Source organism: Umezawaea sp., assembly GCF_057122925.1.
The window spans coordinates 1-56,256 of the sequence record NZ_DBNGPQ010000156.1; the positions used below are offsets into that span (position 1 = coordinate 1).

54 protein-coding genes, 1 tRNA gene and 1 riboswitch (1 of these 56 only partly in view) are annotated in these 56,256 nt (G+C 71.6%); of the genes, 20 read left to right on the forward strand and 35 right to left on the reverse strand.

The features are described from left to right. Nucleotides 1-300 precede the first annotated feature (300 nt). The 3 genes from AC156L_RS35100 to pth all read left to right on the forward strand — a co-directional run bounded on the left by AC156L_RS35100 (nt 301) and on the right by pth (nt 2,049). Nucleotides 301-888, forward strand: a complete 588-nt coding sequence (locus tag AC156L_RS35100; RefSeq protein ID WP_330883608.1) for a 50S ribosomal protein L25/general stress protein Ctc — start codon at nt 301-303, stop codon at nt 886-888. Between the two features lie 89 nt (nt 889-977). Beyond that, a complete protein-coding gene (locus AC156L_RS35105) occupies nt 978-1,490 on the forward strand; it encodes a DivIVA domain-containing protein (protein ID WP_330883606.1) in 513 nt (170 codons plus the stop codon). Further along, entirely contained in the window at nt 1,480-2,049 is a 570-nt protein-coding gene (pth, locus tag AC156L_RS35110) for an aminoacyl-tRNA hydrolase (RefSeq protein ID WP_330883604.1), read from the forward strand. Before AC156L_RS35105 ends, pth begins: the two co-directional genes overlap by 11 nt. Here pth and AC156L_RS35115 read toward each other — a convergent pair. Then, nucleotides 2,046-3,698, reverse strand: a complete 1,653-nt coding sequence (locus AC156L_RS35115; protein ID WP_330883602.1) for a fatty acyl-AMP ligase — start codon at nt 3,696-3,698, stop codon at nt 2,046-2,048. The genes pth and AC156L_RS35115 overlap by 4 nt on opposite strands. A 155-nt stretch (nt 3,699-3,853) precedes the next feature. Between AC156L_RS35115 and AC156L_RS35120 the strand changes: the two genes are divergently transcribed. Further along, on the forward strand, nt 3,854-5,047 hold the full coding sequence (locus AC156L_RS35120; protein ID WP_330883600.1) for a DivIVA domain-containing protein: 1,194 nt from the start codon (nt 3,854-3,856) through the stop codon (nt 5,045-5,047). 49 nt (nt 5,048-5,096) lie between these two features. On the opposite strand, the gene AC156L_RS35125 is transcribed toward AC156L_RS35120, so the two are convergent. From AC156L_RS35125 to metG, 9 genes are all read right to left on the reverse strand, one after another. Then, complete coding sequence (locus AC156L_RS35125) at nt 5,097-6,869, reverse strand: ABC-F family ATP-binding cassette domain-containing protein (protein WP_330883598.1); 1,773 nt, start codon at nt 6,867-6,869, stop codon at nt 5,097-5,099. Nucleotides 6,870-6,912: 43 nt separating this feature from the next. Next, nucleotides 6,913-7,878: a 4-(cytidine 5'-diphospho)-2-C-methyl-D-erythritol kinase gene (locus AC156L_RS35130; RefSeq protein WP_330883596.1), complete on the reverse strand. Its 966-nt coding sequence runs from the start codon at nt 7,876-7,878 to the stop codon at nt 6,913-6,915. A 92-nt stretch (nt 7,879-7,970) separates the two neighbouring features. Further along, on the reverse strand, nt 7,971-8,774 hold the full coding sequence (locus AC156L_RS35135) for a MetQ/NlpA family ABC transporter substrate-binding protein (RefSeq protein WP_330883594.1): 804 nt from the start codon (nt 8,772-8,774) through the stop codon (nt 7,971-7,973). Nucleotides 8,775-8,838: 64 nt separating this feature from the next. Continuing rightward, nucleotides 8,839-9,486 (reverse strand): methionine ABC transporter permease, encoded by a 648-nt coding sequence (locus AC156L_RS35140; RefSeq protein ID WP_330883591.1) that lies wholly within the window; start codon nt 9,484-9,486, stop codon nt 8,839-8,841. Nucleotides 9,487-9,518: 32 nt separating this feature from the next. Continuing rightward, entirely contained in the window at nt 9,519-10,529 is a 1,011-nt protein-coding gene (locus AC156L_RS35145) for a methionine ABC transporter ATP-binding protein (RefSeq protein ID WP_330883589.1), read from the reverse strand. 215 nt (nt 10,530-10,744) lie between these two features. Beyond that, nucleotides 10,745-10,838: riboswitch (SAM riboswitch) on the reverse strand. Between the two features lie 979 nt (nt 10,839-11,817). Continuing rightward, entirely contained in the window at nt 11,818-12,654 is an 837-nt protein-coding gene (gene rsmA, locus AC156L_RS35150) for a 16S rRNA (adenine(1518)-N(6)/adenine(1519)-N(6))-dimethyltransferase RsmA (RefSeq protein WP_330883616.1), read from the reverse strand. 46 nt (nt 12,655-12,700) lie between these two features. Then, complete coding sequence (locus tag AC156L_RS35155) at nt 12,701-14,194, reverse strand: resuscitation-promoting factor (RefSeq protein ID WP_330883587.1); 1,494 nt, start codon at nt 14,192-14,194, stop codon at nt 12,701-12,703. Nucleotides 14,195-14,499: 305 nt separating this feature from the next. Then, a complete protein-coding gene (locus tag AC156L_RS35160; RefSeq protein WP_330883585.1) occupies nt 14,500-15,339 on the reverse strand; it encodes a TatD family hydrolase in 840 nt (279 codons plus the stop codon). Further along, nucleotides 15,336-17,129 carry a methionine--tRNA ligase gene (gene metG / locus AC156L_RS35165; RefSeq protein WP_330883583.1) on the reverse strand — a complete coding sequence of 598 codons (1,794 nt, stop codon included), beginning with the start codon at nt 17,127-17,129 and terminating at the stop codon, nt 15,336-15,338. The genes AC156L_RS35160 and metG overlap by 4 nt, the downstream gene beginning before the upstream one ends. Nucleotides 17,130-17,297: 168 nt before the next feature. Between metG and AC156L_RS35170 the strand changes: the two genes are divergently transcribed. Then, nucleotides 17,298-18,194, forward strand: a complete 897-nt coding sequence (locus tag AC156L_RS35170) for a serine hydrolase (RefSeq protein WP_330883581.1) — start codon at nt 17,298-17,300, stop codon at nt 18,192-18,194. Here the strand turns inward: AC156L_RS35170 and rsmI are convergent. Further along, nucleotides 18,181-19,002 carry a 16S rRNA (cytidine(1402)-2'-O)-methyltransferase gene (gene rsmI / locus AC156L_RS35175; protein WP_414720123.1) on the reverse strand — a complete coding sequence of 274 codons (822 nt, stop codon included), beginning with the start codon at nt 19,000-19,002 and terminating at the stop codon, nt 18,181-18,183. The two genes, AC156L_RS35170 and rsmI, sit on opposite strands and share 14 nt — an antisense overlap. Before the next feature lie 51 nt (nt 19,003-19,053). Here rsmI and AC156L_RS35180 point away from each other — a divergent pair, with 51 nt between their 5' ends. Continuing rightward, nucleotides 19,054-20,625, forward strand: a complete 1,572-nt coding sequence (locus AC156L_RS35180; RefSeq protein WP_414720122.1) for a dolichyl-phosphate-mannose--protein mannosyltransferase — start codon at nt 19,054-19,056, stop codon at nt 20,623-20,625. A gap of 75 nt (nt 20,626-20,700) precedes the next feature. On the opposite strand, the gene AC156L_RS35185 is transcribed toward AC156L_RS35180, so the two are convergent. The 7 genes from AC156L_RS35185 to AC156L_RS35215 form a co-directional block, all read right to left on the reverse strand. Beyond that, entirely contained in the window at nt 20,701-22,071 is a 1,371-nt protein-coding gene (locus AC156L_RS35185) for a hypothetical protein (protein WP_330883577.1), read from the reverse strand. Between the two features lie 1,039 nt (nt 22,072-23,110). Next, nucleotides 23,111-25,141: a serine/threonine-protein kinase gene (locus tag AC156L_RS35190; RefSeq protein WP_330883575.1), complete on the reverse strand. Its 2,031-nt coding sequence runs from the start codon at nt 25,139-25,141 to the stop codon at nt 23,111-23,113. Between the two features lie 646 nt (nt 25,142-25,787). Then, a tRNA-Ala gene (locus AC156L_RS35195) sits at nt 25,788-25,860 on the reverse strand. A gap of 57 nt (nt 25,861-25,917) precedes the next feature. Beyond that, complete coding sequence (sepX, locus tag AC156L_RS35200) at nt 25,918-26,691, reverse strand: divisome protein SepX/GlpR (protein ID WP_330883573.1); 774 nt, start codon at nt 26,689-26,691, stop codon at nt 25,918-25,920. Between the two features lie 162 nt (nt 26,692-26,853). Next, on the reverse strand, nt 26,854-27,516 hold the full coding sequence (locus AC156L_RS35205) for a GNAT family N-acetyltransferase (RefSeq protein WP_330883571.1): 663 nt from the start codon (nt 27,514-27,516) through the stop codon (nt 26,854-26,856). Further along, nucleotides 27,513-28,736 carry a molybdotransferase-like divisome protein Glp gene (gene glp, locus AC156L_RS35210; RefSeq protein WP_330883569.1) on the reverse strand — a complete coding sequence of 408 codons (1,224 nt, stop codon included), beginning with the start codon at nt 28,734-28,736 and terminating at the stop codon, nt 27,513-27,515. Before glp ends, AC156L_RS35205 begins: the two co-directional genes overlap by 4 nt. A 13-nt stretch (nt 28,737-28,749) precedes the next feature. Then, nucleotides 28,750-29,643, reverse strand: a complete 894-nt coding sequence (locus tag AC156L_RS35215; RefSeq protein WP_330883567.1) for a UTP--glucose-1-phosphate uridylyltransferase — start codon at nt 29,641-29,643, stop codon at nt 28,750-28,752. 38 nt (nt 29,644-29,681) lie between these two features. Between AC156L_RS35215 and AC156L_RS35220 the strand changes: the two genes are divergently transcribed. The 4 genes from AC156L_RS35220 (at nt 29,682) to mscL (ending at nt 31,715) form a co-directional block, all read left to right on the forward strand. After that, nucleotides 29,682-30,266: a 5-formyltetrahydrofolate cyclo-ligase gene (locus AC156L_RS35220; RefSeq protein WP_330883565.1), complete on the forward strand. Its 585-nt coding sequence runs from the start codon at nt 29,682-29,684 to the stop codon at nt 30,264-30,266. A 105-nt stretch (nt 30,267-30,371) separates the two neighbouring features. Beyond that, nucleotides 30,372-30,668, forward strand: coding sequence for an FmdB family zinc ribbon protein (locus AC156L_RS35225; protein WP_330883563.1), 297 nt, complete (start codon nt 30,372-30,374; stop codon nt 30,666-30,668). Between the two features lie 85 nt (nt 30,669-30,753). Continuing rightward, nucleotides 30,754-31,281 carry an SAF domain-containing protein gene (locus AC156L_RS35230; protein ID WP_330883561.1) on the forward strand — a complete coding sequence of 176 codons (528 nt, stop codon included), beginning with the start codon at nt 30,754-30,756 and terminating at the stop codon, nt 31,279-31,281. A 35-nt stretch (nt 31,282-31,316) separates the two neighbouring features. Beyond that, the gene (gene mscL / locus AC156L_RS35235; protein WP_330883559.1) at nt 31,317-31,715 is read left to right on the forward strand and encodes a large conductance mechanosensitive channel protein MscL; all 399 of its coding nucleotides are present in this window, start codon (nt 31,317-31,319) and stop codon (nt 31,713-31,715) included. Between the two features lie 881 nt (nt 31,716-32,596). Here mscL and AC156L_RS35240 read toward each other — a convergent pair. Next, the gene (locus tag AC156L_RS35240; protein ID WP_330883557.1) at nt 32,597-32,776 is read right to left on the reverse strand and encodes a hypothetical protein; all 180 of its coding nucleotides are present in this window, start codon (nt 32,774-32,776) and stop codon (nt 32,597-32,599) included. After that, on the reverse strand, nt 32,773-33,273 hold the full coding sequence (locus AC156L_RS35245) for a MogA/MoaB family molybdenum cofactor biosynthesis protein (RefSeq protein WP_106185590.1): 501 nt from the start codon (nt 33,271-33,273) through the stop codon (nt 32,773-32,775). Before AC156L_RS35245 ends, AC156L_RS35240 begins: the two co-directional genes overlap by 4 nt. A gap of 95 nt (nt 33,274-33,368) precedes the next feature. Here AC156L_RS35245 and AC156L_RS35250 point away from each other — a divergent pair, with 95 nt between their 5' ends. Next, on the forward strand, nt 33,369-34,412 hold the full coding sequence (locus tag AC156L_RS35250; protein WP_330883553.1) for an NAD-dependent epimerase/dehydratase family protein: 1,044 nt from the start codon (nt 33,369-33,371) through the stop codon (nt 34,410-34,412). A gap of 11 nt (nt 34,413-34,423) precedes the next feature. On the opposite strand, the gene AC156L_RS35255 is transcribed toward AC156L_RS35250, so the two are convergent. From AC156L_RS35255 to AC156L_RS35265, 3 genes are read right to left on the reverse strand one after another with little or no spacing between them, the layout of a single operon-like run. Continuing rightward, on the reverse strand, nt 34,424-35,437 hold the full coding sequence (locus AC156L_RS35255) for a sensor histidine kinase (protein WP_330883551.1): 1,014 nt from the start codon (nt 35,435-35,437) through the stop codon (nt 34,424-34,426). Next, entirely contained in the window at nt 35,437-36,156 is a 720-nt protein-coding gene (locus tag AC156L_RS35260) for a response regulator transcription factor (RefSeq protein WP_330883549.1), read from the reverse strand. The genes AC156L_RS35255 and AC156L_RS35260 overlap by 1 nt, the downstream gene beginning before the upstream one ends. Before the next feature lie 4 nt (nt 36,157-36,160). Next, nucleotides 36,161-37,405 (reverse strand): hypothetical protein, encoded by a 1,245-nt coding sequence (locus AC156L_RS35265; protein WP_330883547.1) that lies wholly within the window; start codon nt 37,403-37,405, stop codon nt 36,161-36,163. Nucleotides 37,406-37,556: 151 nt separating this feature from the next. On the opposite strand from AC156L_RS35265, the gene AC156L_RS35270 reads away from it, so the two are divergent. From AC156L_RS35270 to AC156L_RS35290, 5 genes are read left to right on the forward strand one after another with little or no spacing between them, the layout of a single operon-like run. Further along, nucleotides 37,557-38,198: a glycosyltransferase family 2 protein gene (locus tag AC156L_RS35270; protein WP_330883612.1), complete on the forward strand. Its 642-nt coding sequence runs from the start codon at nt 37,557-37,559 to the stop codon at nt 38,196-38,198. After that, the gene (locus tag AC156L_RS35275) at nt 38,195-38,863 is read left to right on the forward strand and encodes a TIGR04282 family arsenosugar biosynthesis glycosyltransferase (RefSeq protein ID WP_330883546.1); all 669 of its coding nucleotides are present in this window, start codon (nt 38,195-38,197) and stop codon (nt 38,861-38,863) included. Before AC156L_RS35270 ends, AC156L_RS35275 begins: the two co-directional genes overlap by 4 nt. Continuing rightward, nucleotides 38,860-39,474 carry a class I SAM-dependent methyltransferase gene (locus AC156L_RS35280; protein ID WP_330883544.1) on the forward strand — a complete coding sequence of 205 codons (615 nt, stop codon included), beginning with the start codon at nt 38,860-38,862 and terminating at the stop codon, nt 39,472-39,474. Before AC156L_RS35275 ends, AC156L_RS35280 begins: the two co-directional genes overlap by 4 nt. Beyond that, a complete protein-coding gene (locus AC156L_RS35285; RefSeq protein WP_330883540.1) occupies nt 39,471-40,568 on the forward strand; it encodes a molybdopterin-dependent oxidoreductase in 1,098 nt (365 codons plus the stop codon). The genes AC156L_RS35280 and AC156L_RS35285 overlap by 4 nt, the downstream gene beginning before the upstream one ends. Beyond that, nucleotides 40,568-40,978, forward strand: coding sequence for a hypothetical protein (locus tag AC156L_RS35290; protein WP_330883538.1), 411 nt, complete (start codon nt 40,568-40,570; stop codon nt 40,976-40,978). The genes AC156L_RS35285 and AC156L_RS35290 overlap by 1 nt, the downstream gene beginning before the upstream one ends. A 132-nt stretch (nt 40,979-41,110) precedes the next feature. Here the strand turns inward: AC156L_RS35290 and AC156L_RS35295 are convergent, their stop codons facing one another. The 4 genes from AC156L_RS35295 to AC156L_RS35310 all read right to left on the reverse strand — a co-directional run bounded on the left by AC156L_RS35295 (nt 41,111) and on the right by AC156L_RS35310 (nt 46,491). Next, complete coding sequence (locus AC156L_RS35295) at nt 41,111-42,538, reverse strand: S1C family serine protease (protein WP_330883536.1); 1,428 nt, start codon at nt 42,536-42,538, stop codon at nt 41,111-41,113. Between the two features lie 65 nt (nt 42,539-42,603). Next, nucleotides 42,604-43,686, reverse strand: coding sequence for a galactose-1-phosphate uridylyltransferase (gene galT, locus AC156L_RS35300; RefSeq protein WP_330883610.1), 1,083 nt, complete (start codon nt 43,684-43,686; stop codon nt 42,604-42,606). A gap of 8 nt (nt 43,687-43,694) precedes the next feature. Continuing rightward, entirely contained in the window at nt 43,695-44,492 is a 798-nt protein-coding gene (locus tag AC156L_RS35305) for a DeoR/GlpR family DNA-binding transcription regulator (protein ID WP_259624585.1), read from the reverse strand. Between the two features lies 1 nt (nt 44,493). Further along, nucleotides 44,494-46,491 (reverse strand): beta-galactosidase, encoded by a 1,998-nt coding sequence (locus AC156L_RS35310; protein WP_330883533.1) that lies wholly within the window; start codon nt 46,489-46,491, stop codon nt 44,494-44,496. Between the two features lie 272 nt (nt 46,492-46,763). On the opposite strand from AC156L_RS35310, the gene AC156L_RS35315 reads away from it, so the two are divergent. The 3 genes from AC156L_RS35315 to AC156L_RS35325 are packed head-to-tail and all read left to right on the forward strand — an operon-like array spanning nt 46,764 to nt 49,916. Further along, nucleotides 46,764-48,065, forward strand: coding sequence for an ABC transporter substrate-binding protein (locus AC156L_RS35315; RefSeq protein WP_330883531.1), 1,302 nt, complete (start codon nt 46,764-46,766; stop codon nt 48,063-48,065). A gap of 4 nt (nt 48,066-48,069) precedes the next feature. Then, a complete protein-coding gene (locus AC156L_RS35320) occupies nt 48,070-49,035 on the forward strand; it encodes a carbohydrate ABC transporter permease (protein WP_330883529.1) in 966 nt (321 codons plus the stop codon). Next, nucleotides 49,032-49,916 (forward strand): carbohydrate ABC transporter permease, encoded by an 885-nt coding sequence (locus AC156L_RS35325; protein ID WP_330883527.1) that lies wholly within the window; start codon nt 49,032-49,034, stop codon nt 49,914-49,916. Before AC156L_RS35320 ends, AC156L_RS35325 begins: the two co-directional genes overlap by 4 nt. A gap of 209 nt (nt 49,917-50,125) precedes the next feature. On the opposite strand, the gene AC156L_RS35330 is transcribed toward AC156L_RS35325, so the two are convergent. The 6 genes from AC156L_RS35330 to AC156L_RS35355 all read right to left on the reverse strand — a co-directional run bounded on the left by AC156L_RS35330 (nt 50,126) and on the right by AC156L_RS35355 (nt 55,232). After that, a complete protein-coding gene (locus tag AC156L_RS35330) occupies nt 50,126-51,529 on the reverse strand; it encodes a HAMP domain-containing sensor histidine kinase (protein ID WP_414720124.1) in 1,404 nt (467 codons plus the stop codon). A 2-nt stretch (nt 51,530-51,531) separates the two neighbouring features. Then, nucleotides 51,532-52,227 carry a response regulator transcription factor gene (locus AC156L_RS35335; RefSeq protein ID WP_330883523.1) on the reverse strand — a complete coding sequence of 232 codons (696 nt, stop codon included), beginning with the start codon at nt 52,225-52,227 and terminating at the stop codon, nt 51,532-51,534. A 63-nt stretch (nt 52,228-52,290) separates the two neighbouring features. Then, nucleotides 52,291-52,902 carry a trimeric intracellular cation channel family protein gene (locus tag AC156L_RS35340; protein ID WP_330883521.1) on the reverse strand — a complete coding sequence of 204 codons (612 nt, stop codon included), beginning with the start codon at nt 52,900-52,902 and terminating at the stop codon, nt 52,291-52,293. Nucleotides 52,903-52,922: 20 nt separating this feature from the next. Then, nucleotides 52,923-54,074 carry a GNAT family N-acetyltransferase gene (locus tag AC156L_RS35345; protein WP_330883519.1) on the reverse strand — a complete coding sequence of 384 codons (1,152 nt, stop codon included), beginning with the start codon at nt 54,072-54,074 and terminating at the stop codon, nt 52,923-52,925. 10 nt (nt 54,075-54,084) lie between these two features. Continuing rightward, on the reverse strand, nt 54,085-54,915 hold the full coding sequence (locus tag AC156L_RS35350) for a 3-hydroxyacyl-CoA dehydrogenase family protein (RefSeq protein ID WP_330883517.1): 831 nt from the start codon (nt 54,913-54,915) through the stop codon (nt 54,085-54,087). Further along, on the reverse strand, nt 54,912-55,232 hold the full coding sequence (locus tag AC156L_RS35355; protein ID WP_330883515.1) for an EthD family reductase: 321 nt from the start codon (nt 55,230-55,232) through the stop codon (nt 54,912-54,914). Before AC156L_RS35355 ends, AC156L_RS35350 begins: the two co-directional genes overlap by 4 nt. A 91-nt stretch (nt 55,233-55,323) precedes the next feature. On the opposite strand from AC156L_RS35355, the gene AC156L_RS35360 reads away from it, so the two are divergent. Then, nucleotides 55,324-55,989, forward strand: coding sequence for a histidine phosphatase family protein (locus AC156L_RS35360; protein WP_330883513.1), 666 nt, complete (start codon nt 55,324-55,326; stop codon nt 55,987-55,989). Between the two features lie 24 nt (nt 55,990-56,013). Here AC156L_RS35360 and rpmF read toward each other — a convergent pair whose 3' ends face one another. Continuing rightward, nucleotides 56,014-56,178: a 50S ribosomal protein L32 gene (gene rpmF, locus AC156L_RS35365; RefSeq protein WP_330883511.1), complete on the reverse strand. Its 165-nt coding sequence runs from the start codon at nt 56,176-56,178 to the stop codon at nt 56,014-56,016. Further along, a protein-coding gene (locus AC156L_RS35370) for a type B 50S ribosomal protein L31 (RefSeq protein WP_330883509.1) crosses the window boundary here: on the reverse strand, nt 56,178-56,256 show its final stretch. The gene runs 173 nt beyond the window's last position; 79 of the gene's 252 nt are visible here — the last part of the coding sequence; the start codon falls outside the window, past its right edge — the gene reads right to left on this strand; it ends in the stop codon at nt 56,178-56,180. The genes rpmF and AC156L_RS35370 overlap by 1 nt, the downstream gene beginning before the upstream one ends.

Sequence of the window (56,256 nt, forward strand, 5' to 3'; positions counted from 1 at the left end):
CAAGCGTGCGCGGCCATCGAGACACCCGCACGATCGGGGTGACCACCCCGCCCGGACAGACCAGCGAGCCCCCGCCCAAGACCTCACCCGAGCCCTCCACCCGAGACCCCGATTAGGGCTCCCGCAAATCCCGGCCTACACTGCTCAGGTTGCCTCGGCGAGGGCGAGCATCACGTTCGGCGTGATCGACGCGGCGGCTTTGATGCCGCGCGTGTCTGTCTTCTTCCGCGCACCGCGCTGCTCGCCGCCGCAGGCTGCCGCCCCCGCCTAGCCCGCCCGACGTACAAGGAGAGCCCCACCGTGTCCGAGGTCCGTCTCGCTGCCGAGCAGCGCACCGAGTTCGGCAAGGGCGCTGCCCGCCGCACCCGCCGCGCAGGCAAGATTCCCGCAGTCCTCTACGGCCACGGCTCCGACCCCAAGCACCTGGCTCTGCCGGCACTTGAGTTCGCCCGTGTGATCCGTGAAAACGGCAGCAACGCCGTCCTGACGCTGGACATCGACAGCGCCACCGAGCTCGCGCTGACCAAGACCGTCACCACGCACCCCCTCAAGAACTACATCGAGCACGTGGACCTGCTCCTGGTCCGCCGCGGCGAGAAGGTCACGGTCGACCTCCCCGTCGTGCTCGTCGGCGAAAGCGCGCCCGGCACCCTGCTCACGCAGGACATCACCTCGGTGTCGATCGAGGCGGACGCGCTGAACATCCCGGAGCAGGTGGAGTACACCGTCGCCGGTCTCGAAGCAGGCACGCAGATCCACGCTTCGGACCTGACCCTGCCCGAGGGCGTCACCCTCATCACGGACCCCGAGGCCCTGGTCGTGGCGGTCAACGCCGCCCAGGCCGCTGACGCTCCCGAAGAGGCCGCTGAGGCCACCGAGGAAAGCTGAGCCCCATCACGTCGGGCAGTTCGAACGGCACCCCACCCCCGCACGACCGCGAGGGTGGGGTGCCGTTCGTCTACCAAGATCAAAATGGCGTGAGCCCCGCCGACGTGCGGACGGTGAAGTTCCCCCGCCACTCCCGCGCCGGCCACGGCTACGACGTCGAGCAGGTCGACGGGTTCCTGCGGCGGTTGGCGGACGCGCTGTCCGGTCGGATCAGAGTTCACCCGGACGAGGTACGCGCGGTGGTGTTCAACCGGGCCGCGTCGGACCAGCGCGGCTACGACCCGCGTCCGGTGGACGACTTCCTCGCCCGCGTGGAACGGCAGATGCGGGCCGGCTACGTGCCGCCGACCGGGTTGCGCGGCGGCGAGGACCTCATCACCGTGAAGCTGCCGAGGGCGTCGAACGGCTACGATCGGGTCGAGGTGGACGCCTTCCTCGGGCGTGCCGCCGCCGCGCTGGACGGTCGCACGAGGATGACCGCCGGCGAGGTCCGCAACACCAGGTTCAGCACGACGTCGGGTCTCCGGCGCGGCTACCGGGTGCAGGCGGTTGACGCCCTGTTGGACACCCTTGAGCAGGAGTTGCGCTTCCGTGGCCGATGAGTTGGCGCTGGTGGTCGGCCTGGGCAACCCCGGCCCGAAGTACGAGGGCAACCGCCACAACGTCGGGTTCCTCGTGCTGGACGAGCTGGCCGCCCGCGTGCGCGGCAAGTTCAAGGCGCACAAGGGCGGTGCCGAGATCGTCGAGGGCCGCCTGGCGGGCCGCCGGGTGGTCCTGGCCAAGCCCCGCAGCTTCATGAACCTCTCGGGGGGCCCGGTCGCGGGTGCCGCGAACTTCTTCAAGGTCGCGCCCGCCGACATCATCGTGGTGCACGACGAGCTGGACCTGCCCTACGGCACGGTCCGGATGAAGCTCGGCGGCGGCGACAACGGCCACAACGGTCTGCGCTCCATCACCAAGTCCCTCGGCACGAAGGACTACCTCCGCGTCCGCTTCGGCGTGGACCGCCCGCCGGGTCGCATGGACCCGGCGGACTACGTCCTGCGCGACTTCTCCGCCGCCGAGCGCAAGGAGCTCGCGTTCGAGCTGGACCGCACCGCCGACGCCGTCGAGTCGCTGCTGACCGACGGCCTCGAAGCGGCCCAGAACAAGTTCCACTAACCCGCGGGCACCAGCGACGTCGCCGCCGACCGGCGGAGCTTCCCCGACGGCGTCTTCGGCAGGCTGCCCGGCTTGAGCACGACGACCGCGAACGGCCGCAGCCCCACCGCGTCCACGACGCGCGAGGTGATCTCCTTGCGCATCGCCTTCTCGACCTCGTCGTCACCCGCGGACTTGGACTCGACCACGACGGCGAACCGCTCGCGCCGCGTCCCGGCGTCCAGCCGGACGGCGACCGCGTTGCCGGGCCGCACCCCCTCCACCGAGCAGGCCGCGCGCTCGATGTCGGTCGGGTAGATGTTGCGCCCGCCCATGATGATCACGTCCTTGCGGCGTCCGCAGACGACGATCTGCCCGTCGACCACGTACCCCTCGTCGCCGGTCTCCAGCCAGCCCTCGGCGTTCTGGGTGGCGAGCGGGCCGTCCACGGTCAGGTAGCCGGGCGTCACGGCTTCGCCGCGCACCCGCAGCTGGCCCACGTGCCGCTCGGGGAGGACGTTGCGGTCCTCGTCGACGGCGTGCACCTCCAGGCCGGGCACGGGCGGCCCGAGGAGGGGGAACGTGCGGGCGTTGGGCGTGTCCTCGGGCACCGGCACCGCGCGGTGCTCGGCCTCCAGCTGGTCGGGGTCGACGACGTCGACGGCGAGCCCGGTGAAGACCGGCGCGAACGCCACGGCCAGGGTCACCTCGGCCATGCCGTACGCGCACATGACCGACTCGGGGCGCAGGCCGAAGCGCGCGCCGGCGTCGGTGAACGCGCGCACGGCGGCCGGGTCGATCGGCTCGGCGCCGTTGAGCGCGAGCCGCATCGACGACAGGTCGAAGGCGTTGTCGTCCTCCACGGTCGACATGCGCCGGGCGACGATCGAGTACGCGAAGTTGGGGGCCGCGGTGATGGTGCCGCGGTGGCGGCTGATCAGGTCCGGCCACAGGGTCGGGCGGGCCAGGAAGTCGACCGGAGTGACCTTGACCAGGTCGATGCCGAAGAGCATCGGGATGGTCAGGAACCCGACCATGCCCATGTCGTGGAACAGCGGCAGCCACGAGATCATCGTGTCGGTCGCCGTGTCGAGCGCGGCGGCCGTGCGCATCGCGTAGGCGTTGGACATCAGGTTGCCGTGGGTGATCCGCACGGCCTTCGGGTCGGCGGTGGAGCCGCTGGTGAGCTGGAGCAGCGCGGTCGCGTCCTCGCCGACCTCGACGGGCGCGGCCAGCGGCTCGCCCGCCAGTTCGTCCAGCTTGCGGTAGCCGATGCCGTGCTGGTCCAGCACGCCCGCCAGCGCGTCGAAGGGGCTGCCGAGCAGCACCAGCTTCGAGTCGATCATCGAGAGCACCTTGATGGTGTCCGCCGCCCACTCGGCCAGGTCGGTGCGCGCGGTCGGCTGGTGCAGCATCGTCGTGCTGCCGCCCGCCATCCACACGGCTTGCACGGCGGGCGCGATCTCCGCCGGGTCGGCGGCCAGCACGGCGACGGCCGCTCCCGGCTGCGCGCCACCCTCGACGAGTCCGCCTGCCAGCCTGGCGGCGCGCTCGTGCACCTCCGCCCAGGTGCGGCGCAGGGGCGCGTTCGGCTCCCCCGTCGTCATCCCCTTGGCCCGACCTCCCGGCCCGGTGGCGGTGTCCAGCATCGTGTTCACGAACGTGCTCATGGTGGTCAGGGTAGATCGGTCGAGCCGTCCGCGTGCCGCGCGAGCGCCTTACCCCGGATCGCGTCGTCCCGCGACTCCGCATTAGGCCGTTAGGGCGAACGGATTCAGCGGCCATCCGGACATACTCGGGTGACAGGATTTCAGGGAGGCACTGGGTGGATCGGGCTGGCCACGACACGAAACAGCACCAGCCTGCGCATCCCGCGCCGCTGCTGAGCGCGGACGACATCGGCCAGGTGGTGTTCCACCGCCCGCCCGCAGGCGAGCAGGGTTACGACGAGGACAGGGTCGACGACTTCCTCGACCGCGTCGAGGAGACCCTGCGCAACAGGGACACGGTGACGGCGCGGGACATCCGCGCGATGCGGTTCCCGTTGCCCAGGCCCGGCCACGCCGGCTACCACGCCGCCGAGGTCGACATGTTCCTGGAACTGGTCGCGGAGACCCTGGAGTCGACACCGCAGCGCCGCCAGGCGACCGCGCCCGCCCTGGGGGCGCACGCGACGTCGACCAAGATGCAGCCGCCTCCCAGGCTCAAGCCGGAGGACGTCAGGGGCGTCCGCTTCCACAAGCCGCGGGGTGGCACGCCGGGCTACCACGAGGGCGAGATCGACGCGTTCCTCGCCCGCATCGAGGCCACCCTGCGCGGTCGGGACGACCTCACGGCCCTGGAGGTCCAGGAGGCCGAGTTCAGCGAGGCGACGCCGGACCAGTTCGGCTACGACGAGGACGACGTCGACATGTTCCTCGACCTGGTCGTCGTCACGCTGGAGCAGTCGCCGCCGGTGGCGGTCCAGCCGGAGTTCGTCGAGCCCCCGCTGACGGCGCGGGACGTGCGGACGGCGGCGTTCGGCAAGCCCCCGCGCGGCAGGCGCGGCTACCAGGAGTCCCAGGTGGACAAGTTCCTGGACCGCATCGAGGACACCCTCCTGGGGCAGGACGACCTGACGGCGGCGGACATCAAGGAGATGAGGTTCAGCCGCCCGCTGATCGGCCGCAGGGGCTACGACGAGGACGAGGTGGACGCCTTCCTGGCGCGGGTCGAACGCCAGCTCGCGGGCGGTCCCGGTGCTCCGGGCAGGATCCCGCCGATCCAGAGCTGGAAGCAGCTGCGCCAGGTGCGCCTGCCCCCGGCGGCCCCGAACCAGCGCGGCTACAGACAGGCCCAGGTAGACCGCATGCTGGAGGAGATCGGCATCGCGCTGGACGGGATGCTGGGAGCGACCTCCTCGGACATCTCCAAGGTCAGGTTCGCCCACGCGCTGCTCAACGGCCAGGGCTACGACTGCGCCTTCGTCGACGACCTCATGCCCCGCCTGGCAGCGGAACTGCGCCGACGGGGTCGCTGAACGCGGAGGGGGCGGCGTTCCGCGGAACGCCGCCCCCTCGTTCGTCGGCTCAGCCCTCGACCAGCTCGGCGGCGGCCATCCACTGCTCCTCGACCTCGGCCACCTCGGCGTGCACGGCCCGCAGCTCGGCGTCCAGGGCCAGCAGCCGCTCCGGTTCGGTGGCCGCGGCGGCCAGCGCAGCGTGCAGCTCGGCCTCCTTCTTCTGGAGCGTCGTCATCCGCCGCTCCAGCTTCGACAGCTCCTTGCGGGCGGCCCGCTGGTCGGCGGCGCTCGACACCGCGACCGGCACCGGCACCGCTTCCCGTGACGCGGCGAGTTCGCGCTGGGAGTCCCGCCGCAGCAGGTACTCCTCGATGCCGCCGGGCAGGTCGGTCAGCCCGCCGTCGCCGAACAGCGCGACGACCTGGTCGCACACCCGTTCCACCAGGTACCGGTCGTGCGAGATCACCACGAGCGTCCCCGGCCAGGAGTCGAGCAGGTCCTCCAGCTGCTGGAGCGTGTCGATGTCCAGGTCGTTCGTCGGCTCGTCGAGCAGCAGCACGTTCGGCTCGGCCATGAGCAGCCTGCAGAGCTGCAACCGCCGCCGCTCACCGCCGGACAGGTCGGACACGGGCGTCCACTGCTTCTGCGAGGAGAACCCGAACCGCTCCCCCAGCTGCGAGGCGGACATCTCCTGCTTGCCCAGCACGACCCGCCGGGCGACCTCCTCGATGGCCTCCAGCACCCGCATCGACCCGCGCAGGTCGTGCAGCTCCTGGGTGAGGTGGGCGAGCTTCACCGTCTGGCCCTGGATGCGCCGACCGCCCTCGGTCTCCCGCTCACCGGCCAGCAGCCGCAGGAGCGTCGTCTTGCCCGACCCGTTGACGCCGACGAGCCCGATCCGGTCGCCGGGACCGATCCGCCACGTCAGGTCCTTGACCAGCGTCCGGTTGCCGACGGTGAGGGTCGCGTCCTCCAGCTCCAGCACCGTGCGCCCGAGGCGGCGCTTGGCGAACGCCAGCAGCTCGACCTTGTCGCGGGGCGCGGGCACGTCGGAGATCAGCGCCTCGGCGGCGTCGATGCGGTAGCGGGGCTTGGAGGTGCGGGCCGGGGCGCCGCGGCGCAGCCAGGCCAGCTCCTTGCGGGCCAGGTTGCGGCGCTTCTCCTCCAGGGTGTCGGCCAGCCGCCCCCGCTCGGCGCGGGCGAAGATCCAGTCCGCGTAGCCGCCCTCGTACTGCTCCACCTGGCCGCCGACGACCTCCCACGTGCGGGTGCAGACGGTGTCGAGGAACCAGCGGTCGTGCGTCACGACCACGAGCGCCGACTTGCGGGCCAGCAGGTGCGCGGCCAGCCAGCGCACGCCCTCGACGTCGAGGTGGTTGGTCGGCTCGTCCAGCACCAGCAGGTCGAGGTCCTGCACCAGCGCGGCGGCCAGCGCGACGCGGCGCCGCTCGCCACCGGACATGGTCCCGACGGGCGAGTCCAGGCCCAGCGCGGTGATCCCCAGTCCGTCCAGGATGGACCGGACGCGGGCGTCGGCGGCCCACTCGTGCTCCGCGTCGAACCCGAGCGGGTCGATCACGGCGTGCCGGACGGTGGAGCCCTCGGGCAGCTCGGTCCGCTGGGTCACCACGGCCATGGACAGCCCGCGGTTCTGGCTCACGCGCCCCGAGTCGGGGTCTTCGAGGCCCGCCAGGACCTCCAGCAGGGTGGTCTTGCCGCCACCGTTGAGGCCCACCACCCCGATCCGATCGCCGTCACCGACACCGAGGGACACCCCGTCCAGCAGGGGCCGGACGCCGAACGACTTGGACACGGACTCGAGGTTGACCAGGTTGGCCATCGTGGAAGCGCACCTTCAGAGTAGGGAGGAGGAAGAGCGGGACTTAGGCGTGGACCTCGGGCGGCACCGGTCGGGGTGCTTCCTCGGAGGCCACGACGCGGGCGCCGGGCATGGGCCCCTGGGCGACGCGGACGGTCCGGCACACGCCCGCACCGGCCAGCTCGGCGGCGACCCGCACGGCCGAGTCGGCGTCGGTGCAGAGGAACGCGCAGGTCGGGCCGGACCCGGACACCATCCCGGCGAGGGCACCGGCGTTGACCCCGGCGCGCAGCGTGCGCCGCAGGTTGGGCCGCAGCGACACGGCGGCGGCCTGGAGGTCGTTGCCGAGCAGCAGGGCGAGCTGCCGGGGGTCGCCGGACGCGAGGCCTTCGAGCACGGCCTCGGCGGCCCCGACGCGCGGCGGGTTGCCGTCGGTGCGCAGCCGGTCGAGTTCCCCGAACACCTCGGGCGTCGAGAGGCCGCCCTTGTCGAACGCGATGACCCAGTGGAACGGGTGCCGGGCGAGGACGGGCACGATCTGGTCGCCGCGGTCCGTGCCCAGGGCGGTGCCGCCGTACAGCGCGAACGGGACGTCGGCGCCGATGCCGCGGGCGAGGGTGGCCAGCTCGTCCCGACCGATCTCCAGCCGCCACAGGGAGGCGAGACCGACCAGTGCGGCGGCCGCGTCGGCGCTGCCGCCCGCCATGCCGCCCGCGACGGGGATGTTCTTGCGGATCACCACGCGGACCTTCGGGTCCTCGGGGTCGCGCCCCACGTGCGCGGCGAGCGCCCGCACGGCCATCCAGGCGAGGTTCGTCGGACCGGTCGGCACGGAGTCGGCGCCTTCGCCGCGCACCTCCACGCCGGGGTCGTCGGCGACCGCCACCGTGACGTCGTCGTGCAGCGACAGCGCCTGGAAGATGGTGACCATGTCGTGGTAGCCGTCAGCGCGGAGGTTCCCGACGGCCAGGTGGAGGTTGACCTTGGCCGGGACGCGGACGGTGACCGGGGGTGGGACTACGGCGAGCACGACATGCAGCCTACGGGCGTCGAGGACGTGTTCGCTCCCACCGGCCCGCGGCCGAGGCCGCCCGACGGGGGTCGAGCGGCTCGGCGCACTGGTCAGACGGGCAGGACGGCCCCGGCGAACTTCTGGTTGATGTAGTCCTTGACCTGCTGCGACTGGAGCAGGGCGAGCAGGTCCCCGATCCTCTTGTCGCCCTTCAGCTCGGCGCGGGTGACGAGGCCGTTGGCGTTGGGGTTGCCCTCGGCCTTCTCCAGCACGAGGGCGTCCGAGGCGGGCTTGAGGCCCGCGTCGATCGCGTAGTTGCCGTTCACGACGGACGCGTCGGTGTCCTCCAGCGACCGGGGCAGCTGGGCGGCCTCCAGTTCGACGAACTCCAGCTTCTTCGGGTTGTCCTCGACGTCGCGGATCGTCGCGGTCTCCTCGGTGCCCGCCTTGACCTTGATCAGCCCGTTGGCCTGGAGCAGCTTGAGGCCGCGCGCCTCGTTGGTCGCGTCGTTGGCGACGCCGACCTTGGCGCCCTCGGGCAGGTCGGTGAGCTTCTCGTGCTTCGTCGAGTACACGCCGAGCGGTTCCAGGTGCACCGGGCCGATCCACTCCAGCGCGGCGCCGCTGGACTGCTTGACCGTGTCCAGGTACGGCACGGTCTGGAAGTAGTTGGCGTCCAGCGATCCGTCGACCAGGGCGGTGTTCGGCTGGACGTAGTCGGTGAACTCGACGACCTCGATCTTGAGGCCCTTCTCGGCGGCCAGGGTGTCGGCCACGTGCTTGAGGATCTCGCCGTGGGGCGTGGGGCTGACACCGACCTTCAGCGGGGCTGAGGGGTCGGTCGCGGCGGTGGTGCCGCTGCCACAGCCCGCCGCGGTCAGCAGCAGGGCGACGAGGGCAGCACGAATGCGCATGGGGTTCCTTTGTGCGTCGGCGGTGGCCGATGAGTGGGTCGAACGGGGGGTGTCCGGAGTCGGACTAGACGGACGCGTGCCTGCGCCGGTCGGCGGAACGGGCGGCGCGAGTGAAGGCGAACTGGATGACCGTGGTCACCACGGCGAGCCAGGCGACGGTGGCCCACAGGACCCGGTCGTTGAACCGCTGGTAGCCCTCGCGGATCGCCAGGTCGCCGAGCCCGCCGCCGCCGATGATCCCGGCCATGGCGGAGTAGCCCAGCACGGCGATCACGGTCACGCCGATCGCGTTGATCAAGGCGGGCAACGATTCCCGGAGCAGCACGCTGCGCACGATCCGCAGCGTGCCCGCCCCGGTCGTCACGGCCGCCTCGACCACGGCGACGTGCACCTCGGACAGGATGTTCTGCACCAGCCTCCCGACGAACGGCACGGCGCCGATCGACAGCGGCACGATCACCGCGCTGGTGCCGATCGAGCTGCCGAGCACCAGCCGGGTGAGCGCCGTCAACGCGATGAGCAGGACCACGAACGGCATCGAGCGCCCGAGGTCGGTGATGAAGCCCAGAGCCCTGTGCAGCAGAGGGCTGGGCTTCAGCCCACCGGGAGCGGTGAGCTGGAGCCAGACCCCTACCGGGATGCCGAGCACGGTCGCGACCAGGGTGGAGACGCCCACCATGTACAACGTCTCGCCGGTTGCGTCGACGAGCATGTCGAACACGGTGGACCAGGGTGTCGCAGACCTCACGCAGCTACTCCCTGCGGACCCTTGAGGGTGCGCTGGACGGAGGCGCCCGCTTCGGAGATCCACTCCAGCGCGGAGTCGGCGCGCTCACCCTTGAGGCCGACGCGGAAGCGCGCGACCGGCGTCTCGGCGAGCCGCGTGAGCCCGCCGCCGAGCAGGTTCAGCTCGACGCCGAACCGGCTGGTGACCTCGGGCAGCAGCGCGCCGACGGCCGCGAAGCCGACCAGCACGACGTCCGCGACGCGGTCGAAACGGCTCTCCGCCAGCGGGTTCTGGTCGATCGCGGGCAGCAGCGACGCGGCGGTGCGGCTGGCGCCGTCCGACACCAGGTCCAGCACGCGGCCGTGCTCCACGACCCGGCCGTCCTCCAGCACGGCGACGTCGTCGCAGATCCGGCGCACCACGGCCATGTCGTGCGTGACGACGAGGACGGTGATGCCGAGTTCGGCGCGGGCGCGGTCCAGCACGGTCAGCACCGACCCGGTCGTGTCGGGGTCGAGCGCGGACGTCGGCTCGTCGGCGAGCAGCACCGACGGCCCGGCCGCCAGCGCGCGGGCGACGGCGATGCGCTGGCGCTGGCCGCCGGAGAGCTGGTCCGGGTAGCTGCCCGCCTTCTCGGTCAGGCCGACCAGGTCGAGCAGTTCGGCGACGCGGTTGCGGCGCTGCGGACCGGGCACGCCCGCGGACTCCAGCGGCAGTGCCACGTTGCCCGCGGCGGTGCGCTGCCGGAGCAGTGAATCCCCTTGCGGCACAACGCCGATCTGCCGACGGGCGGCGCGCAGCGCGGTGCCGTCCAGCGAGACGAGGTCGGTGCCGTCGACGCGGATCGCGCCGCTGTCGGGGCGCTCCAGCAGTGCGACGCACCGGGCGAGGGTGGACTTGCCCGCTCCGCTCGGCCCGACGACCCCGAGGACGGTGCCGGCCTGGACTTCCAGGTTGACGCCGTCGAGGGCCACGACCGGGCCTGAGTGCCCGGCGAAGGACTTGGTGAGGTTTTCGACAGTGATCACGTTTTCGCTCCACGGCTACGCGCGGCGTCGCAGTGCTTGTGGCATGCGGCGGCCGTCCTCAATGGACCGTCCGATGAGGACGGCGAGGAATTCGGGTAGAGGCTAGGGGGTAAGGAGAAGCGCCTGTACGAGTTAGCGTCGACAGCCCGTGTTGGTGCGGCGGCACTGGTCGACCGTCCGGCGCCGCGTGAGCATTCCCTGCGTGGGCACGTAATCCTCCATCGAGCCTGGCGGAAGCACCTGCCCGCGTCCAGCGGGTGGTTGCTGCGGCGTCAAAGAGCCAGGTCTCTCGGCCGCTCGGGATGGCAACACGAGTACACCCGACCCGAGGCCGCAAACGCAAGCCCGAAAGGCCCACAATCTGGGATCGTTCGAGAAGTCACACTTCTGGACCAGCATCCACGCCTGAATCCGGTACCGAACCCACGGATCACCGGCCAATCGGCCTACTGGCCGATGATCAACCGGACCCCTTACGTCCGAACAGGTGAATCGGGTGAGCCACACCGCTCAACCCCTGGCCATTCCCGCTCAACCGGCCCACGCCGCGGAACAACCCCAGCGCGGCTCACGACAACCCACACCCTGGAACCGCACCACGCACGACCGGCCTTCGCCACCCCCTGGCCGAGACACCAACTCCTCGACCGCCAGGGCTCGGACGGCAACACCGGGCCACCGCCAGCCCTCGCCTCAAGCCAGCCGACCCCACCGCCGAGCCACCCCGCTCCCACGGACCACACCCGAGCAGCCGCCACACAGACCACATCCCGAGCAGGCCGGCTCCGACTCCACCCGAGGAAACCGGCACCCACCTCACCGACCTCACGCCGAACGAACCGGCCCCCGCCGACCCCGCCCGAACAAACCGGCACCACCTCACCCGAACAGCCAGCCCACCGACCTCACGCCCAACAAGCCAGCCCCCGCCGATCCCGCCGAACAAACCGGCACCACCTCACCCGAACAGCAGTCCCACCGACCCCACCCCGAACAAGCCGGCCCAGCCGACCCCGCCCGAGCTAAACCGGCCCCCACCTCACCCGAACAGCAGCCCCACCGACCTCAGCCCGAGCGAACCGGCCCACCAAGCCCTCGACCACCCGCGCCCCAGCCCCCGCGCCACACCCCGAGCACCCCGAACCCCTGGCTCCCGAACGCCCAGCCGCCGACCCCACCCGCCCCGAGCCGACCCCCGAAAAATGTCGGACCCCTCCCGTAGCGTGTGCGTCGGGGGGTCCTCACGACAGGAGCACCCCCGCCCCGCGCACCCCGAGCCGGCCGCCGGTCACACCGTCGCGGCGATGCGGGCGAAGTCCTCCACGCTCAACTGCTCCCCGCGGATACCGGGGTCCACACCGGCCGCGACGAGCCGCCGCTCAGCCTCCACAGCGGACCCTGCCCACCCGGACAGCGCGGCCCGCATGGTCTTCCGCCGCTGCGCGAAAGCCGCGTCCACCAACGTGAACAGCGCCCGCCGGTCCACAGTGGACATCAACTCCGGGCGACGCTTGAACGCCACCAGCGCCGAGTCCACGTTGGGCACGGGCCAGAACACCGACCGAGGCACGGGCCCCGCGCGCCGGGCGTCGGCGTACCAGGCGAGCTTCACGCTCGGCACCCCGTACACCTTGCTGCCGGGCCCGGCGGCCATCCGGTCGGCCACCTCGGCCTGCACCATCACGAGCCCCTTGGTCAACGACGGCAGCTCGGCCATCAGGTGCAGCACGACCGGCACGGCCACGTTGTACGGCAGGTTCGCGACGAGCGCGGTCGGGGCGACCGGCAGGTCGGCCGCCTGGACGCGCATGGCGTCGGCGAGCACCACGTGGAGCCGGTCGGCCAGCTCGGGTGCCCGTTCCAGCGCCGTCCGCGGCAGCCTGGCGGCCAGGACGGGGTCGATCTCCACGGCGACGAGGGCGCGGCACGCGGGCAGCAGCGCGAGCGTCAGGGAGCCGAGGCCGGGACCGACCTCCAGCACGACGTCGTCCGGGGTCAGCTCCGCCACCGTCACGATGCGCCGAACCGTGTTCGGGTCGTGCACGAAGTTCTGACCGAGCTTCTTGGTGGGGCGGATGTCCAGTTCGGCCGCTAGGCGCCGAACGTCGGCCGGGCCGAGGAGCATGCTCCCCGGCCCGGTCGACGACGGTTGTTCAGTCACGCGGCAATTGTTACGCCAAGCCCAACTTGGCGCGGCAACCGGGCCACGCGGTGTACTTGCCGCCCGCGGCGTCGCGGACCTTGGTCGCGACGGCGATCTGCTGCTCGCGGGTCGCCTGGTGGGCCATCGGGGCGTACTGGCCGCCGCCGTTGGCCGTCCACGTGGACGGGCTGAACTGGAGGCCGCCGTAGTAGCCGTTGCCGGTGTTGATGGCCCAGTTGCCGCCGGCCTCGCAGCCCGCGAGCCGGTCCCAGTCGCTGCCGTCGGAGATGACGGGGTTGGGAGCGGCCTTGGTGCCCTTGCGGACCTTCTTGGCGACGGCTTCCTTGGTGACCTTGGAGCCGATCTTCTCCCGGCCGACCTCCTGGCCGTTCTTGAGCGTGACGCGGTAGGAGTTGATCTCCTCGCCCGCGACGCCCTCCTGCTCGACCTTGGTCTCGCCCTTGGGCATCTCGGCGTCGAGGATCTCCTCGACGGGAGCCTTGATGGGCTCGGTCACGTTGATGACGGAGACGCCGGTGCGGCTGATGTGGATCTCGGCGCCGTTGGCGATCTTGAGGTCCGCTCCGCCCTCGACGGTGTCCTCGGCGCCCAGCGGCGTCATGTTCTCGGCCTGCATCAGCTCGCCGACCGTCAGCGCGGTCGTCTTGAGCTGGCGCGGCTCGTTGCCGCCGTCGTAGACGGTGACGTTCTTGAGGCTCTTGACCTGGAGCGCCATGCCGCCGAGCGGCACGTCCTTGCCGCGGTCGTCGGAGACCCAGGCGCCGTCGTCGTTGATGCCGAGCTGGTCGAGCGCCTCGCCGACGCTGACGGAGCGGACCCAGCCCTCCTTCTGCTCGCCGTCGACGGTCGCCTTCACCAGTCGGCCGCGGTCGAGGGTGATCTTGCCGCCGTCGCCGACCTTGGCGTTGGGCGACGGGCTCAGCGCGTCGTGCTCGCCGACCGCGATGCCCTCGTCGGCGAGGATGTCACCGACGGTCGAGTCGAACGTGCGGACGGTCTTCTCCTGGCCGTCCACGTCGACCGTGATCGACTTGTCCATCGCGATGGCGGTCGCGCCGCCGCCCGTGATGGTCACCAGCAGCGCGAGCACGGTCGCCTTGAGGAACTTGCGCTTCCACGTGCTCACGGCCTCCACGAGGGCCGGGGGCGGGCCGTCGGGCTGCTCGGGGGCGAACTTCGCCGCCAGGACGTCCTCGGGCAGCTCGTCGGGGATGACGATGGCCGGGAGGAGCGTGGTCTCGGCGTTGATGAGCCGGATCAGCTCGTCGACGTCGACGTTGGCCGTGGCGAGCAGTTCGTCGGCGTCAGAGCCGAGGACCTCGTACACGTCGGCCGGCGTGACGCCCAGCCCGGTGAAGCCGGGGGAGCTCGGGTGGTCGACGAGGGCCGGGGGTTCCATGACACCCGTCGCGGTGGCGGTGCCGGTCACCGGGGTGAACCAGTCGGTGTCGTCGTTGAACGAGTACACCGAGCCGTCCTCGCGGGGTCTGCCGCGTTCCATCACAGGGTCGATACCTCCTGAAGGCGGGAGCCAGCGCTCCTCGCACCATGGGTGCTACCTGACGTGCAGCGGAGAAACTCGACTGCTCCTCGGCAACTCCCGTGCGTTCGCTCGACTACTCGCTTCTGGCAGTGGTACCCGCCCCGACAACGGGTGTGCTCCCCCTCGGCAGATTTCGCCGTTCGGGGGCACGGTCACGGGACCGTAACGGAGGTCGGGAAGTTCCGCAAACACCCTGTTCGGAGTTGTGATGTGGGACACCCCAATGGCGGAGCAAACGGCTGCTCCATTCGTCGTAGAGAGCATTACGACCACTCCACGTCACGAAGGCCGAACACGCGCTCGGCATTCCGGGTGACAGCGACTCCAAACTCCGCCAGATCAACACCACGGAGCGTAGCGATTGCCCGAAGGGTGTAATTCGCGGCGTACGGCTCGTTCGGGCGTCCCCGGAACGGGTGGGGGGTCAGGAAAGGAGCGTCCGTCTCGACCAGGATCCGGTCCTCCGGCACCCACCGCGCCACCTCGCGCAGCGCCGCCGAGTTCTTGAACGTCACCGGCCCCGCGAAGGAGAGGACGAACCCGCGCTCCACGCAGGACCGCGCGAAGTCGAGGTCGCCGGAGAAGCAGTGGAAGACCACAGTGGACGGAGCACCCTCGGCGTCCAAAGTGGCCAGGACGTCAGCGTGCGCGTCCCGGTCGTGGATCATCAGAGCTTTGCCGGTGTGCTTGGAAAGCTCGATGTGCCAACGGAAAGCTGCTTGCTGGGCCGCGGGCGGCGAGTAGTCCCAGTAGTAGTCGAGCCCGGTCTCGCCGATCGCGACCACGCGCGGGTGCTCGGCGAGCTTCGCCAGCTCGTCGCGCTCGGCGTCGCCGAAGGACGCCGTGCGGGTCGGGTGCAGCGCGACCGCGCCGAACACCCTCGGGTCCCAGGTGGACGCTTCCGCGACCCACCGGGCGGACGGCAGGTCGTCGGCGACCGTGACGACCCGGTCGATCCCCGCCGCTTCGGCCCGGTCGAGCACCTCGACCACGGCCTCGCGGGTCAGCGCGCCGCACGCGTCCAGGTGCGTGTGCGAGTCGACCACCGGCGCCGGGAGCTTCTCCGGAACCGGTGGTCGCTCACCGTGTCTCTTGGACGTCACTTGACGATCGGAGCCCACTCCGGCCCGGTCTCGCCCAGTTCGGGGTCGAGCTTCGCGAACAGCGGCGCGGGCTTCTCCAGCGGCCTGCCGACCTCGATCGGCGTCGAACCCCAGGTCGCCTGCTCACCCGCGTAGTCACCGGTCAGGATCGGGTACTTGCGGTCCGTCTCGTCCAGGTCGGTGACCTCGACCACCTGCGGCTGCGCGGCCCACACGCCCGTGCCGCCCAGCGCCTCGTGCACCTTCTGCGCCGAGTGCGGCAGGAACGGCGTGAGCAGCGTGTTCGCGTCCTGCACGACCTGGAGCGCGGTGTGCAGGATCGTGTCGCGGCGGTCCGGGTCGTCCTTGACCTTCCACGGCTCCTGCTCGGACAGGTACCGGTTCGCGGCCGTGACGACCCGCATGGCCTCGCTGGAGGCGAGCTTGAACCGGGAGCGGCGCAGGTTCGCGCCGACCGTCTCGAACGCCGCGCGCGAGAGCGCCTTCAGCTCCTCGTCCGCCGCCGTCGGGGCCGACGGGCGCGGGATGGCGCCGACGTTCTTGTGCGCCATCGAGACGGACCGGTTGACCAGGTTGCCCCACTCGTTGGCCAGCTCGAAGTTGGTGCGCCGGACGAACTCGTCCCAGGTGAAGTCGGTGTCCTGGTTCTCGGGACCCGCCACCGAGATGAAGTAGCGCAGCGCGTCCGGACCGAAGTCGCGGAGGAAGTCGCGCACGTAGATCACGGTGCCGCGGGAGGTGGAGAACTTGGAGCCGCTCATCGTGAGGAACTCGCTGGAGACGACCTCGGTCGGCAGGTTCAGGTTCCCGAAGGAGCCGGCCTGACCGCCCTTGTCGCCCGCGCCGTTCTGCCCCATCAGCAGCGACGGCCAGATCAGCGAGTGGAAGACGATGTTGTCCTTGCCCATGAAGTAGTAGCCCTGTGCCGAGGGGTCGGTCCAGAACTCCTTCCAGGCGTCGTCGTTCCCGCTGCGCCGCGCCCACTCGACGCTGGCCGACAGGTAGCCGATCACCGCGTCGAACCACACGTAGAACCGCTTCATCGGCTGGTCGCGCCAGCCGTCCAGCGGCACCGGGATGCCCCAGTCGAGGTCGCGGGTGATCGCGCGCGGACGCAGGTCGCCGAGCAGGTTCTGGCTGAACTTGAGGACGTTCGGCCGCCAGTCCGCGCGGCTCTGGAGGTACGTGCCGAGCGACTCGGAGAACGCGGGCAGGTCGAGGAACAGGTGCTCGGTCTCGATGAACTTCGGGACCTCGCCGTTGATCCGCGACCGCGGGTTCTTCAGGTCGGCGGGGTCGAGCTGGTTGCCGCAGTTGTCGCACTGGTCGCCGCGCGCGCCGTCGTACCCGCAGATCGGGCAGGTGCCCTCGATGTAGCGGTCGGGCAGCGTCCGGCCGGTGGACGGGCTGATCGCGCCCATCTGCGTCTTCGGGACGATGTAGCCGTTGCGCCACATGCCGAGGAACAGCTCCTGCACCACCCTGTAGTGGTTGCCGGTGGTGGTGCGGGTGAACAGGTCGTAGGAGAGGCCGAGGCCCTGGAGGTCCTCGGCGATCACGCGGTTGTACTTGTCGGCCAGCTCGCGGGTGGTCAGGCCCTCCTGGTCGGCCTGCACCGAGATCGGTGTGCCGTGCTCGTCGGTGCCGCTGACCATGAGCACCCGGTTGCCCGACATTCGCATGTAGCGGGAGAACACGTCGGAGGGGACACCGAAACCGGAAACGTGGCCGATGTGGCGGGGGCCGTTGGCGTATGGCCAGGCCACCGCCGTCAACACGGGGGCACTCATGCGGGTAAGCCTACGGATGACCACCGACAGCCCGTGCATCGGTCGGCCGACGAGGTCTCCTCAAGCGTGATTTACCTCACATAACCCCGGTCGCTACGCCCTGACCGCGTGAAAAGTTGCACCGGACAACGCTCAACTTCGCAGGCCGTCGCACCCATCGACCTGGACATGGGCGGAAACCGGTGGTGGCTCGGCGCCGTGGTGTTCGGCGCCGTCGCGGCGATGACGATGACGTTGGCGTTCCTCGGCACCGAGCGGACGGGGCGGGAGGTGCCGGTGCTCACGGTGACCCCGGCGGCCACGGCCTACTCGTCACCGCCGACCGTCGCGGAGCCGCCCCCTGCGATCCCCGAGCCCGTGCCCGACCCCCCACCGGCGCTGGACCCCGGCCCGCGCGAGCTCGACGGGCTCGCCGAACTGGCCGAGGGCATCGACCTCGGCGTGGTCGTGCGCGACCGGCAGACCGGCGAGGACCTGTACGCGCACAACCCGGACCAGCGGTTCGACTCCGCGTCGCTGGTCAAGATCCTCATCGCGCTCGACGCCCTGGAGAACCAGGGGGAACGGGAGGCGACCGTCGCCGAGATGCTCGCGACCAGCGACGACGAGGAGGCGAGCCGGATGTGGTCGGCGGGCGGCGGCGCACGGCTCGTGGCCACGTGGGCCGAGCGGATCGGCCTGGTGGACACGCTCCCGCCGAAGGACTCCAACCGCTGGGGCGACACCCCGACCACCGCGGCGGACCTGGTGCTGCTCTACCAGTACCTGTTCGAGGACCCCAACGGCTCCGCGGTGCTCGACGGGCTCGGCGGGATGACCGACTTCGGCTCGGACGGCTTCGACCAGCGCTTCGGCGTCCCGGCGGCGGCGGGCGACCGGCACCGGGCCGCCAAGCAGGGCTGGTCGTGCTGCACCGATCACCGGACCACGCACTCCACCGGCCTCGTCGGGCCGGGCAGCCGGTACGTGGTCGTCGTCCTCACCGGTCAGCCGGTGGAGACCTCCGCGCCCGCCGCGCGGGCCAGGGTCACCGACATCGCGGCGTTCCTGCTCAGCGGGCTCTGACCGCCGCGTCGTACAGCGCCTTCTTGCTCACGCCAGCCGCCTCGGCGACCTCGGCGGCGGCGGCCTTCATCCGCTCGCCGTCCGCGACCCGCTGCCGCACCTCGACGACCAGCGCGTCGAGGTCCGCGGGCGCCTCGGCGGGCTCGGCACCGGACAGCACGACGGTGATCTCGCCGCGCACCCCGTCGACGGCCCACTCGGCCAGCTCTCCGAGACCGCCGCGCCTGACCTCCTCGTAGGTCTTGGTCAGCTCGCGGCACACCGCGGCGGCCCGGTCCGGGCCCAGCACGAACGCGGCGTCGGCGAGCGTGTCTGCGATCCGGTGCGGCGACTCGAAGAACACGACGGTGCGCGGCTCGGTCTTGAGCGCCGCGAACCACTTCCGCCGCTCGCCCTGCTTGCGCGGCGGGAACCCGTCGAAGGCGAACCGGTCGCACGGCAGCCCAGACACGGCCAGCGCCGTCGTGACCGCGGAGGGCCCCGGCAGGCACGTCACGGGCAGGTCCTCGGCCACGCACGCGGCCACCAGCCGGTAGCCGGGGTCGGACACGCTGGGCATGCCCGCGTCGGTCACCAGCAGCACCGTCGACCCGGCGTGCATGGCCTCCACCAGGCCGGGGAGCCTGCTGACCTCCACCTGGTCGTAGAAGCTCACGACCCGCCCGGAGGGCTTCACGTCCAGCGCGGACGCCAGCCAGTGCAACCGGCGGGTGTCCTCCGCCGCCACGACGTCGGCGGTCTCCAACGCCTCCACCAAGCGGGGGGAGGCGTCGCGGACGTCGCCCAGCGGCGTGGCTGCCAGAACCAAACGGCCTGATCCAGATACGGGACTCACAGCCTTCACCCTACGATCGCACTCGTGAGCCTCCTCGTGCCGCAGTCAACAGACGACGTGGTCGACGTCGGAGACGTCCCCCCGACGTCCCGCCCGGCGGGCGCCGACCGCGAGGAACGCGTCGCGGCGCTGACCCCGCGCCTGCCGTCGAACCTGGTGCGCGGCTGGCTGATGACGCTGACCCTGGCGTTCGTCGGCGGGCTGGTGCGGTTCTGGAACCTCGGGTTCCCGACCGACAAGGGCACGCCGATCTTCGACGAGAAGCACTACGTGCCGCAGGCGGCCCAGGTGGTGCGCAACGGCGGCGTCGAGGACAACCCCGGCTACGAGCTGGTGGTGCACCCGCCGCTGGGCAAGCAGCTCATCGGGCTCGGCGAGTGGATGTTCGGCTACGACGGCGTCGGCTGGCGGTTCGCCTCGGCGGTGGCGGGCACGGTCAGCATCCTGCTGATCATCCGCATCGCCCGGCGCCTGACGGGCTCCGACCTGCTCGGGGCCGTCGCGGGCATCCTGCTGATCTGCGACGGCGTCTCGCACGTCCAGTCGCGGATGGGGATGCTGGACATCTTCCTGGCCGTGTTCGTGGTGGCGGCGTTCGGCTGCCTGGTGGCCGACCGCGACCAGGTGCGCTCCCGGCTCGCCGTGGCCGTCCGCGAGGGGTGGGCCGACAGGTCGCCGTACGGGCCGTGGCTCGGTTTCCGCTGGTGGCGGTTCGGCGCGGGCGTCAGCCTCGGCCTCGCGTGCGGCGTGAAGTGGTCGGGCCTCTGGTACGTGGCCGCGTTCGGCGTCCTGTCGGTCGTGTGGAGCGCGCTGGCCCGCCGCTCGGCGGGCGTGCGCAGGCCGTGGGTCGGGTCGATCGCCAAGGACCTGGTGCCGTCGCTGGGCGGGCTGCTGCTCATCCCCGTCCTGGTCTACCTGGGCACCTGGTGGGCGTGGTTCGCCAGCGAGACCGGCGTCGACCGGCACGTGGCGGGCGTGAAGATCGGCAAGGACTCGTTCGTGCCGGAAGCCCTGCGCGCGCTCTGGTACTACAGCGGCAACGTGCTCGAGTTCCACAGCAAGCTGGTCACGCCCACCTCGAACCCGCACCCGTGGGAGTCGAAGCCGTGGACGTGGCCCATGGGCCTGCGGCCGATGCTCTACTACTACGAGGGCGCGGTGCAGGGCTGCGGCCAGGCGAGCTGCGTCGGCGCGATCATGCTGATCGGCACGCCCGCCATGTGGTGGCTGGCGTTCCCGGCCATCGCGTGGGGCCTGTGGCGCTCGATCGCGCGCCTCGACTGGCGCTACGCGGCCGTCCTCGTGGCGTACCTGGCCGGTCTGCTGCCGTGGTTCCTGAACCTGGACCGGCAGATGTACTTCTTCTACGTGACGCCGATGGCGCCGTTCCTGGTCCTGCTGATCACGCTGGCGCTCGGGCACGTGCTCGGGCCCGTGGTGGCGGGCAAGGAGAGGCGCGGCACGGGGCTGCTCGCGGTGGCCCTGTACGTGGGGCTCGTGGTGGCGAACTTCGTGTGGCTGTGGCCGATCCTGAACGGGAACCCGATCACGCCGGAGATGTGGGAGATGCAGCGCTGGCTGCCCTCGTGGAGCTAGCTCCACCCGATCGAGTGACGGGCCGACCCCCGGTTCTTGTCGGGGGTCGCCTGTTCACTGAACCCCGTGACGCGACTACAGCAGACTGCCGCTCAACCGCACGGTGTCCGGCCCGTCCTGCGAGGACGGGGCGGTCGACACGAGCGCGACGGGCACGTCCTCCGGCGGCGTGAAGTCCTCTTCGGGCCGGATCCGCGGCGGCGTGGCGGCCCAGGGCTTGAGGGTCTGCACGACCTCCTCGTAGAAGCCCGTCACGGCCCCGAGCACGGAGTCGACGAAGGAGTTCCGCCCGCTGCCGCGCTTGGTGCCCATGGGGCCGGACTGCTCGATCCGGAAGCTCCGGATCTCCTTCCGCGGGTCGACGAGCAGCACACCGGGGTTGTCGCGGACGAACGTGAGCAGCTCGGAGGCGCCCGCACCGCGCCCGTGCAGCGCGAAGGCCTCCAGGCGCAGCGAGCCGGGGGCGTCCTTGAGCTGCCGGATCAGCCAGTTGACCCGCGTGGTCAGCCTGCCCTCCTTCGGCGCGTCCAGGTCCACGTGGCAGAGCACCCGCCCGGCCCGCAGGTCGGCGACGACCTGCACCGTGCCGACGGTGCCGGGGATCTGCACGCCGCCGGAGAGCCGTCCCTCGTCCACCAGTTGCGCGACCTGCTTGGTCACGCGGCCCTGCGGGTCCGCCAGTTCCTTGCGCGACAGCGCGGGCGTCACCTCGGTGCCCAACCGCCGTCCGAGCTGGAGGCAGGCGAACCGGACCAGCGCGTCGAACCGCAGCGCGATCTCCGAGGCGCTCTTGTCGGTGGGCCGCAGCGTCCCCGCGGCGACGGCTTCCCGCACGGGCACCCACGAGGGCCCCATGTCGTCGAACTCCATGGCCCCCGACCGGGGGTGCTCCAGGTACCGGATCAGCTCCCCGAGCACCCACGCCTGATCGGGGTCGGCGACCCCGCGGTGCTCCTTCTGCATGACGGCCTCACCGAGCACCTCGGTCCAGGACCAGTGGTGCAGGGCCACCTTCCGCAACTTCCGCCGGTCGACGGCGGTCGGGTGCTGCCCCGGCATGGCCGGGATCTCGTTGGAGATGGTGATCAGCGCGTCGAACCCGAACTCCCTGGCGACGTCCAGGTAGTTCTCCAACTGCTCCTTCTGCAACGCGTTGGTCCCGGTCTTCACCTCGACCAGAGCGGTCCAGGACCGCTGCCCCCGAACGACCCGGATGAGCCCGTCCGGGATCACCTTCCGCCCGTCCAGCTCGAAGGGCACCTCGATGAACGTCCGCACAGCAGCGGCGGGCGCCCCGAGCGGCTGCGTCAGGGCCCGCCCGAACTCGCGCACGGCCGACATCACCGCCAACAGCGCCGAGGTGGCCCGTCGTTCCTGCTCATCAGCACCGTTGATGCCCGAGGTGGGAATCAGCCGAGCGGCGTGCCAGCTCTCCTCAGACGACAACGTCCACCTCGCCACCAGTCGGTTCGGCCATCACCGCATTGGTCGCGAAGGATCAAATGTTCGTTACCGAGAACCAGCACAAACCCCACCCGCTCCGACACGAGGCACACAAACCCAGCCCACCACGACCTGCGGGGGACACCTCGCAAACCAGCGCAACAAACACACCGCCAGCACCTCAAACCAAGACGCCGCCCCCGCAGCCACAGCACACCGCACAACCCACAACGACCACGACCCACCCAAAGCACCAACACCCCACCTCAAGCGGAAGCACGCACCAGTGGCGACACCCAGACTCCCCCCGCCACCCCGATCCGAAGCGCCCTCAGCTTTGATCTTGGTTTGTCAAGGCATCTTTCCCGCCTTGACAAACCAAGATCAAAGCTAGAGACAATGACGCGAACGGGGTGACGCGCACGGCCCACCAACCCACCACCACCACCAAGCCACCAACCCCACAGCCAGCGACCCGCAACCAGCACTGACGACCAAGGCCGTCCCCCACCACCCCGTGACCCACGCCTGGGACCCCACACCCAGCAGCGGACGAGGGCCGTTGGTAAGCGCGGGGATGGCCAACCGGAACGTCATCCGGGAGCCGACGCAGTAGCCGACGACCCGACCGGGACAGACGTCCTTGACCGCGCACCGGCACAGCCGCCTTCAGCGGTGCGGTGCTCGGCGCTGTCGCCGGCCACCACCGGTGAGGCGCGGTGACGGTGAGGTCGCGGCGGACGAGGCCGTCGTGGACCGGCTGACCGGCCTTGCCCGTCGCGTGCGCGTTCCTTGCCGAACGCTCCACCAGCCCATGACCGAGCAGATCCGCCATCGACCGCCCGACCCCGCGCACTTCATCGACGAGGAACCGCTAGCCGAACCCCGGAACCCCCAGGGGGCAGGGCTTGGACACAGCCACGTCCTCCCAGCTCACCGCCACGGCAAGCCGACTCAGACGTCACCGATCCGTGCGGCGGCAGAACCCGCGACCAGACACCGCCCTACCCCACCGCCCTACCCACCGCCCAGCGAGCAACCCTCACCGAACAGGCCGGGTGGGCGGATCGGGCTTGGAGATCATCCGGGTGACCGGCCCCTCCTTGCTGATCCCAGCGTTGGCCAACCACCCGCTCAACTCCCCACGAATAGCCGCCAACGAAGGCCGACGCCCCGGATCCGCGTCCAACGCCGACACCAACAAGCGGTGGTGAGCACTCCGCACCGGCAGCTTCACGTTCGGCTCCCCCTGAGCCGCGGCCATCAGAGAGGAGATCGGATTGTCCCGAGTGCCCCGAGGCGGGTGCCCGGTCAGCGCGTAGCTGACCGTCGCGGCCAGCTGCCAGGCGTCGGAAGCCGGGCTGGCGGCGTCACCGCGGGCCGTCTCCGGGGCGAGGAAGTCGGGTGTCCCGACCATCATCCCGGCAGCGGTCAGCGTGCTGTCGCCCTTGGACCGGGCGATGCCGAAGTCGATCAGGTGGGCGGTGCCCTCCGTGTCGACGATGACGTTGGACGGCTTCACGTCGCGGTGCAGCACACCGCGGTCGTGGGCGGCGGCCAGCGCGTCGGCCATGTTGACCCACAGCCGCGCGGCGAGCGTGTCCGCGAGCAGGCCGCTGTTCAGGACCACGTCGGACAGCGGGTCACCGTCGATGTACTCCATGACGATGGCGAGCCCGTCCGGGTCCTGCACGATGTCGAACACCCGCACGCAGTTCGGGTGCCGCACGGCGGCCAGTGCCCGCGCTTCGCGGAGCATGCGCTGCTCGGTGTCCGAGTCGGGCGCGTGGGCGAGCTTCACCGCGACGGTGCGGTCGAGCTGGGTGTCGACCGCGAGCCAGACGGTGCCGAACCCACCCCGTCCGAGCTGCCGCACGCGGCGGAACCGGCCGCTGGCCGGGTTCCAGACCTTGTCCTGGCCCGCGGTGGCGGGGTTCGACGTCGAGGCGGCGGCAGCCGCCGCTCCCGGTCCGAACGGCAGCGGCCCCGGCGTGTCGGCGAGCTTCGACAGCGGCTGGGGCTGGGACTGCGGGTGCTCGACGCGCGTCGGCGGCGACACCTGGGGCGTCTCCACCCTGGTGGGCCGGGGCGGCTGGGGTGGCTGCGCCTGCGGCTGCTCGACCCGAGTGGGCGCGGGGTCCTTGCGCGGCACCTCGGCGACCCGCGTGGGCGGGTACTGGCGGGGTGGCGGCTTCTGGACGGGCTGCTGCACCGGCTGCGACTGCGGCGAGGGCGACTGGTGCGGCTGGTAGGGAGGCGGCGAGCCCGCCGGTCGGTACGGCGGGAGCTGGGCGGGCTGGTACGGCGGGGGCTTCTGCGGCCCCTTCTGCGGCCCCTGGTGAGGCGGCGGGGGCACGCGGTTGGCCGCGGCCTGCGGAGCCTCGTTGTTGCCGCGATCACGTCCGGGGCGGTTCAGCATGGCCGTAGTCAACCCGAAGATGCGCACGACGAATGAGCCGATCAGCGCAATCGGGAAGAATCCGAGGAGCAGATGGCCCACCAGCGTCACCGGCAGCAACGACGTGGCCACCAGGAGCACCAGGAACGGGGGCCAGAAGACCCGGCGGGGCCAGTTCGGGCCGAGCCGGAACGCCGACCCGGCCTGCATCATCACGAACAGCAGGCACAGCAGCGCGAGCACCGCCGTGATGCCGCCCGCGACCAGGAACGCGACCCGCGTGCCACCGGGGTCGCTGATGATCGTGCCGATCGACCGCGCGCCCACCAGGTAGTCGAACTGCGTGAACGCGCCGCACGGCGTGTCGTCCAGCGACTGCGTGCCGCTGACCGTGCGGCGGCGCAGCGCGCTGTCCGCACCGGAGAACAGCAGCCACGGCAGCACCAGCGTGCTGCTCACCCCGAGCGCCGCGAACAGCGCACCGGCCACCGGGCCGTAGGAGTTGCCCACGACCCGTCGCACGGTGATCGCCAGCAGCGCGGCGATCGTCGGCAGCAGGCCCGCGACGGCACCCAGCGCCGTGACGCTCCACGCCCAGTCGCCGGGGCAGAGCGGCAGTGCCCAGCCGTGCAGCCATTCGAGCAAGGACTCGGCCAGCCCCACGACCTCCACCACCCCTCTCGACAACCCCCACCCTATGCGGGCGGCGGTTCACCAGTGGCCGCTCGGTCGGAAATTCACCAGCGGGTCGTAACGAAAGATCCGACACCGAACAGGTCCTCAATGGACGCTGCGCACCTGATCAGGCAGGCCGCGACCAGGCGCCGCACCACCCGCACCCCGGCCGACCACCGGTTTCGCCACAGCGAGAAGGCCCACACCGTGCAACCTGCACGGCCGTCCCGCTATCGGAACATTCGAAGCCCGACCCGCCAACGGGCAAAAGTCCCCCAGGGTGAAACGGATCGAGCACGAATCGACCAAGCACGAAAAGTCCGTTTCCAAACACTCCGACGGACGACTCGAACCGCGACAGGGCACTCCCCCGACCAATGCCCCGCGCCCACGGCACCACGCACCCACCGGCATCCGGTGATCCCCACCGGCCAGATCCCGCTCCGCACGCCGATCGCCGAACCACAACATCACATAACAACGTTACAGAACTAACGCGCGGCCCCGCCGACACCAACCCACCCGTTCCCCACCACCTTCGACCGAACCCCGGCCGACCCCCCACAAGCGACGTCCTGTTAGGACAACCAGCGGGCGCCTCGAAACGCAAAAGGCCCAAACCGCGCGGGTTTGGGCCTTCTTTGCGTGGAGCTGCGGGGAATCGAACCCCGGACCTTCTCGATGCGAACGAGACGCGCTACCAACTGCGCTACAGCCCCTCGTTGTCGTGCGAGAGAAGCATATCAGTAGCGCGGGGGTGGTTTCGCCACCCCCCTCTATTCGCCCGCGGCCCGGCGATACCGCAGGTACTGGGGGCCTTCGAGCTCCACGAACACCGGGTCCTCGTCGTCCGCCTCGACCACGATGGTGCCGGGTCGGGTGCGGTGCTGGAACCGCGGTCGCGGGGCCAGTCCGGTCTCCTCGTGCTCCTCCTGCGCCTCGGCTTCGGGCGCGGTCGCCTGCTCGGCGGCCCGCGACTGCTCGGCCTGGGGCCGGGCAGCCGGGGTCGGGGCCGCGCGACGACGGGCCTGGGCGAGCCGGGCCTGGCGGCGGGCGCGGATGTCCTCCTCGATGCGGACCTGGCGGCGCAGGTACACGAGGTAGCCGACGAGGGCCAGGTCGACCGCGGCGTGACCCCACCAGACAACGGGGTAGAGGATGCCCGCGACCAGGCCGGTCACCACGGCGGCGATCAGCATGGACGCGACGACCCTGCGGCGGAACGCGTAGCGGGCCTGGGCCACGATGCGCGCGGTCTCGGCGTCGAAGCCGCCCCTGCCGGGTCGGTACGGGCGGTGCACGACGTCGTCGTCGAGGTACTCGTCGTAGTCGTCGTCGAAGTCGGCCTCGAACTCGTCGATGAGTTCGTCGTCGTCGGCGTCAGGCATGGCGTGCTCCTCTTCCATGCTGCCGCGCGTGCTCCCCGCTCGCGTGTTCCGGGCGTCCGAGTCCGCGGTGCGAGCAACTTCCGTGCGCTTGCGGGCGACCATCGGGACGAGGACGACCAGCCAGGCAACTACTAGCCCGACGATGATCAACGAACTGGGCATCCCCGTCACCTCCCCCTGCCAGCAAGCGGAACGCGTCGTGCGTTCGCCACGCTAGTCACAACAGTCACACCTGTGTCGGAGGCTCGCCGGGTGCGGTACGTACGAAGGTGTGCTTTATCACCCACTTTTGGGTGAGCCCTTTACGGCAGTTGGACGCTGTGCTCAGGGGATCTGGGCGCTGCCCCCGGCGACCAATCGGCGCACCAGGCCTTCCGGGGACGCCTCTTCGCTCGTCATCGCGAAGCAGCAGTGGTCGCGCCAGGCGTGCGCGACGTCGAGGTAGCGCTGGAACAGCCCCTCCTCGCGGAACCCGGCCTTGCCGAGGACGCGCAGGCTGGCGGCGTTCTCGGGCCGCACGGTGGCTTCCAGGCGGTGCAGTCCGGCCTCGCCGAAGCAGTGGTCGACGACGAGCGCGAGCGCGGCGGTGGCCACGCCTCCCCCGGCGCGGTCCGCGGCGACCCAGTAGCCGACCCACGCCGAGCGCAGCGAGCCGCGGACGATGTTGCCGACGGTGATCTGACCAGCCAGTTCGTCGTCAACGGTGATCACGAACGGCAGCGCTTGGCCGCGCCGGGCGAGCGCTCGGAGCGAGGACCACTGCGCGGGCCACGACAGCACCGAGTTGCGCTCGTGCCAGCCGTCGGCGGCGGTGGGTTCCCAGTTCTCCAGGTAGGAGCGGTCGCGGAGCCGGATGCGGCTCCACGCGCCGCCGTCGAACAGCTTGGGCGGTCGCAGGGCGACGACGCCCGCCCGCACCCGCAGCGGGCCGAGCTTCGCAGGCCAGCCGGGGTGCCTGCTGGACTCCAGGTGGAACGAGGCGCTCATCCGCGCTGGGCGAGGAAGCTGACGAACACTTCCTGGCCTACCGCGACATCGGTGACGTCCTCTTCGAGCATGATCAGGCAGTTCGCCTCGGCCAGCGACGCGAGCAGGTGCGAGCCGGACGTGCCGAGGGGCTGGACCAGGTACTCGCCGTTCTCGGCGTCGCGCAGGAGCTGGCCGCGCAGGAAGCCGCGGCGGCCCTTGGTGGACGTCAGCGGCGACAGCAGCCGGGCCGCGACCGCGCGGCGGTACGGGTTGCGCTTGCCGAGCGCGGCCCTGATCAGGGGCCTCACCAGCACCTCGAACACGACGAGCGCGCTCATCGGGTTCGCGGGCAGCAGGAACGTCGGCACGGCGTCGGGGCCGAGCCGCCCGAACCCCTGCGCGGAGCCGGGGTGCATGGCGACGCGCGTGACGTCCAGGTCGCCGAGGTCGGCCAGCGCGGCCCGCACCTCGTCGCCCACGACGCCGCCGACGCCACCGGCCACCACGACGATCTCGGACAGCAGCAGCCTGCCCTCGACGACCTCGCGCAGCCTGCGCGGGTCGGCGGACTGGATGCCGACCCTGCTGACCTCGGCGCCCGCGTCGCGGGCGGCGGCGGCCAGCGCGTAGGAGTTCACGTCGTAGACCTGGCCCTGGCCGGGCGTGCGGTCGACGTCGACCAGCTCCTCCCCGACCGAGATCACCGAGACCCTCGGCCGGGGGTGGACGAGCACCTTGTTGCGGCCGACGGCGGCCAGCAGTCCGACCTGGGCCGAGCCGATGGACGCGCCGCGGCGGACCGCGATGTCGCCGGTCTGCACGTCCTCGCCGGTCCGCCGGACGAACGCGGCGGACGGCACCGGGCGCTGCACGGTCACCTTGGCCTGGTGGCCGTCGGTGTACCCGAGCGGCACGACGGCGTCGGCCAGCGTGGGCAGCGGCGCACCGGTCGCGACCCGGACCGCCTGGCCCGGTTGCAGCCTGCGCGGCTGCCGCGACCCGGCCGGGATCTCGCCGACCACGGGGAGCTGCACCGACTGCTCACCGGCGCCCTGCACGTCCACGCTGCGCACCGCGTAGCCGTCGACGGCGGCCTGGTCGAAACCCGGCAACGCGCGTTCCGCGACGACTTCCTCGGCGCAGAGCAACCCCTGCGACTCGGAGATCGCGACCCGCACCGGGGCCGGCCGCACCGCGGCGGCGATCACCCTGGCGAGCTGCTCGTCCACTGACCTCATCGTTGAACCCCGCTCAAGAGTTGTCGAGGCGTTCCCGCAACCACTCCCCAAGCTCGGGCCCGTAGTCGGGATGCTCGAGTGCGAAGTCAACCGCAGCTCGGAGGAATCCTCCCGGATTGCCCAAGTCGTGTCGTCCGCCGCGGTGGACGACGACGTGGACCGGATGACCCTCGGAGATGAGCAGGGCAATGGCATCCGTGAGCTGGAGCTCGCCGCCCGCGCCCGGTTCGATGCGCTTCAACGCGTCGAAGATCGCCCGATCGAGCAAGTAGCGACCGGCCGCGGCGAACGTCGACGGCGCGTCCTCGGCCTTCGGCTTCTCGACCATGCCGACGACCTCCTTCACGTCGTCGTCGCCGGTGTCGCGGACGTCGAACACGCCGTAGGCGGAGATCTGCTCGCGCGGGATGTCGAACGCGCACAGCACCGTGCCGCCGTGCTCCTGGCGGACGGCGGCCATGCGGGCCAGCACGCCGGTCGGCAGCACGAGGTCGTCCGGCAGCAGCACGGCGACGGCCTCGTCCTCGCCGGTCAGGTTGCCCTCGGCGCAGCCGACGGCGTGGCCGAGGCCCAGCGCCCGCTCCTGGATCGCCGTCTCGACGGTCTCGAACAGCTGCTCGGCGCGGCGGACCTTGGCGGCCAGCTCGTGCTTGCCCCGGCCTTCGAGCGTGGCCTCCAGCTCGGGCTGCGGGCGGAAGTACTCGGCGACGGCGTCCTTGCCGGGCGACGTCACGATGATCAGCCTGGTGGCGCCCGCCTCGGCCGCCTCGCCCGCGACGTACTCGATGCCGGGGGTGTCGACGACGGGCAGCAGCTCCTTGGGCACCGCCTTCGTCGTGGGCAGGAAGCGGGTCCCGAGACCGGCTGCGGGCACGATTGCGGTGCGGAAGGCGCGAGTCGAGCTCATGGTGGACGAGCGTAGTGCCGTACCTAGGGTTACCTCCCATGACGTCCGATCAACTCGAACGGAAGACGGCAGAACGCGGTCGCCTGCTGGCGGCCCGCCGGGCCGTGCCCGCCGCCGAACGGGCGCTCGACGCCGCCGCGCTGGCGGCGGGGGTGCTCGACGTGGTCGCGGAGTTCGACGTCGCCGCTGGTGGGACGGTGTGCGCGTACCTCGCGGTCGGGTCGGAACCCGGTTCGGTCGAGCTGCTCGACGTGCTGCGGGCGGCCGGGTTCCGGGTGCTCCTGCCGATCGTGGTCGGCGCGGCACCACTCGAGTGGGCTGAGTACACGGGTGAACACGCTCTGCGACCGGGCCCGCACGGACTGCGCGAGCCGACCGGCGAGCCGCTGGGCCCGTCCGCGCTGGCGTCGGCGGCGTTGGTGCTGGTCCCGGCGTTGGCGGTGGACCGGCGCGGGACGCGGATCGGCAAGGGCGGCGGGCACTACGACCGGTCGCTGCCGGGGGTGGACGCGCCGCTGGTCGCCGTGGTCCGGGACGCCGAGGTGGTCGACGACCTGCCCGTCGAGCCGCACGACGTGCGGATGACCGCCGTCCTCACCCCGTCGGGCCTGCTCGTCGTGTGACGTTCAACCAACTTGTTTGCGCGCCACGACCCGACAGGCGCATGATGCAGTATTGGCACTCGTTGTGTCCGAGTGCCAACTCCGGATGAAGCTCGTGGAGGGCAAGTGCCGACCTACCAGTACGCCTGCACCGAGTGCGACCACCGCTTCGACGCGGTGCAGTCGTTCACCGACTCGGCCCTGTCCGAGTGCCCGGAGTGCCACGGCAGGCTGCGCAAGCTCTACGGCAACGTGGGCGTCGTGTTCAAGGGCAGCGGTTTCTACCGCACCGACAGCCGTTCGGGCGGCAGCGCGTCGACGCCCGCCGCGGCAGGCACGCCCGCGGCGACCGAGACGAAGCCGTCCACTCCCAGCACTCCCAGCACCACTCCGGCGAGCACGCCCGCGAAGGCCGCTTCCTGAGCTGAGTTGTCCACAGGCCCCCGAGTTGTCCACAGCTCGGGGGTTCGTGCTTTTCCAAGGCCGTCACCAGCCCTAACGTCGAAGTGTGCCCCTCCACCTCCTGTCCGGACTGCGCAAGGCGGCGGCCCTCGTGCTGGCGCTGCTCGCCGTCGGGTTCGCCCTCTGGCCCTCCCGGCCACCCGCCGCCGCGGTCGTCGCCGCGCACGACCTCGCGCCCGGTGTCGTGCTCACCTCGGCCGACCTGCGGCTCGCGCCGCTGGCGGAGAGACCGTCAGGGGTCGCGGAGTCGGTCGACGCCGTGGTCGGGCAGGCGCTCACGGGCGCGGCCAGGGCCGGTGAGCCGATCACCGACGTCAGGCTGACCTCGGCCGACCCGGACGCGACCTCCGTGGCCGTGCGGCTGGCCGACGCCGGGGTCGCCGAACTGCTGAGACCGGGCGGCCGGGTCGACGTGGTCGGCGCGGACGCCGAGGTCCTGGCGGAGGGCGCGACGGTGCTGGCGGTGCGGGAGGTGAAACCGGACCGACTCGTGGTGTTGGGCTTGAGCAGGAAGAATGCGACACGCGTAGCGGCGGTGTCACTGGAACGGCCATTGGCCGTTACCCTCCGCTAACCCCTGCTCGTCCCCACATCTTCTAGGAGTTGGCTGTGCTCAAGGGTTTCAAGGACTTCCTGATGCGCGGCAACGTCATCGACCTGGCCGTGGCCGTGGTCATCGGCGCTGCGTTCACGTCCATCGTCACGGCGTTCACGTCGAACTTCATCAACCCGATCGTCGCGGCCGTCGGCGGCAGCAACGTCAACGGCTTCGCGTACAAGCTGATCGAGGCGAACGAGAAGACGCTGATCGACTTCGGCGCGATCATCACCGCGATCATCAACTTCGCGATCGTCGCCGCGGTCGTCTACTTCATCCTGGTGCTGCCCATGAACAAGATCAAGGAGCGTCGCGAGCGCGGCAAGGAGGTCGGCCCGTCCGAGCCCACGGACACCGAGCTGCTGAAGGAGATCCGCGACCTGCTGGCGGCTCAGCAGCGCCGGGGCTGAGCCGGGTCCGGGGCGGTCCGCTCGCCGGGTTCGTGGCCGGCGCAGCCGACCCCGCCGGCCAGAGCGGCCGGGAGAGCGGGCCATCTCCGCGCGGTTCGTTCGAGCGGACCGGTGGGTGCTCGACCGCGTGACGGTCGATCATCGCGCGTGGCGCACGGACCAGGGAAGGTGTCCCCGTGAGGTCCTCAAGCCGCTGCCCCGCTCGGAGCGGGCTCGGGGTGCCGGTAGTCCGTCCTGGCGCTGGAGCCGCGGATGACCGGGGCGATCCCGGCACCGGTGGCCAGGTGCCAATCCGGAGGCGTCGCCGACTTCGAGCAGGATCCGGGCGGCGGTTCAGACCCGATGCCGAGCACGGAGATCAGGATCCCGGCACGGGGTGCGCGGCGCGTGTCCTCTCGACCTCGCCGGCGATCTGCGTGCGTTGTGCCGCAACGGTTGTCACGCTGTCCGCCGGGTTGGGCAGCACGGTGCCTGCCGTGCCCGGAACCGCGACGGTCCGCTCGGCGAGAGCCAGGGCCGCCCGGTGCACCCCGCGCCCGCACGGCTGAGGAGCGTCCGCCGCGCCGTGCGGCGTCAGCCCGGTGGAGGGCGTCCTCGGGCGGGGCGCGACGCCACCCGGCTGGACCGCGATCGCCAGGCGAACAACCCCGCGCAGCATCGTGCTGGTACGCCTTCGCCGGGACCAACGCACCGCCACCACGCCGAAGCCGTCCGGCGCCTCGAACGCCGCCCGGCCCGCAAGCCCTACCGATCCGAGGGAAGCACCACACCAGACCGCTGGGCGACCACCACGGCCATCGAGACCTGCTCGGAGGTCGTCGTGTCCCTACCGGCGGTACACCGGGTCCGGTGCCCCCGGACCACGGGTTCGACCGAGGGGGTCAGCCGCCGTGGTGCGGCGGGCGGTTCTCCCGGTACCAGGACTCGCGGTCGGCGTCGCCCTGGTCGGGGCCGCGTTCGTCGGACGTGGTGTCCGGCAGGACGTCGCCGAACACCTCGGCCAGGCGACGCCGCCGCGCCGCTTCCGCGGCGACGGCGTCGTCCTCCAGGTGGTCGGTCATGCCTCGTCGAGGCCCGAGAGCTGTTCGATGACGTACGGCACGAGGGTGGAGAGCGTGGCCATGCCGTCGCGGACCGCCGCCCGTGAACCCGCGAGGTTCACGACCAGGGTGCTGCCCGAGACGCCCACGAGGCCGCGGGAGATGCCCGCGTCCACGGCGCCCGCCGCCAGGCCCGAGCCGCGGAGCGCTTCGGCGATGCCGGGGATCGGGCGGTCGAGCACGCCCTGGGTGGCGTCGGGGGTGACGTCACGCGGGGACACGCCGGTGCCGCCCACCGTGACCACGAGGTCGACGCCGCCGATGACCGCGGTGTTGAGGGCGGCGCGGATGTCGACCACCTCGCCCTCGACCGCGACTGTCGCGTCGACGATGAAACCTGCCTCTTCGAGCAGTTCGGTGACCAGTGGTCCCGTGCTGTTGTCGTGCTCACCGTGCGCCACCCGGTCGTCCACGATCACGACGAGGGCGCGGCCGAGGCGCTGCGCGCTGCGTTCCATGCGGACAACCGTAGCCAATGGCCGGATCTGACGGTTCCATGACGTGTCGCTCCGGGACCGGGTGTCGCGGCCCCCGCGGTCCTAACGTCGTCCACGTGCGAGTTCTCCTCACCGGCGGCGCCGGTTTCATCGGGTCCCACGTCGCCGACGCGCTGGCCGACGGCGGTGACGAGCCCGTGCTGCTCGACGCCCTCCTCCCGCAGGCCCACAGCGGCCCGGCACCGTCCTGGACCGACCGCCACGAGGTCGTGGTCGGCGACGTGGCGGACCCGGCCGTCGTGGCGGGTCTGCTGCGGGGTGTGGACGCGGTCTGCCACCAGTCCGCCGTGGTCGGTCACGGCCTCGACCCGTCGGACGCGCCGCTGTACTCGTTCAACAACGACCACGGCACCGCCGTGCTGCTGGCGGCCATGCACGAGGCGGGGGTCGGCACGCTCGTGCTCGCGTCGTCGATGGTCGTCTACGGCGAGGGCCGCTACCGCTGCCCCGCGCACGACGTCGTCCGCGCCGCGCCGCGCAGGCGGGAGTCGATCGACGCGGGCGACTACGAACCGCCGTGCCCGCACTGCGGCGCACCCCTGGAACCCCTCCTGGTGCCCGAGGACGCCCCGCTGGACCCGCGCAGCACCTACGCGGCGAGCAAGCTGGCCCAGGAGCACTACGCGGCGGCGTGGGCCCGCCAGACCGGCGGCGCCGTCTGGGCGTTGCGCTACCACAACGTCTACGGCCCGAGGATGCCCAGGGACACCCCGTACGCGGGCGTCGCGTCCCTCTTCCGCTCGGCCCTGGAGGACGGCCGGGCCCCCACGGTCCTGGAGGACGGCGGGCAGCGCCGCGACTTCGTCCACGTCACCGACGTCGCGAGGGCGAACGTCCTGGCCCTGCACGCCGAGGCACCCCGCGGCACCCTGACCCCGCTGAACATCTGCTCGGGCGAACCCCGCACGGTCGGCGACCTGGCCACCGAACTGGCACTGGCCACCAACGGCCCGGCACCACGCATCGTCGGCGGCGCCCGCACCGCCGACGTCCGCCACGTCGTCGCCGACCCGACCGAGGCCACCCGCCGCCTCGGCTTCCACGCCCTGACCAGCTTCGCCACCGGGGTGAAGGCCTTCGCCACCGACCCGCTGCGCTGACGGGACGCGGCTCAGCCTGCCATCGCGGTGGCCAGGGGCAGGCGGACCTCGAAGCGGCAGCCGGGGCCGTGGTTCTGGGCGTCGATGGTGCCCTTGTGGGCTTCCACCAGGCCGCGGGCGATGGCCAGGCCCAGGCCCCCGCCCACCGGTTGGCGGCTCGGGGTGCCGCGGAAGGCCACCTCGAACACCCTGGACAGGTCGGGTTCGGGGATGCCGCCGCACGCGTCGTCCACCTGGAGCCTGGCCTCCTGGCCGTCGACGTCCACGTGGATGGCGACGGTGCCGTCCGGCGGGGTGTGGCGGATGGCGTTGGAGAGCAGGTTGCGGATCACCCGTGCGAGTTCCGGGTCGCTGCCCAGGACGACCGGCCACGTGTCGGCGCTGGCCTCCAGGCGGACGCCCTTCCGCTGGGCGACCGGGCCTTCGGCGGCCACGACCTCGCTGACGACGTCGGCGAGCGGGACGTCGGAGAGGGTCAGGCGGAGTGCGCCCGCGGTGATGCGGGACAGCTCGAACAGGTCGTCGACCATCGCGGAGAGCTTGTCGGCCTCGGTGCTGATGCGGCCCGCGTAGTCGGAGACGTCGCGGGGCTGGTGGACGACGCCGTCGGCCAGGGCCTCGGCCATGGCGCGGATGCCCGCCAGCGGGGTGCGGAGGTCGTGGCTGATCCACGCCACGAGTTCGCGGCGGGAGGCTTCGGCGGCGCGCTCGCGGGCCCTGGCCTCGTGCTCCCAGACGCTGCGGCGGGCGATGCTGCGGCCGAGCACGATCGCGATCGGGACGGTCACGACCGCGACGAGCGTGCAGACCAGCACGGTCGTCGTGATGATCGGCGTGAACATGAACTGGCTGACCGCGAGGACGCCGCCGATGGTCGCGAGGACCGGCACGATCGCCAGCACGGACAGGGCCGTCGCCAGCGAGCCGTGGACGAGCCTGCGGAGCAGCAGCCAGGCCCCGAGCAGCGCCAGCGGCAGGGAGAACAGGACCGCGAACGGGGCGATGTGGGAGATCTCGACGAGCATCAGCGACCACCTCCGGCAACCGGGTCGTAGCGGTAGCCGACGCCCCACACGGTGGCGATGCGCGTGGGCCGGGCCGAGTCGGTCTCGATCTTCTCGCGCAACCGTCGCACGTGGACGGTCACGGTGGACTGGTCGCCGAACTCCCAGCCCCACACGCGTTCCAGGAGTTCGGCGCGGTTGAACGCCCTGCCGGGGTTCGACAGCAGGAACGTCAGGAGGTCGAACTCCCTGGTGGTCAACGACAGCTCGACGCCGTCGAGACGGGCCGTGCGGGCGCCGAGGTCGACGCCGAGGCCGCCGTCGACCAGGGTCCGGACGGGTGGAGGGGCCTGGACGGCGCGGGAGCGGCGGAGCACGGACGTGACGCGCAGGGCCAGTTCGCGGGGGCTGAACGGCTTCGTCACGTAGTCGTCGGCGCCGAGCTGGAGCCCGGCGATCCGGTCCTCCTCCTCACCCAGCGCGGTCAGCATGACGACGGGGACGGAGCTGTGCCGCCGCAGCCGCCTGCACACCTCCAGGCCGTCGATGCCGGGCAGCATCAGGTCGAGCACGACCAGGTCCGGCGGGGTGGCGGCGAACAGTTCGAGCGCCGTCTCGCCGTCGCCCGCGAGCTGGACCTGGTGGCCGTTCAGCTCCAGGTAGCGGCGCACCACGTCGCGGACGGTCATGTCGTCGTCCACGACGAGCACGCGTCCGACAGCCGTGCCTTCGTTCGTCATCGCCTCACCAGTTCGTCAGCAGGAGGTGGTTGACCAGCAGCGCCGTGCCCGCCTGGACCGCCAGCCACCCCGTCCGGGAGCGGGCGGGCAGGAACGCGGTCGCCGCCGTCAGCCACGCGGTGAACGGTAGCCATATCCGCTCCACCTCCGCCTTGCTGAGGCCCGACGCGTCGGCGAGCAGGATCGCCGCGAGGGCCGCGCCGACCAGCAGGAGGGCGGGTGAGCGGCGCGCGCGGGCGAGTCCGGCGACCGGTGCGAACCCCGCGGCGAGCAGGGCGGCGGCGAGGTTCGCCCACACCCAGTAGTGGTAGACCCGCTCGGACGCGATGCCCTGGTAGTACCGGCGCACCACCAGGTGGTAGCCGTCGAGCCACCAGAACCCGGCGAGCGCGAACGCCGCCACGACGACCGAGGCCGCCAGCACGGCCAGCGCCAGTGCGCGCCACCGCCGCCACGTCACCACCAGCGCGACGACACCGACCAGGACCAGGCCGTAGGACAGGAAGACCCCCAGCCCCAGCAGCAGACCCGCGAGCACCGGCCTGCCCAGGGCCAGCAGGGCGATGCCGCACGCCGTCACGCCCGCGAACAGGCCGTCGGCCGACACGCCGATCCACACCGCTCCGGGGAACAGGGCGGCGAACGGCAGCACCGCGCGAGCGGCGGCCTCGTCCCCGCCCCACGCCCGCAGGGTGACCGGCACCGCGACCGCCGTGAGCGCGCCGACCAGCACGCACAGCAGCGCGGCCCACGCCCCGCCGGACAGCCCGATCCGGTCGAGCCCGACGAACGCGAGCAGCGCGCCCGGCGGGTGCCCGGACACGTGCGTGGTCCACGAGTCCGGCTGGTGGTCGAGGATCCGCGCGGAGAAGCCGCGCAGCGCCGCCCCGACGTCGGTGACGCCGGGGACCTCGTGCAGGTACTCGTCGGACGTGGTGAGCCTGCCCGCGAACCCGCGCTCCCAGCCGTCGACCAGCGCGAGCGACACCGTCCACGCCACCGCCGCCAGGTAACCGGCGCCCAGCGCCCGGCGCCACGGCAGCCGCACGGCCAGTTCCGGTCCCCTGGCGACGACGAGCACGGCGACCAGGAGCGCGAGGGGCGTGCCGACACCGATGTGCGGCAGCCACTCCGCGAAGAGCGGGGGGAACCCGGCGAACGTGCGGCGCGCGCCGAGCAGCGCCCCGACGACGACGGCGAGGACGACCAGAACCGCGGCCCCCAGGACCGTCCACCGGACACGTGACACGGGTGGACCGTAGGGCAGGACACCCCGCGCGATCGGCCGCGGAACCGATCCGTCAGACACCCGTAAGAACTCCTCGCACGTCATGATTCGGTAAGCGGCCAAAGGCTTTCGCGGACCGCGCGACGCGCCGACCCTGTCCGGTGTGGACGAGATCGATGTGGTGCTCCCCTGCTTGGACGAAGCCGCGGCCCTGCCCGGCGTGCTGCGCGCGCTGCCTCCGGGCTTCCGCGCGCTGGTGGTCGACAACGGCTCCCGCGACGGCTCCCCCGAGGTGGCCGCCGCCCTCGGCGCACGGGTGGTGCACGAGTCGCGCAGGGGTTACGGCGCGGCCGCGCACACCGGTGTGGAACTGGCCCGGTCGGAGATCGTCTGCGTGCTCGACGCGGACGGCTCGCTCGACCCCCGACAACTGCCCGAACTGGTGGCCCTGGTGCGGGCGGGCGCGCACCTGGCGGTGGGGCGGCGGGTGCCGACGACCAGCGGGAGCTGGCCGTGGCACGCGAGAGCGGGGAACGCGGTGCTCGCGACCCTGCTGCGCGCCAAGGGGCTCCCGGTGCGCGACATCGCGCCGATGAGGGCGTTCCGCCGCCGGGACCTGCTGGACCTGGGCATCCGGGACCGCGCGTTCGGCTACCCGCTCGAACTGCTGCTGCGCGCGGGCGAGGCGGGGTGGCGGGTCGAGGAGCGGGACGTCACCTACGGCCCGCGCGCCGCGGGCACGAGGTCGAAGGTCTCCGGGTCGGTGCGCGGCACGGTCCGCGCGGTCCGCGACATGGCGGGGGTGCTGCGGTGAGCGCCCGCGCCACGGTCCTGGTGGTGGCCAAGGCCCCCGTGCCCGGTCTGGCCAAGACCCGCCTCAGCCCGGCCGTGCCGCCCGCGCAGGCGGCCGACATCGCCGCGGCGTCGCTGCTGGACACGCTCGACGCCGTGCTCGCCACGCCCGGTGTGGTGCCGGTGGTGGCGCTGACGGGTGACCTCACGAAGGCCGAGCGGTCGCGGGAGATCCGTTCCCTGCTGCGGCACGTGGTCCTGCTGCCGCAGCGGGGAGCGGACTTCCCGGCCCGGCTGGCCAACGCCCACGCCGACGCGGCCCGCCTGAACGCGGGCCTGCCCGTCCTCCAGATCGGCATGGACACCCCGCAGGTCACCGCCGAGCTGCTGGACGAGTGCGTCGGGTCGCTGCGGTACGCCGACGGCGTGCTCGGCCCGGCCACCGACGGGGGCTGGTGGGCGCTCGGCCTGCGCGACGGCCACCGGGCGGACGTGCTGCGGACCGTCCCCACGTCCCGAGACGACACCGGCGCGCTGACGGCCGCCGCGCTGGAGCGGAGCGGCCTGCGGATCGGCCTGCTGCCCGAGCTGTCCGACGTGGACGACATGACCACCGCGCGGGAGGTGGCCGCCGTGCTGCCGGGCAGCCGGTTCGCCGAGGCGCTGCTCGTGGGCGTGTTCCGGTGACGGCGTTCGACGTGGGTCTGCGCGGCTCGCGGTGCTGGCTCGACCTGGGTGCCGGGCGGCGGGTCGACCTGCCGGTCGACCGGTGGCACACCGACGCCGACCCCGCGGACCGGGTGCTGGTGGACGCGTGCGCGGGACCGACGGTCGACCTGGGCTGCGGTCCCGGTCGGCTGGTCGCCGCGCTGGTGGAGCGCGGGATCGTCGCCCTCGGCGTCGACCACTCCGAGGTCGCGGTCTCGCTGACCCGCTCGCGCGGCGGACCGGCGCTGCACCGCGACCTGTTCACGCCGCTGCCCGGCGAGGGCCGCTGGTCGCACGTGCTGCTGGCCGACGGCAACATCGGCATCGGCGGCGACCCGACGGCGCTGCTGCGCCGCGTCCGGGGGCTCCTGCACGGCAGGGGCACCGTGCTCCTGGAGGTCGACCCTCCGGGGTGCGGGCTCCGGCGGGAACGCGCCCGCGTCGGCGGCGAGGACGCCGGTGGCGTGTGGTTCGACTGGGCGTGGCTCGACCCCGCCGCGCTGGAGACCGCCGCGCACGACGCCGGGTTCCGCGTCCGCTGGCTCGTCGAGCGCGCGGGCCGCTGGTTCGCCGAACTGGAGCAGCCATGAGGTTCCGCCCGCCGGGGGAAGCCGACTTCACCAGCCCGGCGCACGGCGCGCGCGTCTCCGCGCGCATCGGGCTGTGGCTGGGGGTCGCGTTCGGCCTGTGCTTCGCCACCGGCCTGATCAGCCACGGCATCCAGCACCCGCCCGCGTGGTTCACCTGGCCGTCGCGGCCGGTAGGCCTGTACCGGATCACCCAGGGCGTCCACGTCACGTCCGGCGTCGCGGCGGTCCCGCTGCTGCTGGCCAAGCTGTGGAGCGTCTACCCGAAGCTGTTCGGCAGGCCGCTGGTCCGGTCGGTGCCGCACGCGCTGGAGCGCGGCTCGATCCTCGTGCTGATCGGCGCGTCGTTCTTCGAGCTGCTGACCGGGGTGTTCAACGTCGCCCAGAACTACCCGTGGGCGTTCTTCTTCCCCACCGCCCACCACGCCGTCGCGTGGATCGCCGCGGGCGCGCTGCTGGTGCACGTCGCCGTGAAGCTGCCGGTGATCCGCGCGGCGCTCACCCGCGCGGATCACGAGGAACCCGCCACCGGGGTGTTGAGCCGACGGGGTTTCCTGCTCACCACGGGCGCGGCGACGGGCGCGGCGGTCCTCGCGACCGTCGGCGGCACCGTGCCGTGGCTGCGGACCGCGTCGGTGCTGGCCTCGCGGTCCGCGACGGGGGTGCCGGTCAACCGCCTCGCGTCGGCCGCGGGGGTGGTCGCGGCGGACTCGTCGTGGCGGCTGCGGGTCGGTGACGTCGAGTTCTCCCTCGACGAGCTGCGGGCCATGCCCCAGACGACCGCCGACCTGCCGATCGCGTGCGTCGAGGGCTGGAGCGCGGACGCGACGTGGACCGGTGTTCCGGTGCGCGACCTGCTGGCACGGGCGGGCCTGCCCGCCGGGAGCGACCTCCGGGTCGAGTCGCTGGAGGGGGGTGGCCCGTACCGGTCGTCCACGCTGCCCGGCACGCACTCGGCGGACCCGCTGACGCTGCTGGCGCTGCGGATGAACGGCGAGGAGCTGACGCTGGACCACGGCTTCCCGTGCAGGCTGATCGCGCCCAGCAGGCCGGGCGTGCTCCAGACCAAGTGGGTCTCGCGGCTGGAGGTGCGCTGATGCGGTGGGTGCTCGGGGCGGTCGGTGTCGTCCTGCTGGGGCGGGGCGTGGTGGAGCTGCTGCCGGTGGTGGCCGACAGCCCGCTGTCGCTGGGCGGCTGGCTGCTCGGCGGACCGGTCCTGCACGACGTGCTGCTCGCGCCGCTCGTCGGCCTCGGCGGCACGGTGCTCGCCCGCGTGCTGCCCGCGCCGTGGCGGGCACCGGTCGGCGCGGGCCTCGTGGTCAGCGGGGTCCTGGTGCTGCTGGCGGTCCCCTACCTGTGGCGGGCGTTCTCCGGTCCGGTCACGCCGGGCCTGCACGACCGCCCCTACCCGGCCGGTCTGCTGGTCGCGCTGACCGTCGTGTGGACCGCCGTCGTGGTCGCGGGACTGGCCAGGAGCAGGAACACCCGGCCACGCCGTGACGGGTGAGGGGGCCTGTCACGGCGTGGCCGGGGTGTTCTCGGGTTCCTGTCGCCGGGAAGCTTCGCTCTCCCTGCGTCACCTGCTCCCGCGCCGGGAACCCGCGCCCGGCGCGAGGGGCATTCGCGCCGGGAGTCCGGACTACTTCGGTTCGACGACCTGGCTGCCGAGGGTGACCTCGACCGACTTGTCCTCGCCGACGGTGAGCTTCACCTTGTCGTTGGGGGCCTTGGAGCGGACCGCCGCGACCAGCGCGTCGGAGGTGTCGATCTTGCGGCCGTCGAACCCGGTGATCACGTCACCGGCCTTGAGGCCGGCCTTCTCGGCCGCGCCGCCCGCGGTGACCTCGCTGACCAGCGCGCCGCCGTTCTCGCCGTCCTTCACCGACACGCCGAGCACGGTCTGGGTGGCCTTGCCGGTCTCGGTGATCTCCTTGGCCGTGCGCCGGGCCTGGTCGATCGGGATGGCGAAGCCGATGCCGACCGAACCGCCCTGCGACTGCGACGTGGTGTTCGGGCTGTAGATGGCGGAGTTGATGCCGACGACCTGGCCCTGCATGTTGACCAGGGGGCCGCCGGAGTTGCCGGGGTTGATCGCCGCGTCGGTCTGGATGGCGTCCAGCACGGACGACTGGCTGCCCTGCTCGCCACCCGCCCGGACGGGCCGGTTCAGCGAGCTGACGATGCCGGACGTGACGGTGCCCTGGAGGTCGAACGGCGACCCGACGGCCACCACCTGCTGGCCGACCCTCAGGTCGCCCGAGTTGCCCAGCTCCGCCGTCGGCAGGCCGGTGACGTTCGCCGCCTTCACCACCGCGAGGTCGGACGACGGGTCGCGCCCGACGATGGTGGCGGTCGCGGTCTTGCCGTCCTGGAACACGATCTGGATCTGGCCGCCCGCCGCCGCGCCCTCGACCACGTGGTTGTTGGTGAGGATGAAGCCGTCCGAGCTGATCACGATGCCGGAGCCCTCACCGCCGGAGAGCTGGAGCTTCACCACGGAGGGCAGCACCTTCTCGGCGACGCTCTCGATGGACCCGGCGGGGGCGTTGCTGCTCTGCTGCACGGGCTTCGGCGCGCTCAGCGCGTTGGTGACCGGCTGCGCGTCCACGGCGGCCTGGTAGCCGATGTAGCCGCCGATGCCGCCGGACAGCCCGCCGACCGCGAGCACCGCCGCGGCCACCCCGGCCACGACCCGGCCGCGGCCGGGCCTGCGCTGCTGCTGCGGAACGGGGTACGACACACCCGGCTGGGCGTAGAACGCCCCGGTCGAGGTCGGCGCCCCCTGGTGGGGAGCGGCCCCGAACTGGGGAGCAGGTGTCCCCGGCTGGCCAGGCGCCCCCTGCAAAGCGCCTGGCTGGCCGGGGTCCGGCTGTCCAGCACCCTGCTGCTGGAAACCGGGGTGGGCGGGACCGGAGGTCGGCTGCCACTCCTGCTGCGGGGCAGCGGAGGCGTTGGCGGCCCACGGGCTGGGCTGCTCGCTCGGCACGGCAGTGGGGGTCTGCTGCGGCGTCTGCGGCGCCTCGGGCTGAGGCTGGTCCTCGGCGGCACCGTGGTTGTTCTCGGTCATGCCCATACTGTGCGTTGCCCGCCTGAGAGGACCCTTAAACACACCTGGGCATCAGGTGTGAGTAATCAGGAACCACGGAGGCGCTCCGCGATCTGCTCCGGCGTGACGTCGTTGATCCACACGCCCATGCCCGACTCGGACCCCGCCAGGTACTTCAGCTTGTCCTTCGTGCGGAGCACGGAGAACACCTCCAGGTGCAGCCAGGAGAGGTCTCGGCCGGTCCGCACGGGCGCCTGGTGCCAGGCCGCGATGTAGGGCAGCGGCCGGTCGTACAGCGCGTCCATCATGTGCAGGACGCGCAGGTACAGGTGCGCGAAGTCGTCGCGCTCGGCGTCGGTGAGCGCGGGCAGGTCCGGCACCTGGCGGTGCGGCACCACGTGGACCTCGACGGGCCAGCGGGCCGCGGCGGGCACGAACGCCGTCCAGTGCTCGCCCTCGGCGATGATCCGGGTGCCCGCCGCGCGCTCGGCGGCCAGGACGTCGCCCATCACGTGCGTGCCGTGCTCGGCGAAGTACTCGCCCGCCACCGACAGCATCCGCTCGGTCTTGGGCGTCACGAACGGGTAGCCGTAGATCTGCCCGTGCGGGTGGTGCAGCGTCACGCCGATCTCTTCGCCGCGGTTCTCGAACGGGAACACCTGCGCCACACCGGGGACCTCCGCGAACGCCTCGGTCCGGTCGGCCCACACGTCGACGACGGTCCGCACCCGGTGCGGGGTCAGCTCGCCGAACGAGGTGTTGTGGTCGGAGGTGAAGCAGACGACCTCGCAGCGGCCGCGACCCGCCGCGCGGTGCACCATCGGCATGCCGTCCACAGTGGACGGGACGTCGGGGACGTGCTCGGCGAGCGACGGGAAGCGGTTCTCGAACACCGCCACGTCGTAGCTCGACTCGGGGATCTCAGTCGGCTTGCCCGGCGCCGTCGGGCACAGCGGGCACAGGTCGGCCGGGGGCTTGTAGGTGCGGGTCTGGCGGTGCGCCGCCATCGCCACCCACTCACCGGTCAGGGGGTCGCGGCGGACCTCCGAGTGCGGTTGCGACTCCGGCAGGTCCCTCGTGTCCACCGCCGTGCGCGGGGGCGCGTCCGGGGTGTCGTCGAAGTAGATGATCTCCCGACCATCAGCCAGTTTCGCCGCGGTCCGCCGCAACGCTTCCTTCACGCGAGTTCCTCTCCCCTTCCGGGCACGTGCGAGAGCACGAGTTCCCCGACCTGCTCCGCGAGGATCGCCTTGGCGTCGTCCGCCAGACCCTCGTCGGTCACCAGCACATCAGCTTCGTCGAGGTCGGCGATCGTGGAGATGCCGACCGTGCCCCACTTGGTGTGGTCGGCGACGACCACCACGCGGCCCGCCGCGTCGACGAGCGCGCGGTCCGTCTCGCTCTCGTTCAGGTTGGGCGTGGTGAACCCGGACCGCTCGGCCATGCCGTGCACGCCGAGGAACACCACGTCCAGGTGCAGCGACCGCAGCGCCTGGACGGCGACCGGCCCGACCAGCGCGTCCGACGGCGTCCGCACGCCACCGGTCAGCACCACCGTGCGGTCGGTGCGCCCGCCCTGCTGGAGCACGTCCGCGACCCGGATCGAGTTCGTCACGACCGTCAGGTCCGGGATGTCCTCCAGGAACCGCGCGAGCGTCCACGTCGTCGTGCCCGCGGACAGCCCGATGGCGGTGCCGGGGCGGACCAGCGCGGCGGCCTGCCGGGCGATGGCCTCCTTCTCCGGGAGCTGCCGCACGGACTTCGCCTCGAAGCCCGGCTCGTCCGTGCTGCGCCCGACCACGGAGGTCGCGCCGCCGTAGACCTTCTCGATGACCCCGCGCGCCGCCAGCACGTCCAGGTCGCGGCGAATCGTCATGTCCGAGACGCCGAGGCGCACCACCAGGTCGCTCACCCGGACCGCCCCGGTGCGGCGGATCTCCTCGAGGATCACCGCTTGTCGTTGCCGAGCCAGCACTTCACACCATCTCCCTCAGCACGGCGACCGCCCCGGCGGGAACCACCAGCCGGCCGTCGACCAGGGAGCCGGACAGCAGTTCGACGCCGGAGGCGGGCAGTGCGACGTCCTCCGCAGCGTGGTTGATCGCAACCAGCCACGATACGGGTTCGCCGTCGTGCCGACCCCGGCGGCGAACGATCTCCAGGCCGGGGGCGGCGGTCACGCCCGCGCGCTCCAACGCCGCGTCGACCACCCGTCGCAGTCCGTCGGCGACCAGGCCGCAGGCGAGGTACCAGGCGGTTCCCGCGCCGTGCTGGTGGCGGGTCACCGCGGGGACGCCGGGCAGCGGGCCGTCGGCGTAGGACGACACCACCTCCGCGCCCCGGACGTGCAGCAGTTCGGTCCACACGCCCGCGGCGCCCCCGTCGTCCAGCCGCACGACCTCGTCCGCGCGCAGCGGGAAGAACTCCTCGGTCCACACCCCGAGCAGGTCGCGGAACGCGCCGGGGTAGCCGCCGAGCCGCACGTGGCCGCGCTCGTCGGTGAGGCCGGACATGTACGTGACCAGCACGTGCCCGCCGCCGTCGACGTAGTCGGCGATCTTCGCGGCGTCGGCGTCGGTCACCGAGTACAGCGCGGGCACCACGACGAGCCGGTAGGACGAGAGGTCGGCCGACGGCGGGACGAAGTCGACCGTGACGCCCGCGTCCCACAGCTGCCGGTACAGCCCGAACACGGTCTCCTGGTAGGAGAAGTCCTCGGTGGGGTGCGTCGGCTGGCCGGAGATCCAGCGGGACCGCCAGTCGTAGACGATCGCCACGGAGGCGTCCACAGTGGACCCCACGAGTTCACCCAGCAGGCCGTACTCGGCGCCGACCTCGCACACCTCGCGGTAGACCTTGGTCTCGGTGCCCGCGTGCGGGACCATCGCGGAGTGGTAGCGCTCGGCGCCCGCCCGCGACTGCCGCCACTGGAAGAACAGCGTGCCGTCGGCACCGCGCGCGATGTGCGCGAACGAGTTCCGCCGCAGCTCACCAGGCTGTTTGGCGATGTTGCGCGGCTGCCAGTTGACCGCCGACGTCGAGTGCTCCATCAGCAGCCACGGCCGCCCACCCGCGAGTCCGCGGGTCAGGTCGGCGGCCATCGCCAGCTCGACGTGCCGGTCGTCGTCCTCCGAGCGGGTGTAGTGGTCGTTGGACACGAAGTCGACCTCGCGCGCCCACGCCCAGTAGTCCAGCGCGTCGAAGGTCCAGCCCACCATGAAGTTCGTGGTGATCGGCACGTCCGGGGTGAGCCCGCGCAGGGCGTCGCGCTCGGCCTTGTACAGCTCCAGCAGCGCGTCCGAGCAGAACCGGTCGAAGTCCAGCAGTTGGCCGGGGTTGCCGAACGTCGGCGTCACCCTCGGCGGCAGGACCTGGTCCCACAAGGAGTAGTGCTGGCTCCAGAACGCGGTCGCCCACGCCTCGTTCAGCGTGTCCAGGTCGCCGTGGCGGTGCTGGAGCCAGGTGCGGAACGCCTCGGCGCAGCGGTCGCAGCAGCAGCGGGCGACGTGGCAGCCGTACTCGTTGCCGACGTGCCACGCGGCCAGGGCGGGGTGCTCGCGGTACCGCTCCGCCAGCGCGGTCGCGAGCGCCACGGCCTTCGCGCGGTAGACCGGTGAGCTGGGGCAGTACTCCTGGCGCGACCCGTGGGTGAAGCGGACGCCGTCGGCGCGCACCGGGAGCACGTCCGGGTACGCCGTGGTCAGCCAGGGTGGCGGGGAGGCCGTCGCGGTCGCCAGGTCGACCCGGATCCCGCCCTCGTGCAGCAGGTCGAGCACCCGGTCGAGCCAGTCGAACTCGTACTTCCCCTCGGAGGTCTCGATCAGCGCCCACGAGAAGATGCCGACGCTGACCATCGTCACGCCCGCCCGGCGCATCAGCTCGACGTCCTCGGCCCACACGTCCTCGGGCCACTGCTCGGGGTTGTAGTCCGCACCCCAAGCCAGTCCTGCCATGCCCGTGGGCCAAGTGGTCATAGCCGCAAGGGTGGCTGAAACAGGCCCGCAACGTCAACACAGTCAAACAAGATCCCTCGTTCGGGTCTGTTTGAACTTCGGAGCACCACAGGCGGCGAGGCCGGCTCACTTTTACAACGTTGTAGCAGGTAGTCGCTCTATTTTTACAACGTTGTAGCGGGTTAACGGCTTCGTAACAGGGCTTGACACCCCGTGTGTTGGACGCAACATTATGCGCAACTTTGTTTGACTCAGTGTTCAGTTGGTTTGGTCGAGTGTCCTCAGGAGCAACGATGGTCCGGTACACGCCCAGTTCCCAGTCCACGCACCCCCTCCTCGGCCGCAGGGCCGTGCTCCGCGGACTGCTCATGACCGCCGGTATCGCGGCGGTGCCGGGGCTGGCCGCGTGCGGCGGCTCCGACTCGGGTTCGTCGAACGGCACGGTCACCTTCGGCAACAACCTGTCGGACCAGGTCCCGAAGGACGCGATCACCGCCGCCCTCAAGGGTTTCGACTCCGACGCCCTGAAGGTCTCGATCAACACCAAGCAGCACGAGCAGTACCAGGAGCAGATCAACAACTACCTCCAGGGCAAGCCCGACGACGTGCTCGCCTGGTTCGCCGGCTACCGGATGCGCTTCTTCGCGGAGAAGGGCCTCACCGGCGACCTCACCGACCTGTGGGGCGGGCTCGGCGACAACTACGCGCCCTCCCTCAAGGAGGCGTCGACCGCCAAGGACGGCAAGCAGTACTTCGTGCCGTTCACCCAGTACCCGTGGGGCGTCTTCTACCTCAAGAGCGTGTGGACGCAGCGCGGCTACGCGGTCCCGAAGACGCTCGACGAGTTCGTCGCGCTCTCCACGAAGATGAAGGCCGACGGCCTGACCCCGATCGCCTTCGCGCAGAAGCAGGGCTGGCCGGGCATGGGCATGTTCGACCAGCTGAACTTCCGCACCAACGGCTACCAGTTCCACGTCGACCTCATGGCGGGCAAGGAGGACTGGCAGGGCCCGAAGGTGCGCGCGGTGTTCGACACCTGGAAGCGCCTGCTGCCGTTCCACCAGGAGAACGCGCTCGGCCGCGACTGGCAGGAGGCCGCGCAGAGCGTCCAGCAGGGCAAGTCCGGCATGTACCTGCTCGGTACGTTCGTCGGCCAGCAGTTCAAGGGCCAGGAGGACGACCTCGACTTCTTCCCGTTCCCGGAGGTCAACCCCGAGCACGGGCAGGACACGGTCGAAGCGCCCATCGACGGCTACATGATGGCGAAGAAGCCCGCCAACCCCGAGGGCGCGAAGAAGCTGCTGGAGTACCTGTCCAAGCCCGAGACGCAGCTGACGTACCTGAAGTCCGACCCGTCGTCGATCGCCACCAGCAGCAAGGCCGACACCTCGGGCTACACGGCGCTCCAGAAGAAGGCCGTCGAGGTCATCAAGAGCGCCAAGCACATCACGCAGTTCCTCGACCGCGACACCGACCCGCGCTTCGCGAGCGACGCGGCCACCAACGGCCTGAACGCCTTCATCCAGAACCCGGACGACATCGACTCCGTGCTCAAGGGAATGGCCGACCAGGCCAAGACGATCTTCACGGGGTGACGAGTTGACCGCGTTGAGCGAGAAGACCGCTCACGGGGCGCCGGATTCCCCGGCGCCCCGTGAGCGGGCCCGCCGCAAGAGGGCCACCGCGCTGGCGGGCGGCGACAAGCTGGTGCTCGGCCTGATGCTGGGCATCCCCACCCTGATCCACCTGCTCCTGGTGTGGGTGCCGACCCTCGGATCGGTGGCGCTGTCCTTCGGTTCGTGGGACGGCATCGGCGGCTTCGAGGACATCGAGTGGGTCGGGTTCCAGAACTACGTCGACATCTTCACCAGCTACCCCAGGTTCTGGCCCGCGTTCCGGCACAACGTGATCTGGCTGGTGTTCCTGATGGTCCTGCCGACCGTGGCGGGCCTGTTCCTCGCGGTGCTCCTGGACCGCAAGCTGCGGTTCGGCCGGATCTACCAGAGCGCGCTGTACCTGCCGATGGTGCTGTCGCTCGCGCTGGTCGGCTTCATCTGGCAGCTGATCTACCAGCCCGAGCAGGGTCTGCTGAACAGCGTCCTCGGCACGACGGAAGACAACCCGACCAACTGGCTGGGCGACCCGGACATCAACCTGTACGCGGTGCTGGTCGCGGCGGCGTGGCGGCACACCGGCTACATCATGCTGCTGTACCTGGCGGGCTTGAAGTCCGTCGACCCGGCGCTCAAGGAGGCCGCGTCGCTCGACGGCGCCAACGCCTTCCAGACGTTCACGAAGGTGACGTTCCCGGTCCTCAAGCCGGTCAACATCGTCGTCTTCGTCGTGACCGTCATCGAATCGCTGCGCGCGTTCGACATCGTCTACATCATCAACAAGGGCCGCAACGGCCTCGAACTGCTGTCGGTCCTGGTCACCGACAACATCATCGGCGAGTCGAGCCGCATCGGCTGGGGCTCGGCGCTGGCGGTGGTCCTGCTGCTCATCTCGCTGAGCGTGATCATCACGTACCTGTACCAGGAGTTCAGCAAGGAGAACCGGGCGTGACGACCTCAGTGAAAACCCGCAGGGCGCCGCTGCGACCGGGCCGGGTCGTGCTGCACGTCTTCCTGGTGCTGACGTGCCTGATGACGCTGGCTCCCCTGCTGTGGGCCGTGTACGCGTCGCTGCGCACCTACGACGACACCGCCCGCAACGGCTACCTCTCGCTGCCGGAGAGCCTGACGCTGGACAACTTCAGCAACGCGTGGACGACCGGCGACCTCCCGCACTACTACCTCAACACGTTCCTCATCACGCTGCCCGCGGTGATCCTGACGCTGCTGTTCAGCTCCATGGTCGCGTTCGGCGTGTCCCGCTTCAGCTTCAGGTTCAACCTGGCCCTGCTGATGCTCTTCACCGCGGGCAACCTGCTGCCGCAGCAGGTCATCGTGACCCCGCTGTGGCGCCTGTACCGGTTGATCGAGGTACCGGAGTGGATCAGCGGGAGCGGCACGCTGATCGACAGCCAACTGGGCGTGGTGATGATCCACATCGCGTTCCAGATCGGCTTCTGCACGTTCGTGCTGAGCAACTACATGAAGACCATCCCGCACGAGCTGACCGAGGCGGCACGGGTGGACGGCGCCAGCGTGTTCCGCCAGTACTGGCAGGTCATCCTCCCGCTGTGCAGGCCCGCGCTGGCAGCGCTGGCCACACTGGAGTTCACCTGGATCTACAACGACTTCCTCTGGGCCCTGGTACTGATCCAGACCGGCGACAAGATGCCGATCACCTCGGCGCTGCAAAACCTGCGCGGCTCGTTCTTCACGGACAACAACCTGGTCGCCGCGGGCTCACTACTGGTGGCCCTGCCCACCCTGGTCGTCTTCTTCGCGCTACAACGCCAGTTCGTCAGCGGCCTGACCCTGGGCTCGACAAAAGGCTAGGCAGAACAACAACCAACAGAAAGCCACCGCCTTCCCGAAAGCGGTGGCCGGTGCTGCTCGAGGGATTCGACCCCTGCGATGGTGGATCGGGCAGGTAGCCACCACCTGCCCTTCAGCCCGATCACAGGGTCGCATCGAGGGGCCCCGAGTCACATCGGCCACCGCCGACGGGACCAGCAGCCACCCGTTCCACCAGAACCGGCAACCCCTCAAGGCCTCCCGGGCAACCGAATGGCGAACAGGGCCCCACCCTCGGGCGCCCGCCCCGCGTAAGCCATTCCCCCGTGCCTCTCAGCGGCCTGCTTCACGATCGCCAACCCCAACCCCGACCCCGGCAACGTCCGAGCCTCGGAAGACCGGTAGAACCGCTCGAAGACGTGCGGCATGTCGGCATCGGCGATCCCCGGCCCGGAATCCGCCACCTCCACCACAGCGCTCCCGTCGCCCACCTGCCGCAACTCCAACCGCACCACCCCGTCGTCGGGGCTGAACTTCACCGCGTTGTCCAGCAGGTTCAACACGGCCCGCTCCAGCGAGTTGGAGTCGCCCAGCAGGGACCACGGCTGCAACCGCACGTCGAACCGCACGTGCGTCACCGTCCGCCGCCGAGCCCGGTCGAGGGCGCGTTCCACCACCTCCACCAGGTCCACCGGCTCCTGCACGACCTGCGGCGCGTCCTCCCGAGCCAGCTCCACGAGGTCGCCGATCAACGTCGTCAGCTCGTCGAGCTGGGCCCGGACGTCGTCGTTGATCTCGGCCTTGTCCTCATCGGACAGCGTGGGGGCGTCGGGCCGCTCGGACGCCAGCAGCAGCTCCAGGTTCGTGCGCATGGACGTCAGCGGCGTCCGCAGCTCGTGCCCGGCGTCGGCCACCAGCCGGCGCTGCCTCTCCTGCGACTCCGCCACGGCCCCGAGCATGGCGTTGAACCTCTGCGTCAACCGGGCCAGCTCGTCGTCCCCGGTCACGGGTATCGGGCGCAGGTCGCCCGTCATGGCCACCCGCTCGGTCGCCTCGGACAGCCGCTGCACCGGTCTCAAGCCGGTGCGGGCCACGGCGGTCCCGGCGAGCGCCGCCACCAGCACGCCCAGCCCGCTGATCACGAACAGGACCACGTTGAGCTTGCCCAGCGTCGCCCGCAGCGGCTTCATGGACTGGCCGATCACCATCGCCTGCCCGTCGGTGTACTGCTTGGAGATCACCCGGAAGCCGGTGCGGTCGTCCGTCCAGATGTTCTCCCCCAGCTCCCCCTTCGCGACCTTCAGGTCGTTGCCGTTGGTGGGCGGCGGGGTGGCGCCCTTCGCGTAGAAGATCTGGCCGAACTCGTCCAGCAGGCCGATCCGGATGTCACCCGCGACCAGGAACGCGACGGGGAACGACTGGAGGTCCTGGCCGCCCTTCACCGACGGCGTCTGGATGGCGTCCGTGACGCGCTGGCGGAGGGTTTCGTCGAGCTGGGTGTAGAGGTTCTGGCTCACCGTCATGTACGCGCCCAGCGACACCACCGCCACCACGCCCGCGACGCAGAACGCCGCGAGCAGGGTGACGCGGGCCCGCAGCGAGACCCGCTGGAACCTGCCGGTGGCGATCGGGTCGTTCGACGACGCTGCGGTGATGATCACGGAGGCGTCTCCCGCAGCACGTAGCCGACGCCACGCACCGTGTGCAGCAACCGGGACTCGCCGTCCAGCTCGGTCTTGCGCCGCAGGTAGCCGACGTAGACCTCCAGCGCGTTGCCGGAGGTCGGGAAGTCGTAGCCCCACACGTCCTCCAGGATGCGACCGCGGGTCAGCACCTGCTTCGGGTGGGTGAGGAACAGCTCCAGCAGGGCGAACTCGGTGCGCGTGAGGCTGATCGCCCGCTCGCCGCGCCGCACGTCGCGCGTGCCGGGGTCCAGCTCCAGGTCGGCGAACTTCAGCGTGGCGCGGGCCCGTTCGGTGCCGTCCTGCTCGTTCGACGCCCGCCGCAGCAGCGCGCGGAGCCTGGCGAGCAGCTCCTCCAGCGCGAACGGCTTGGGCAGGTAGTCGTCGGCCCCCGCGTCCAGTCCGGACACGCGGTCGGACACCGCGTCGCGGGCCGTGAGGACGAGGATGGGCAGGTCGTCACCGGTGCTCCGCAGCCTGCGGCACACCTCCAGCCCGTCGAGCCGGGGCATCATGACGTCCAGGACCATCGCGTCCGGGCGCGCTGTCGTCACCGCTTCGAGCGCCTGCTGGCCATCGCCCGCGGTTTCCACCTGGTAGCCGTTGAACTGCAGTGAGCGGCGTAGCGACTCACGCACGGCCCGGTCGTCGTCGACAACGAGGATGCGCATGGGGGTAAGTGTTGCCCTTCGTCCTGAGAAGCGCCTGAGAGGGAGCCCAACAAACCGTGTGAACTACGCGTCAAGTCCGTGCGCCACCGGCGCGTTCCACCTCCGCCAGAGCGCGAGCACCCGCACCGCCACGACCAGGGCGGACCCGGCCAGCGCGACCGGCTCGTCCGGGAGGCCGAGCACGCTGCCGCCCGCGACCACCACGCCCCCGAGCAGCGCGGCGACGGCGTAGATCTCGCGGCGCAGGACCAGCGGGATCTCGCGCAGGAGCACGTCGCGCAGCGCGCCGCCGCCGATGCCGGTGGTCATGCCGATCAGGCACGCCGTGTACGGCGGGGCGCCCAGCGCGAGGGCGGTCGACGTGCCGCCGGTGACGAACAGCCCGAGGCCGATCGCGTCCAGCAGCAGCACGGCCCTGCGGAGCTTCGCGACCTGCGGGTGGAACCAGAACACCAGCAGGCCCGTGACGCCGGGGACCAGCAGGTACGGCCACTTCACCAGGCTGCTCGGCGGGTGCACGCCGAGCAGCACGTCCCGGATGACGCCGCCGCCCAGCGCGGTCGTCAGCGCCAGCACGATGACGCCGAACACGTCGAGCCTGGCTCGGACCGCGGCCAGCGCGCCGGACGCCGCGAACACCGCGATGCCGACCAGTTCCAGGACGATGAGCAACACGAGGGGCCAGGGTAGGTGCGCTAGAAGAAGTCGGCGAGGCGCGGGGTGCCGGGGGCCGCGACGAGCTGGTCCAGCAGCGGCGCCTCGCCGGTCAGGAGCCCGGCGCGGCGCAGCGCGGCGGTGCTCTGCGCGCCCGCGAACCACGGCCCGAGCGCCCTGGCCCGCACCCGGACGGCTCCGGTGCCGCCGGGCTCGACCCGCACCCCGCCGTCGTCCACGACGAGCCGCTGCCTGCCCGCGTGCCACGGCGCGTGCTCGTCGACCACGTCCAGGTCGACCGCGCCCGCCCTCAGGCCCGCGGCGTTCGGCCAGCCCCGCGCGGCGACGGCGGCGGGCAGGTCCACGACCCGCAGGAACCACTGGCTCACCGCGAGTTCGACGCGCATGGCCTGCGAGGTGAGCAGCCCGGTGAACGCGGGGTCGACCACGCGCACGTCGATCCGGTCGAGGACCCCGGCCCACGACGTGAGCTCGGCCAGCAGGGTGACCTGCGCGTCCAGGTCGACGCCCACGAGGTCGTGGACCTTGAGCCCCTCGGGGACGCGGTCGGCGGTCAGGTAGCCGCGCGGCGCGCCGTCGGCGTCGGTCACGAGCGTGGCCACGTCCAGGTCGAGCAGCTTCTCGGGCTCGAACGTCGGCGCGTGGCGGTCGAGCAGCCCGTCCACGGTGGCCGCCAGTCCGGTGTAGAGGGCGTGGACGTCGGCCAGGTCGGTCCCGGTGACCCGACGGGTGGCCAGCCGGTTCACGCCCACGGGTGACATGAGCAGCCGGTCCATCGGGAACACGAGCCGCTCGAACGCACCGGAGCGCTCCCAGCCGCGAGCGCGGTAGAGCGCGGGCACGGTCGGGTACAGCGCGGACACCGCCTGGCCCCGGTCGCGCATCGTGCGCAGCGCCGTGTCGACCAGCGCCGACGCGACGCCCCGGCGGCGGGCGTGCGGGTCGACCACGACACCGCCGATGCCGCCCATGGGCACGGCGCGACCGCCGAAGAACTGGGCGAAGTCGTTGATCAGCAGCGACCCGAGCGGGTGACCGCCCTCCTCGGCGAGCAGGCCGAGCCTGCCGGGCACGACCAGCTCCTCCGGCGGCGGCGCCGTGCCCGCGAACGCGAGCTTGCGCATCCGCAGCACGGTGTCGCGGTCGTCCTCGGTGTACTCCCTGATGTCCACGGGCACCTGCTTACCAGGTGAAGAACCCCTGGCCGGCCTTCCGCCCCAGCTCACCGCGGTCGACCTTGGCGCGCAGCAGGGCGGGCGGGGTGAACCGCGGCCCCAGCTCGGCGGCCAGGTGCTCGGCGATGGCCAGCCGCACGTCGAGGCCGACGAGGTCGGTCAGCCTCAGCGGTCCCATCGGCCAGCCGTAGCCGAGGCGCATCCCGGTGTCGATGTCCTCGGCGCCGGCGACGCCCTCCTCCAGCATCCGGATGGCCTCCATGCCGACCGCGACCCCCAGCCGCGAGGTGGCGAACCCCGGCGAGTCGCGGACCTCGATGACGGTCTTGCCCAGCGCTTCGGCCCAGGTCCGGACCCTCGTCACGACGTCGGGTCCCACGCCCGCGTGGTGGACGAGCTCGACCAGCTCCTGGACCGGGACGGGGTTGAAGAAGTGCATCCCGACGAGCCGCTCGCCGGGCAGGTCCTCGGCCAGCGCGGAGATCGAGAGCGAGGAGGTGTTGGACGCCAGCACGGCCTGTGGGCAAACGCTTGCGACCTGCTGGAGCACCCGCCGCTTGAGGTCGACGTCCTCCGGCACGGCCTCGACCACCAGCTCCGCGGCGGCGGGCAGCCCGGCGAGGTCGTCCACGACGGTCAGCCCGGCCAGCAGCTCCTCCGGGGCGACGGCCAGCTTCCCGCGCTCGGCGGCCTTCGCGAGCGACGCGGCCACGGCTCTCCGCGCCGCGTCGGAGCGTTCGGGCCCGGCTTCCGCGAGCGTGACGTCATGACCGCCCGCGAGCAGCAGGTGCGCGATGCCCGCGCCCATCGTGCCGCCGCCGACCACCCCGGTGATCATTCGGCGACCACCTCGGCGGTGAACATGGCCACCAGTTCGAGCCCGCCGATCTCCGACAGGTTCGCCCCGGCCGCGTGCCACTCGGGTGATTGGAACGCCGCGTTCATGACCTCGGGCGACTCGAAGTACATCTCGGCGACGACGTGCAGGTCCGTGTCGCCCAGGAAGCCGGGGACCAGCACGCGGTCGACCTTGGCCACCTCGGCACGGAGCAGACCTGGGGTTTTCCGGACGATCGGGAGGTGGGAGGAGAAGTACTTCTCGTCGAAGTCCGCCTGGTCCGCGGGCTTCCGGTAGAGCGCGATGTACTTGATCATGTGACACTCCCTGGAGGTTTTCGACTTGGACTGTAACAGCGGATTCGGATCCGGCGGTTGCTCCGGCAGGAGTCTCCCCCAAGATGGTGGGGTGCGGATCATCCTGCTGCGACACGGCCAGAGCCTCGGGAACGTCGACGAATCGGCCTACTGCCGGGTCCCGGACCACTCCCTCCCCCTCACGGCGCTGGGCGAATCGCAGGCCCGTTCGACCGGGCCCGCGATCCGCTCGCTGATCGGCGAGGGGCCGGTGGCGGTGTACGTCAGCCCCTACCTGCGGACCCGCAAGACGTTGGCCGGGCTGGAACTGGGCCCGCTGGTGGACCGGGTGGTCGCCGAACCCCGGTTGCGGGAGCAGGACTGGGGCAACCTCCAGGACCCGGTGCAGCAGGAGGTGCTGAAGCACCAGAGGCACGCCTTCGGGCACTTCTTCTTCCGGCTGCCCAACGGGGAGTCCGGGGCGGACGTGGACGACCGGCTGGCCGCGTTCCTCGGGGAGCTGGAACTGCACATGCGCAAGGACGCCGAGCACCCGCGGACCGTGCTCGTGGTGTCGCACGGGCTGACGATCCGGTTGCTGTGCAGGCGGTTGTTCTCGTGGAGCGTGGAACTCTTCGAATCGCTGTCCAACCTGGACACCTGCGGCTACCGGGTCCTGGACCACGACGGGGACGGCTGGAGGCTGGACCGGGCCTTCGAGCAGTGGCGGGAGTCGCCGGACGGCGAGACCCAGGCCCAGGTGGGGCCGCGCGGGTAGCGCCCGGCGACCCGCGCCGCCCACCTAGCCCAGCAGCCCGCGCCGGTACGCCGCCACCAACCGCCGGGGCACGCGGAGCCTCCTGCCGTCCAGGGCGGTCACCTCCACCAGGTCCGGCGCCTGCGCCTTCCACCGCGCCCGCCGGTGCCGGGTGTTGGAGCGCGAGGTCTTCCTCTTCGGGACCGCCATTACTTCTGCCGCTTTCCGTAGCGCTGGTTGAACTTCTCGATCCGACCGGCCGTGTCGATCATCCGCTGCGTGCCCGTC

Excerpts from the sequence above, each read along its gene's own strand:
- AC156L_RS35115 (WP_330883602.1), bottom strand. The coding sequence starts at position 3,698 with ATGAGCACGTTCGTGAACACGATGCTGGACACCGCCACCGGGCCGGGA.
- AC156L_RS35125 (WP_330883598.1), bottom strand. The coding sequence starts at position 6,869 with ATGGCCAACCTGGTCAACCTCGAGTCCGTGTCCAAGTCGTTCGGCGTC.
- AC156L_RS35135 (WP_330883594.1), bottom strand. The coding sequence starts at position 8,774 with ATGCGCATTCGTGCTGCCCTCGTCGCCCTGCTGCTGACCGCGGCGGGC.
- AC156L_RS35140 (WP_330883591.1), bottom strand. The coding sequence starts at position 9,486 with ATGCTCGTCGACGCAACCGGCGAGACGTTGTACATGGTGGGCGTCTCC.
- rsmA (WP_330883616.1), bottom strand. The coding sequence starts at position 12,654 with ATGCTCCTCGGCCCGGCCGACGTTCGGCGCCTAGCGGCCGAACTGGAC.
- AC156L_RS35155 (WP_330883587.1), bottom strand. The coding sequence starts at position 14,194 with ATGGAACGCGGCAGACCCCGCGAGGACGGCTCGGTGTACTCGTTCAAC.
- metG (WP_330883583.1), bottom strand. The coding sequence starts at position 17,129 with ATGAGTGCCCCCGTGTTGACGGCGGTGGCCTGGCCATACGCCAACGGC.
- AC156L_RS35170 (WP_330883581.1), top strand. The coding sequence starts at position 17,298 with ATGGGCGGAAACCGGTGGTGGCTCGGCGCCGTGGTGTTCGGCGCCGTC.
- sepX (WP_330883573.1), bottom strand. The coding sequence starts at position 26,691 with ATGCCCAGTTCGTTGATCATCGTCGGGCTAGTAGTTGCCTGGCTGGTC.
- AC156L_RS35205 (WP_330883571.1), bottom strand. The coding sequence starts at position 27,516 with ATGAGCGCCTCGTTCCACCTGGAGTCCAGCAGGCACCCCGGCTGGCCT.
- glp (WP_330883569.1), bottom strand. The coding sequence starts at position 28,736 with ATGAGGTCAGTGGACGAGCAGCTCGCCAGGGTGATCGCCGCCGCGGTG.
- AC156L_RS35215 (WP_330883567.1), bottom strand. The coding sequence starts at position 29,643 with ATGAGCTCGACTCGCGCCTTCCGCACCGCAATCGTGCCCGCAGCCGGT.
- AC156L_RS35220 (WP_330883565.1), top strand. The coding sequence starts at position 29,682 with ATGACGTCCGATCAACTCGAACGGAAGACGGCAGAACGCGGTCGCCTG.
- AC156L_RS35240 (WP_330883557.1), bottom strand. The coding sequence starts at position 32,776 with ATGACCGACCACCTGGAGGACGACGCCGTCGCCGCGGAAGCGGCGCGG.
- AC156L_RS35245 (WP_106185590.1), bottom strand. The coding sequence starts at position 33,273 with ATGGAACGCAGCGCGCAGCGCCTCGGCCGCGCCCTCGTCGTGATCGTG.
- AC156L_RS35255 (WP_330883551.1), bottom strand. The coding sequence starts at position 35,437 with ATGCTCGTCGAGATCTCCCACATCGCCCCGTTCGCGGTCCTGTTCTCC.
- AC156L_RS35260 (WP_330883549.1), bottom strand. The coding sequence starts at position 36,156 with ATGACGAACGAAGGCACGGCTGTCGGACGCGTGCTCGTCGTGGACGAC.
- AC156L_RS35285 (WP_330883540.1), top strand. The coding sequence starts at position 39,471 with ATGAGGTTCCGCCCGCCGGGGGAAGCCGACTTCACCAGCCCGGCGCAC.
- AC156L_RS35290 (WP_330883538.1), top strand. The coding sequence starts at position 40,568 with ATGCGGTGGGTGCTCGGGGCGGTCGGTGTCGTCCTGCTGGGGCGGGGC.
- AC156L_RS35295 (WP_330883536.1), bottom strand. The coding sequence starts at position 42,538 with ATGACCGAGAACAACCACGGTGCCGCCGAGGACCAGCCTCAGCCCGAG.
- AC156L_RS35310 (WP_330883533.1), bottom strand. The coding sequence starts at position 46,491 with ATGACCACTTGGCCCACGGGCATGGCAGGACTGGCTTGGGGTGCGGAC.
- AC156L_RS35315 (WP_330883531.1), top strand. The coding sequence starts at position 46,764 with ATGGTCCGGTACACGCCCAGTTCCCAGTCCACGCACCCCCTCCTCGGC.
- AC156L_RS35335 (WP_330883523.1), bottom strand. The coding sequence starts at position 52,227 with ATGCGCATCCTCGTTGTCGACGACGACCGGGCCGTGCGTGAGTCGCTA.
- AC156L_RS35350 (WP_330883517.1), bottom strand. The coding sequence starts at position 54,915 with ATGATCACCGGGGTGGTCGGCGGCGGCACGATGGGCGCGGGCATCGCG.
- AC156L_RS35355 (WP_330883515.1), bottom strand. The coding sequence starts at position 55,232 with ATGATCAAGTACATCGCGCTCTACCGGAAGCCCGCGGACCAGGCGGAC.
- rpmF (WP_330883511.1), bottom strand. The coding sequence starts at position 56,178 with ATGGCGGTCCCGAAGAGGAAGACCTCGCGCTCCAACACCCGGCACCGG.